This window comes from Bacteroidales bacterium, assembly GCA_014860585.1.
Lineage (GTDB): Bacteria > Bacteroidota > Bacteroidia > Bacteroidales > 4484-276 > RZYY01.
The window spans coordinates 1-57,671 of sequence record JACZJL010000134.1 but is presented as its reverse complement, the minus strand read 5'-3'; the positions used below and the strand labels follow the sequence as shown (position 1 = coordinate 57,671).

General features: G+C 42.1%; 49 protein-coding genes (1 of these 49 running past the window's edge). 25 read left to right on the top strand and 24 right to left on the bottom strand.

Annotated features, from left to right (window positions below):
- The 3 genes from IH598_14010 to IH598_14000 form a co-directional block, all read right to left on the bottom strand.
- Nucleotides 1-1,862: the 5' portion of a M3 family metallopeptidase gene (locus IH598_14010; GenBank protein MBE0639628.1), read on the bottom strand. It extends 235 nt beyond the left edge of the window; the window shows 1,862 of its 2,097 coding nt (coding positions 1-1,862); it begins with the start codon at nucleotides 1,860-1,862; the stop codon falls past the left edge of the window.
- A 154-nt stretch (nucleotides 1,863-2,016) separates the two neighbouring features.
- A complete protein-coding gene (locus IH598_14005) occupies nucleotides 2,017-2,721 on the bottom strand; it encodes an SDR family oxidoreductase (GenBank protein MBE0639627.1) in 705 nt (234 codons plus the stop codon).
- 163 nt (nucleotides 2,722-2,884) lie between these two features.
- Entirely contained in the window at nucleotides 2,885-3,427 is a 543-nt protein-coding gene (locus IH598_14000; protein MBE0639626.1) for a nitroreductase family protein, read from the bottom strand.
- A 117-nt stretch (nucleotides 3,428-3,544) separates the two neighbouring features.
- On the opposite strand from IH598_14000, the gene IH598_13995 reads away from it, so the two are divergent.
- Nucleotides 3,545-4,558, top strand: a complete 1,014-nt coding sequence (locus IH598_13995; GenBank protein MBE0639625.1) for a tRNA-dihydrouridine synthase — start codon at nucleotides 3,545-3,547, stop codon at nucleotides 4,556-4,558.
- 119 nt (nucleotides 4,559-4,677) lie between these two features.
- Here the strand turns inward: IH598_13995 and IH598_13990 are convergent, their stop codons facing one another.
- Both IH598_13990 and tsaA read right to left on the bottom strand, forming a co-directional pair.
- Nucleotides 4,678-5,433, bottom strand: a complete 756-nt coding sequence (locus IH598_13990) for a DUF1295 domain-containing protein (GenBank protein ID MBE0639624.1) — start codon at nucleotides 5,431-5,433, stop codon at nucleotides 4,678-4,680.
- Between the two features lie 73 nt (nucleotides 5,434-5,506).
- Nucleotides 5,507-5,983 carry a tRNA (N6-threonylcarbamoyladenosine(37)-N6)-methyltransferase TrmO gene (tsaA, locus tag IH598_13985; GenBank protein ID MBE0639623.1) on the bottom strand — a complete coding sequence of 159 codons (477 nt, stop codon included), beginning with the start codon at nucleotides 5,981-5,983 and terminating at the stop codon, nucleotides 5,507-5,509.
- Between the two features lie 39 nt (nucleotides 5,984-6,022).
- Between tsaA and IH598_13980 the strand changes: the two genes are divergently transcribed.
- From IH598_13980 to IH598_13970, 3 genes are read left to right on the top strand one after another with little or no spacing between them, the layout of a single operon-like run.
- Nucleotides 6,023-7,210 carry a class I SAM-dependent rRNA methyltransferase gene (locus tag IH598_13980; GenBank protein MBE0639622.1) on the top strand — a complete coding sequence of 396 codons (1,188 nt, stop codon included), beginning with the start codon at nucleotides 6,023-6,025 and terminating at the stop codon, nucleotides 7,208-7,210.
- 51 nt (nucleotides 7,211-7,261) lie between these two features.
- Entirely contained in the window at nucleotides 7,262-7,957 is a 696-nt protein-coding gene (locus IH598_13975; protein MBE0639621.1) for a CPBP family intramembrane metalloprotease, read from the top strand.
- A 14-nt stretch (nucleotides 7,958-7,971) separates the two neighbouring features.
- A complete protein-coding gene (locus tag IH598_13970; protein MBE0639620.1) occupies nucleotides 7,972-8,445 on the top strand; it encodes a hypothetical protein in 474 nt (157 codons plus the stop codon).
- A gap of 228 nt (nucleotides 8,446-8,673) precedes the next feature.
- Here IH598_13970 and IH598_13965 read toward each other — a convergent pair whose 3' ends face one another.
- The gene (locus tag IH598_13965) at nucleotides 8,674-9,288 is read right to left on the bottom strand and encodes an LON peptidase substrate-binding domain-containing protein (protein ID MBE0639619.1); all 615 of its coding nucleotides are present in this window, start codon (nucleotides 9,286-9,288) and stop codon (nucleotides 8,674-8,676) included.
- Between the two features lie 120 nt (nucleotides 9,289-9,408).
- Between IH598_13965 and IH598_13960 the strand changes: the two genes are divergently transcribed.
- Nucleotides 9,409-10,239, top strand: coding sequence for a TIGR00159 family protein (locus IH598_13960; GenBank protein ID MBE0639618.1), 831 nt, complete (start codon nucleotides 9,409-9,411; stop codon nucleotides 10,237-10,239).
- Here IH598_13960 and IH598_13955 read toward each other — a convergent pair.
- Genes IH598_13955 through ruvX form a run of 3 tightly spaced genes read right to left on the bottom strand, consistent with a single transcriptional unit; the run spans nucleotide 10,236 to nucleotide 11,811 of the window.
- Nucleotides 10,236-10,766: a tetratricopeptide repeat protein gene (locus IH598_13955; protein ID MBE0639617.1), complete on the bottom strand. Its 531-nt coding sequence runs from the start codon at nucleotides 10,764-10,766 to the stop codon at nucleotides 10,236-10,238. The two genes, IH598_13960 and IH598_13955, sit on opposite strands and share 4 nt — an antisense overlap.
- A gap of 27 nt (nucleotides 10,767-10,793) precedes the next feature.
- Nucleotides 10,794-11,369, bottom strand: coding sequence for a peptide deformylase (def, locus tag IH598_13950; protein ID MBE0639616.1), 576 nt, complete (start codon nucleotides 11,367-11,369; stop codon nucleotides 10,794-10,796).
- Between the two features lie 19 nt (nucleotides 11,370-11,388).
- Nucleotides 11,389-11,811 (bottom strand): Holliday junction resolvase RuvX, encoded by a 423-nt coding sequence (gene ruvX / locus IH598_13945; GenBank protein ID MBE0639615.1) that lies wholly within the window; start codon nucleotides 11,809-11,811, stop codon nucleotides 11,389-11,391.
- Between the two features lie 88 nt (nucleotides 11,812-11,899).
- On the opposite strand from ruvX, the gene IH598_13940 reads away from it, so the two are divergent.
- The 4 genes from IH598_13940 to IH598_13925 are packed head-to-tail and all read left to right on the top strand — an operon-like array spanning nucleotide 11,900 to nucleotide 15,507.
- A complete protein-coding gene (locus IH598_13940) occupies nucleotides 11,900-12,715 on the top strand; it encodes a 2,3,4,5-tetrahydropyridine-2,6-dicarboxylate N-succinyltransferase (GenBank protein ID MBE0639614.1) in 816 nt (271 codons plus the stop codon).
- 27 nt (nucleotides 12,716-12,742) lie between these two features.
- Complete coding sequence (locus tag IH598_13935; protein ID MBE0639613.1) at nucleotides 12,743-13,744, top strand: glycosyltransferase family 9 protein; 1,002 nt, start codon at nucleotides 12,743-12,745, stop codon at nucleotides 13,742-13,744.
- Nucleotides 13,745-13,774: 30 nt separating this feature from the next.
- Nucleotides 13,775-14,338 (top strand): threonylcarbamoyl-AMP synthase, encoded by a 564-nt coding sequence (locus tag IH598_13930; protein MBE0639612.1) that lies wholly within the window; start codon nucleotides 13,775-13,777, stop codon nucleotides 14,336-14,338.
- Between the two features lie 5 nt (nucleotides 14,339-14,343).
- A complete protein-coding gene (locus IH598_13925; GenBank protein ID MBE0639611.1) occupies nucleotides 14,344-15,507 on the top strand; it encodes a beta-aspartyl-peptidase in 1,164 nt (387 codons plus the stop codon).
- Between the two features lie 21 nt (nucleotides 15,508-15,528).
- Here the strand turns inward: IH598_13925 and IH598_13920 are convergent, their stop codons facing one another.
- The 3 genes from IH598_13920 to IH598_13910 form a co-directional block, all read right to left on the bottom strand.
- Nucleotides 15,529-16,389, bottom strand: coding sequence for a response regulator (locus IH598_13920; protein ID MBE0639610.1), 861 nt, complete (start codon nucleotides 16,387-16,389; stop codon nucleotides 15,529-15,531).
- 3 nt (nucleotides 16,390-16,392) lie between these two features.
- A complete protein-coding gene (locus IH598_13915; protein ID MBE0639609.1) occupies nucleotides 16,393-17,508 on the bottom strand; it encodes a hybrid sensor histidine kinase/response regulator in 1,116 nt (371 codons plus the stop codon).
- A 76-nt stretch (nucleotides 17,509-17,584) separates the two neighbouring features.
- A complete protein-coding gene (locus tag IH598_13910; GenBank protein MBE0639608.1) occupies nucleotides 17,585-21,073 on the bottom strand; it encodes a PAS domain S-box protein in 3,489 nt (1,162 codons plus the stop codon).
- Nucleotides 21,074-21,316: 243 nt separating this feature from the next.
- Here IH598_13910 and IH598_13905 point away from each other — a divergent pair, with 243 nt between their 5' ends.
- The 10 genes from IH598_13905 to IH598_13860 all read left to right on the top strand — a co-directional run bounded on the left by IH598_13905 (nucleotide 21,317) and on the right by IH598_13860 (nucleotide 37,992).
- A complete protein-coding gene (locus tag IH598_13905) occupies nucleotides 21,317-23,260 on the top strand; it encodes a glycogen debranching enzyme family protein (protein MBE0639607.1) in 1,944 nt (647 codons plus the stop codon).
- Nucleotides 23,261-23,299: 39 nt separating this feature from the next.
- Nucleotides 23,300-24,580, top strand: a complete 1,281-nt coding sequence (locus IH598_13900) for a glycosyltransferase family 4 protein (protein MBE0639606.1) — start codon at nucleotides 23,300-23,302, stop codon at nucleotides 24,578-24,580.
- Between the two features lie 34 nt (nucleotides 24,581-24,614).
- Nucleotides 24,615-26,189 carry a polysaccharide deacetylase family protein gene (locus tag IH598_13895; protein ID MBE0639605.1) on the top strand — a complete coding sequence of 525 codons (1,575 nt, stop codon included), beginning with the start codon at nucleotides 24,615-24,617 and terminating at the stop codon, nucleotides 26,187-26,189.
- A 152-nt stretch (nucleotides 26,190-26,341) separates the two neighbouring features.
- On the top strand, nucleotides 26,342-27,145 hold the full coding sequence (locus tag IH598_13890) for a hypothetical protein (GenBank protein ID MBE0639604.1): 804 nt from the start codon (nucleotides 26,342-26,344) through the stop codon (nucleotides 27,143-27,145).
- Between the two features lie 283 nt (nucleotides 27,146-27,428).
- On the top strand, nucleotides 27,429-31,673 hold the full coding sequence (glgP, locus tag IH598_13885; GenBank protein ID MBE0639603.1) for an alpha-glucan family phosphorylase: 4,245 nt from the start codon (nucleotides 27,429-27,431) through the stop codon (nucleotides 31,671-31,673).
- A 115-nt stretch (nucleotides 31,674-31,788) separates the two neighbouring features.
- Nucleotides 31,789-32,454, top strand: coding sequence for a YggS family pyridoxal phosphate-dependent enzyme (locus IH598_13880; GenBank protein MBE0639602.1), 666 nt, complete (start codon nucleotides 31,789-31,791; stop codon nucleotides 32,452-32,454).
- Between the two features lie 13 nt (nucleotides 32,455-32,467).
- Nucleotides 32,468-33,427 carry a calcium/sodium antiporter gene (locus tag IH598_13875; GenBank protein ID MBE0639601.1) on the top strand — a complete coding sequence of 320 codons (960 nt, stop codon included), beginning with the start codon at nucleotides 32,468-32,470 and terminating at the stop codon, nucleotides 33,425-33,427.
- A gap of 131 nt (nucleotides 33,428-33,558) precedes the next feature.
- Nucleotides 33,559-35,256, top strand: a complete 1,698-nt coding sequence (locus tag IH598_13870) for a Na/Pi cotransporter family protein (GenBank protein ID MBE0639600.1) — start codon at nucleotides 33,559-33,561, stop codon at nucleotides 35,254-35,256.
- Between the two features lie 26 nt (nucleotides 35,257-35,282).
- On the top strand, nucleotides 35,283-37,538 hold the full coding sequence (locus tag IH598_13865) for an inorganic phosphate transporter (GenBank protein MBE0639599.1): 2,256 nt from the start codon (nucleotides 35,283-35,285) through the stop codon (nucleotides 37,536-37,538).
- Nucleotides 37,519-37,992 carry a putative molybdenum carrier protein gene (locus tag IH598_13860; protein ID MBE0639598.1) on the top strand — a complete coding sequence of 158 codons (474 nt, stop codon included), beginning with the start codon at nucleotides 37,519-37,521 and terminating at the stop codon, nucleotides 37,990-37,992. Before IH598_13865 ends, IH598_13860 begins: the two co-directional genes overlap by 20 nt.
- A 22-nt stretch (nucleotides 37,993-38,014) precedes the next feature.
- Here the strand turns inward: IH598_13860 and IH598_13855 are convergent, their stop codons facing one another.
- Both IH598_13855 and IH598_13850 read right to left on the bottom strand, forming a co-directional pair.
- Nucleotides 38,015-38,506, bottom strand: coding sequence for a metallophosphoesterase family protein (locus tag IH598_13855; protein MBE0639597.1), 492 nt, complete (start codon nucleotides 38,504-38,506; stop codon nucleotides 38,015-38,017).
- A gap of 7 nt (nucleotides 38,507-38,513) precedes the next feature.
- Nucleotides 38,514-39,332: an energy transducer TonB gene (locus IH598_13850; protein MBE0639596.1), complete on the bottom strand. Its 819-nt coding sequence runs from the start codon at nucleotides 39,330-39,332 to the stop codon at nucleotides 38,514-38,516.
- A 112-nt stretch (nucleotides 39,333-39,444) separates the two neighbouring features.
- Here IH598_13850 and IH598_13845 point away from each other — a divergent pair, with 112 nt between their 5' ends.
- Nucleotides 39,445-40,707, top strand: coding sequence for a GWxTD domain-containing protein (locus tag IH598_13845; GenBank protein MBE0639595.1), 1,263 nt, complete (start codon nucleotides 39,445-39,447; stop codon nucleotides 40,705-40,707).
- Nucleotides 40,708-40,772: 65 nt separating this feature from the next.
- Here IH598_13845 and IH598_13840 read toward each other — a convergent pair whose 3' ends face one another.
- The 7 genes from IH598_13840 to IH598_13810 all read right to left on the bottom strand — a co-directional run bounded on the left by IH598_13840 (nucleotide 40,773) and on the right by IH598_13810 (nucleotide 47,552).
- The gene (locus tag IH598_13840; GenBank protein ID MBE0639594.1) at nucleotides 40,773-41,495 is read right to left on the bottom strand and encodes a DUF2807 domain-containing protein; all 723 of its coding nucleotides are present in this window, start codon (nucleotides 41,493-41,495) and stop codon (nucleotides 40,773-40,775) included.
- Between the two features lie 20 nt (nucleotides 41,496-41,515).
- Nucleotides 41,516-42,358 (bottom strand): DUF2807 domain-containing protein, encoded by an 843-nt coding sequence (locus IH598_13835; GenBank protein MBE0639593.1) that lies wholly within the window; start codon nucleotides 42,356-42,358, stop codon nucleotides 41,516-41,518.
- Between the two features lie 37 nt (nucleotides 42,359-42,395).
- Complete coding sequence (locus IH598_13830; GenBank protein ID MBE0639592.1) at nucleotides 42,396-43,457, bottom strand: hypothetical protein; 1,062 nt, start codon at nucleotides 43,455-43,457, stop codon at nucleotides 42,396-42,398.
- 3 nt (nucleotides 43,458-43,460) lie between these two features.
- Nucleotides 43,461-43,886, bottom strand: a complete 426-nt coding sequence (locus tag IH598_13825) for a hypothetical protein (GenBank protein ID MBE0639591.1) — start codon at nucleotides 43,884-43,886, stop codon at nucleotides 43,461-43,463.
- 192 nt (nucleotides 43,887-44,078) lie between these two features.
- Nucleotides 44,079-44,636, bottom strand: a complete 558-nt coding sequence (locus IH598_13820; protein ID MBE0639590.1) for an RNA polymerase sigma factor — start codon at nucleotides 44,634-44,636, stop codon at nucleotides 44,079-44,081.
- A gap of 376 nt (nucleotides 44,637-45,012) precedes the next feature.
- The gene (locus tag IH598_13815) at nucleotides 45,013-45,879 is read right to left on the bottom strand and encodes an RNA polymerase sigma factor RpoD/SigA (protein MBE0639589.1); all 867 of its coding nucleotides are present in this window, start codon (nucleotides 45,877-45,879) and stop codon (nucleotides 45,013-45,015) included.
- A 221-nt stretch (nucleotides 45,880-46,100) separates the two neighbouring features.
- On the bottom strand, nucleotides 46,101-47,552 hold the full coding sequence (locus IH598_13810; protein MBE0639588.1) for a trypsin-like peptidase domain-containing protein: 1,452 nt from the start codon (nucleotides 47,550-47,552) through the stop codon (nucleotides 46,101-46,103).
- Between the two features lie 237 nt (nucleotides 47,553-47,789).
- Between IH598_13810 and IH598_13805 the strand changes: the two genes are divergently transcribed.
- The 5 genes from IH598_13805 (at nucleotide 47,790) to IH598_13785 (ending at nucleotide 51,094) form a co-directional block, all read left to right on the top strand.
- Complete coding sequence (locus tag IH598_13805; protein MBE0639587.1) at nucleotides 47,790-48,578, top strand: diaminopimelate epimerase; 789 nt, start codon at nucleotides 47,790-47,792, stop codon at nucleotides 48,576-48,578.
- Between the two features lie 43 nt (nucleotides 48,579-48,621).
- Nucleotides 48,622-49,140: a GNAT family N-acetyltransferase gene (locus IH598_13800; GenBank protein MBE0639586.1), complete on the top strand. Its 519-nt coding sequence runs from the start codon at nucleotides 48,622-48,624 to the stop codon at nucleotides 49,138-49,140.
- Between the two features lie 11 nt (nucleotides 49,141-49,151).
- Entirely contained in the window at nucleotides 49,152-50,210 is a 1,059-nt protein-coding gene (gene mltG / locus IH598_13795) for an endolytic transglycosylase MltG (protein ID MBE0639585.1), read from the top strand.
- Nucleotides 50,211-50,223: 13 nt separating this feature from the next.
- A complete protein-coding gene (locus tag IH598_13790; GenBank protein MBE0639584.1) occupies nucleotides 50,224-50,655 on the top strand; it encodes a tetratricopeptide repeat protein in 432 nt (143 codons plus the stop codon).
- 100 nt (nucleotides 50,656-50,755) lie between these two features.
- Nucleotides 50,756-51,094, top strand: coding sequence for a hypothetical protein (locus tag IH598_13785; GenBank protein MBE0639583.1), 339 nt, complete (start codon nucleotides 50,756-50,758; stop codon nucleotides 51,092-51,094).
- Between the two features lie 79 nt (nucleotides 51,095-51,173).
- On the opposite strand, the gene IH598_13780 is transcribed toward IH598_13785, so the two are convergent.
- The 3 genes from IH598_13780 to IH598_13770 form a co-directional block, all read right to left on the bottom strand.
- Nucleotides 51,174-52,883, bottom strand: a complete 1,710-nt coding sequence (locus IH598_13780; protein ID MBE0639582.1) for a S8 family serine peptidase — start codon at nucleotides 52,881-52,883, stop codon at nucleotides 51,174-51,176.
- A gap of 69 nt (nucleotides 52,884-52,952) precedes the next feature.
- Nucleotides 52,953-55,355, bottom strand: coding sequence for a hypothetical protein (locus IH598_13775; GenBank protein ID MBE0639581.1), 2,403 nt, complete (start codon nucleotides 55,353-55,355; stop codon nucleotides 52,953-52,955).
- 88 nt (nucleotides 55,356-55,443) lie between these two features.
- Nucleotides 55,444-57,671: T9SS type A sorting domain-containing protein (locus IH598_13770; GenBank protein MBE0639580.1), on the bottom strand; the 2,228-nt coding region annotated here is incomplete at its 5' end.

Genomic DNA, 57,671 nt, shown 5'->3' with positions numbered 1-57,671 from the left:
AAAATATGGCCAAAGTTGGTTGTGCGGTAACGGGGAACAATTTCGGGGATCAGGCCGATTCTGTCAAGGGTGGCTTTTTCGAAAGCATTGACATCAGTTTCCTGTGTAACACTACCGGTATGCCAGTCCATATCGAGAATAGCGGCAGCAAGGTATTCTGTGTTATCAAATCCCTGGTTAAAGTACTTGCTGTTATCAAGTTTTTCAATCAATTCATCCGGAATGGGTTGACCGGTCTGGTAATGCAGGGCGTAAGTTTTGAGTAATTCAGGCTCCCTTGCCCAGTTTTCGAGTATTTGTGAAGGCAATTCCACAAAGTCGCGTGGAACACTCCGGCTGGTCCTTTTAAAATGACCATTGGCAAAAAGATTGTGCAGGGCATGACCGAATTCATGAAAATAGGTGGTAGTTTCGTCCCAGCTAAGCAGCGCAGGCTGATCTCCGGTCGGGCGGGTGAAGTTCATCACGATGGTAACGATTGGGGCAATCTTTTCACCATTTTTCCATGATCCGTTACGATAGGTTCCGCACCAGGCGCCGCTTCGCTTACCTGGACGGGGATGTGGATCGATATAAAGTAGCCCAAGATGGCTGCCATCATTGTCAATCACTTCAAAAGCTTCTACTTCCGGATGATAAACCGGCACATCCGTTCGCCTGTTGTATGTGAGGCCAAAAAGATTGTTGGTCAGTTTAAAAACTCCTTCCCGCACATTATCCAGTGTAAAGTAAGGTTTCAACTCATCCTCATTCAGGTTATACTTTTCTGCGCGGACAATTTCAGCATAATACCACCAATCCCATGATTGAAGGGTGAAATCTTTATCTTCCCGATTAATGATCGCCTGCATGTCATCCCGTTCTGTTTTAGCCCTTACAATAGAAGGTTCCCAAACCTGGTAAAGAAAATCATACACGTTTTGCGGAGATCCCGCCATCTGGTCGCTGATAAAAAACTCAGCATAATTTGTATAGCCAAGCAATTCAGCCATTTTTTGGCGCAGGGTCATCAATTCGACGAATAAAGCCTTGTTGTCGGTCTCGTTGTTGTTGTCACCGCGCATGAAATATGCCCTGTAAAGTTTTTCGCGTAAGTCACGGCGCTCTGAAAACTGAAGGAACGGCGTCCAGCTTGGTTTTGCGAGGGTAAACACCCATTTACCTTCCTGACCGGCTGCTTTGGCTTCTTCAGCTGCAGCTGCAATTACTCCATCAGGGAGCCCGGCAAGATCAAGTTCATTGTCAATCACCAATTTAAAACCGTTATTCTCGGCAAGCAGGTTTTGACTCAACTGCAGTGATACCATCGACATGCGCTCGTTGATGGCTTTGAGTTCGTTTCTTTGGGCTTCGGGCAGTGCAGCGCCATTCCGGGCAAAATCATCGTAGATTTTCTCGACAACACGCAGTTGCTCCTGATCGAGTCCTATATTATTACGCTGATCATAAACTGCTTTTACTCTTTCAAAAAGCTTTTCGTTGAAGCGAATGTCATTGCGGTGAGCCGACAGTAATGGTGTACTTTCTTTGGCAATTTCCTGCAAACCCGGGTTCGTATTCGCCCCGTTCAGTCCTCCGAAAATGCTGCTGACCTGGTTAAGAAGTTCCCCAGCATTGTCGTAAGCTTCGATTGTATTTGTGAAATCGGGTGCCGATGTATTACTCGTGATGGCGTCAATTTCAGCCTTGTGCAATTGAATAGCCTCCTTGTAGGCAGGCATAAAATGCTCATTCTGAATTTGATCGAATGGCGGAGCCCCGAATGGTGTTTTGAATTCAGCCAGTAGCGGGTTCTCTGGCTTTTGAGTACAGCTAAAAAGCGTCATACCGATGGCAATTAAAAGAAAAAAATAGTGTCTCATGATTTATAAGTTAGTTGAGATAAATTCATTCAAATTATCAGGAGAGTTATCAGGTAAGGGCTGCAAAGTTATAAGAATCTTTTTACCTGCAAACAATGGATCGAAAATGCTTTAGACGAAAAATGGGGGGCATTATTGCTGACACTAAATATGATCAGGATTTAATCACTGACAACCCGCCATCGACATGCAAAATCTGACCTGTGATCCAGGAGGATTCCCCGCCAAGCAGGAACAATGCTGCATTCACCTGGTCCTCAGTTTTTCCGTACCTTTTTAACGGGTGTATTTCAGATGAATGATTTTTTTTGGCCTCTGTAGATAGAAGAGGAGCAGCCAAAGGGGTATCCGTCAGAGAAGGAGCAATGGCATTCACCCTGATCTTTGGGGCAAATTCGGCTGCCAGTGATCTGACCAAGCCTTCAACGGCGCCTTTTGAGGCGGCAATACTGCTGTGAAAATTCATGCCCACTTTTACAGCCACGGTGCTGAACATCACGATAGAAGCCTGATCAGACTTACGAAGCGCAGTGTATGCTTTTTGAATCACCTTGACAGCACCGGTGACATTTATTTTAAAATCGCTGAGAAAATCATTCTCATCTAATCTCCTGAATGGTTTAAGGTTAATAGTACCAGGACAATACACCAGTCCGTCAATGACCTCAGGAAGGTCTCCCATATCAATTTCATCGTCGGTTACATCAAGTGAGCGGAAATGCACATTTTCCATTCCGATCAGGTTTTCACCTTTTCTTGAATATACAAAAACCTGGTGACCCCGGACTGATAATTTTTTCGTTAATTCAAGACCTATGCCCGAAGACCCGCCAACAATAAGAAATGTTTTCTTTTCCATTTAACCCAAATTGAAGTTTAAATAATCTGGAGCTCTTTAATTTGAACTCTGTTGAAGAAATTTTATATCAAGTTAAACAACAAGAAAATAGTAAAAGTTCATGCTGCCTTATCAAAACAGACCCTATTTCCAGTTCCGCACTCACCGCTTTGTTCCCTATGCATTAGTAACTGTTATAACTCACCAGCGATTCAAATGTTTTCCGTTTTTTTGATGGAACAGTCTCATAGTCAGGATAGCCAAGTGTAACCAGCAAACCAATAGTTCTCGAAGCAGGAATATTCAGTAAGGTTTTAATTGCCTTTTCATTGTACCATCCCAGCATACAAGTACCAAGCCCCTCCTCGGTGGCCTGCAGACAAAAGTGTTCAGCAGCAATGCCAATATCAATCAATGAATACTCCTTGTTTTTGATGCGCCCGCCGATTTGAGTGATCAGCTTCGGTGATTCGATAACAAACACAACAATTACCGGAGCCTGGTGGACAAATTTATTGAAAGTCAGCAATGTGCTGTACGTTTCCGCTGCCACTTTTTCTTTCAGTCCGGGGTTGTTGACAACAATAAAGCGCCAGGGCTGAGAATTGCTGGCTGAAGGGGCGAGGCGGGCGGCTTCAAGGCAGCGGGTAATTTTTTCAGGCTCGACTGGCTTGTTTAGGTATTTTCGGGCACTGAAGCGTTGCTGAATCAAATCAGAGAAATTCATGGTATATGCTGTTGGAGATGATTAAATAAAAATACCCGCAAATGTAACTCCTTCCTGACTTACGAAAGCGCTCTGTCCGGAAATACTATTTTTGTGGACTATTTTTTACAGATCTTGATGGATAATTTCTGGACTTTACTGCCCAAACCGGTGTTCACGCTTGCGCCGATGGAGGATGTTACCGATACCTCTTTCCGGCAATTGGTGATGGAAATTTCCGATCCACGGTTTTTTCATGTGATCTTTACCGAATTTACTTCTACCGACGGATTGTGTCATCCGGTGGGGCGGCCGAATGTGATCAGCCGGCTGATGGTCAACGATACGGAGAGGGCTGTGTTGAGGAGCAAGGGGATGAAGATAGTTGCCCAGGTTTGGGGCGCCAACCCGGAGAAGTTTTATGAAGCAACCCGGCTAATCTGCGCTGAAATGCAATTCGATGGCATTGACATCAACATGGGTTGTCCGGTGAAGAAAATTGTTAAGCAGGGCGGATGTTCGGCATTGATCGGGCAACCGGCACTGGCAGCCGAGATCATCAAGGCTGCAAAGGAAGCATCCAACATTCCTGTCAGCATAAAAACCCGAACCGGGCTCAAAAAGCATGATACCGAAAACTGGATTGGGTTTTTGCTGGAACAAGACCCGGCCGCCATTATCCTTCACGCCCGCACCCAGAAAGACCAATCGGAAGTGGATGCCGACTGGCGTGAAATCGCTAAAGCGGTGGGGATGCGTAACCAATCTGGAAAAAACATACCGATAATAGGCAATGGTGATGTGATGAGTGTGGAGGATGCCCTTCAAAAATGCGTTGCAACCGGCGCCGATGGTGTGATGGTGGGTAGAGGGATCTTCCATAATCCATGGTTTTTCAACCTACCACAACCTGAAATCACAGTTAACGACAAACTGGAACTGCTCTGGCATCATGTGGATTTGTTTACCAAAACCTGGGGTACTGAACGGAATTTTGCAACGTTGAAGCGGTTTTTCAAGATTTATACCAATGCTTTTAAAGGAGCTGCCCGGTTGCGCGCTGCACTAATGGAAACCAATAATGCAGGGGAAGTCAGGCGAGTGCTAAATGATTTTAAAATTGAGACGCAATCAGATGACCTTCCTACCTGAAACTATTTATAAAAGTCGTTTTTTAAATAGAATTGATATTGAAAAATGTCATCGCCACACTTCTAAATTAGAACAAAACGTAAATTGATCAGACGATTTGAAGAGCTTAATCTGTTAAGTTATCTTTCAGTTTCATTAAGTAAATGCGTGTTGTGCTTGATGTATTTCAGGAAGATAAACCCAAACCCTGTTAATATCACAGCGTAGATTAAAAAAAGGTTAAAATGGTTCTCACGCTCAATAAACTCGCCGGTAACATCAAAAGCAAAAAAGATTAAAAACAAAGCAAATAAGCCGTTTTTCTCTTTCTTTAATACTTTTTTCCAGCTAAACATCAGGTTTGGTTTTTTGAATTTTTTGTATGCCGGAACAAATGCTGGAACTTCATCAGACCAATCAAGATATTGCTGGCCAAATTTTTTTCTTAAAAATTGCTCCTCAGCGAACATTATACGTTCATAGTAAACCCAATAAAAAAATACAAATGCAATGATAAACCAGAAATGTCCAGTAAGCATTGCCGGCCCCAACCACATGAGGAAGTTCCCTAAATAAAGCGGATGCCTGACCATAGAATAGATCCCTGTTGTGTTCAGGCTTTCAGCAACCTGGCCTTCTTTAGTATTCCTTCCGGAAGTGTTTTTTGGAGTGTAACCAACCGTGTATACCCTGATAACCAGACCAAACAGGCTGATTACTAAACAAATCATCTCAAAATAGATTTCATACGGAGTTTCTTCCAGGAAAAATGTCTCAGGATACATTTCAGTTCGCATGTAAAGTACAAAGCCAATAAACAAAACAATCAATGGCAGGTAGCTTCTGTATTTAAAGAGAAAGAGACCTTGTTTTTCTAATTCTTCCTGTAAAGCCATAATTTTCAAATTAAGACAAAGCGAACGCAATTGAAAGATAGTAATTGTCAAACCAGTGTAAATTGTTGCCCAATTATTCGAACCGCTTGTCCGAAACAATCATTGTCGTATCTTTTAAGGCACTCAGCCATCCTGAAGTTGCTTCTGAAGGCTGGTCAAATTCCGGAACATAAGGTTTGATATCGAGCAATGGCGTACCGTTGAGCATATCGAGATTTTCAAAATACAACCTGTTTTCCTCAATTTTTACCAATTTTACGATTGACAAACCGATGGCATTTGGCCTGACAGGAGCTCTTGTGGCAAATACCCCGCGCTCTTCCTGATCAAGAAATGGTTTTACCCGGAGTGATGTTTTTGTCCTCCTGTGAAAATGATAAATTAGTATGACATGTGAAAATGTTTCTATGTCCTTCAACCCTTCAAAATATTCCGGTTCGATCACTGCATGACCAGGCTTCACCAACCTGCTGCAGGGTTGTATCGGCATCTCTTCAGGGTTGTCAAATGCTGTTACGAGGTATCCGATGGTCTGATAGATTATTTCCATTGCCAGAGTTTTGATTTAATTTGTAGCAAAATACAAGGTATGCATTTTCAATTTCCAAAAGTAACACTAAAATCCGGTAGGGAACGGTCGCTGGAGCGTTTTCACCTGTGGGTCTTTTCGGGTGCAATAAAAAGCATTGCCGGAAAGCCATCCGACGGAGATATTGTTGAAGTTTATTCCAACAATGGCGAATACCTGGCCACGGGTCATTTTCAAAATGGCTCCATTATGGTCAGGATTTTTTCCTTTCAAAAAACCGAAGCTGACAACACTTTTTGGCAGGAAAAGTTTTTGAAGGCGATCAACTTCCGCAGGTCAATCGGTTTTTTCGATAACCCTGAAACCAACGTCTTCAGATTGATCCATGGCGAGGGCGATGGTTTCCCCGGGTTAATTGTCGATTTTTACAATGGTGTGGCTGTGTTGCAGGCGCATTCGGTAGGGATGTACCAGCACAGGGAGCTGTTTGCCGAAATCCTGACAGAAATTTTAGGAGAGCAAATTACAGCCGTTTACGACAAAAGCGAAGGCACCTTGAATACTGCAAGAGAGCAGGCCACAGGTGATTTTCTGAAAGGTTCAGCCGAAAAAGTGATCGTACTTGAAAATGGAAATCAATTTGAAATTGACATCCGTGAAGGACAAAAAACAGGATTTTTCATCGACCAGCGCGAAAACCGGAAACTTCTGCAGGGTTACTGCAACCGAAAAAAAGTGGCCAATTTGTTCTCCTACACCGGCGGTTTTTCGGTGTACGCCGGCAGGGGAAGGGCAATTCAGATTGACAGTGTTGATGCATCTGAGAAGGCAGTGCATCTTGCACAAACCAACATGGAACTTAACTTTGGGCAACATGAAAAACACCGGTTTCTGACTGATGATGTATTCGATTTTTTAAGAAATGAAAACAGTCAATACGATGTGATCGTGCTTGATCCGCCAGCATTTGCAAAGCACCGTCAATCACTTGATAATGCGCTGAAAGCCTACCGGAGGCTAAACGAAGCCGCAATCAGAAAACTGACACCTGGTGGGGTACTTTTTACTTTTTCCTGCTCGCAGGTGGTCACTCCGGATGATTTCCGGCTGTCTGTTTTTGCTGCTGCAGCGGCTGTTGGTCGCCCGGTGAGGATACTGCAACAAATGACACAGCCTGCCGATCATCCCATTAATATCTATCACCCTGAAGGGCAATACCTGAAAGGGTTGGTTTTGTTTGTAGAATAGTGATTAAATCATTTGAACGTAATGAACTACTCTCTCGATAAATTACCGAAAATGGGCTATGTAGCATCTTTTGTGATCTACATTCCTGCTGCATTGCTGATGTTTGTTTTGACAAAGTACTTGATTCCCTTTTTGAGTGAGCAAACCGGGATGGAGAATATCTTTTTCTGGTTCGTGGTTGCAGGGTTGGGAATATTCACCCCATTGATTTTGGCAGCGATTTTCATTTTAAAATCCGAAGGAGAAAATTTTTCGAAAGCAACATGGAGTGACCGGCTCAGGTTCAGGAAAATTACTACTAACGATCTGATCTGGAGCATAGGAGGATTATTAGTGGTTGGAATAATAAGCGGCTTGGTTCTCAAAACACTGGAATATTTCATCGGCGCCTTCGATCACTCGCCACCATTCATGTCATTTGAACCTTTAAGTGCCGGACGCTATTGGCTGCTGGCTGTGTGGCTTCCATACTGGGTTTTAAATATTATGGGCGAAGAACTGTTGTGGCGCGGCGTAATGCTTCCCCGCCAGGAAGTGGCTTTCGGAAAGAATGCCTGGCTAATTCATGGCGTAGGTTGGGGGTTGTTTCACATCGCTTTCGGCTGGCAACTGATGATTACCTTAATTCCACTCATTTTCATTCAATCGTACATTGTGCAGCGCACCAAAAACTCCTGGGTGGGGGTAATCATGCACGGTGGACTAAACGGACCAAGTTTTATTGCAATTTCTTTTGGATTAATTTAAAAAGCACATTCATTATGAAAAGTCTAACCTTTATCATCAGTATTCTGCTTCTTCATTTAGCAGGCAACAGCCAGACTAAGGAATTGAAAACCAGCGATTTTTTATGGCTAATGGGAACTTGGCAAAACACCGAAACAGGCGATTATGAACACTGGGTGGTAGATACCATCAATGGAAAAATTTCAGGTAGCGCTTTCTCATTGTCTGGAAGCGATACGACTTTTAAAGAGCAAATGCTGATCAGGAAGACTGCTGATCATTATTTCTTTTTAGCAGACGTGCCGCAAAACCAGCAGCCGGTTTCCTTTGAAATTGTAGCGACCACGGAAAACAGCTTCCGCAGTGAAAATACAAAGCATGATTTTCCCACTTTCATCAGCTACAGTTTGGTTTCAGAAGTAAATCTGGTGGCCGAAATCGGTAATCAATACCGCTCGATGAGATTTGAGTTTGTAAGGATCGAAGAGAAAATCAAATGTGAGGAATGAATTCCGATTTGCTCAAAAGCTGAATATAGATGTACCGAAGAATTGAAGTTTTTTAAACACAGCGTCTATCCCTGCAAGCCCCGTATGCAGGGTATCGCACGTTGACAGGTTTTCCTGACCTGACAACGTCTTCAAGACTTGTCAAAAATAGTATCTAATTGACTGTATTTTAAATCAATTCAAAAAGCAAATGGTTTGAAGTGAAAAAGGGAAAATGGTACGATGAGATCAATTCAAATAAAACCGGTATCCGACTTCTTCCAGTTTTTTATTGATCATCAATAGAAAATTTAGTTTAATCATGAGAAAATGTTCTCTTTTCTCATGGCAATCTAACCTGATAAATTTGTATTTCTCTTCGAGTTCTAAAGGCATCTGGCCGGCGATATCAAGGATTAGAGGGTTCAAGGGCAGTGTTGATGGGGTTGCATCCATTTTATTGATCCGGGAAAGCTGGTTTTGATAGCCTTCAAATTTTTTACGTAAATCATTTGATGGAGGTTTATTTATCTCATTGAGGATTTTAACTGTACCACCGCCATAGAGCTTGCCTGCAAGTTGCTCCTCCATACTTTCGATACTGAAAATGTTGACTCCTTTTACAAGAATATCCATTTCGCCGGTAGGGCTTACAGCCAGAATTTTGTGTAAAACTACTCCGGAACCATATTGACAAAGTTTTCCATCAACAATAAAAGGTATTCCAAAAGTACCTTTGGTTTCCTCCATATCGCGGATCAATTGTTTGTAACGCGGCTCAAAGATATGGAGCGGTTGTATTTCACCTGGAAGTACAATTATGCTTATTGGAAAAAGAGGGAAATTGTTAAGTATTTCAGTCATTGTATTTTTCATCTTCTTGACGAATAGTAAACATTTAAAATAAAAAATTGTTTGCCCCATTTTTGTTAATGTTCGGGAAGTTGCAGGTTTTAGTTATTTTTGGCCTGTAAAAACAAGATTATGTCAGAACTATTCACCACTGCGTTCATTCAGATCAAACTCACTGATTTCATTGATATCTTTTTGGTTGCATTGCTTATTTATGTGCTTTATAATCTTGTGAAGGGTACGGCAGCCATCAACATTTTCCTGGGTATTATCTCGATCTTTATTTTATGGCGTGTCGTACTGTTGCTTGAAATGGAAATGGTTAGCCAAATCCTCGGTGCTTTTATCTCGGTGGGTTTTATCGCATTAATCATTGTTTTTCAGCCGGAGATCAGGCAATTCCTCCTTTTGATTGGCACTCCAAGGTTTCTGGATAAAATGCGCAAGCGTTTTGGTATTTTCAAGTTTTCCAATGGAAGTCTTAATGAATTGAATGTTGATCACATTGTTTCAGCTTGTCGCAAGATGGCACTGAGTAAAACAGGAGCACTTATTGTTATTGCAAGGGTGAACGAATTAAGGCAATATGCCGAGACTGGTCTTTCTTTAGATGCAAAGATCAGTGAAGACCTTCTTATTAGTATTTTTTTTAAAAATAGCCCTTTACACGATGGCGCAGTAATTATTTTGAACAATAAAATCCATAAAGCACGTGCCATCATACCGGTATCAGGCAATCGACAATTATCGGGTGACTTGGGGTTAAGGCACAGAGCCGCTGTAGGTATTACCGAAAAAACTGATGCCCTTGCGTTGGTTGTTTCGGAGGAAACCGGGCAGATTGCCTATGCCCAGCGCGGAGAACTGACGCTGAATGTTAAGCCATCGCAACTAAAAAACTTTCTGGACAGTGAGTTTAATCAGGATTTAACAAAACCTGAGGGGAAAGAAAAAGCGAATTAATCCGCTTCCTGAGCAGCCTGTTGCTGAAAAATTTCAATTAATTCTTCCGGAGATTTCCCTAAATATTTCAACGAAACTTCTGCATCGTCAGCAAAATCATTTTCAGGATAAAGCTCAAGGAACTTCTCGTAAATTTCTTTGGCTTTATCAACACGTCCAAGATTGTTTTCATAGACATATCCTTGCAGGAACATGGCTTCCGGCAATTTAGGATAGTCAGGATATTCTTCAATAATCCGACCATAGAATTGAATGGCCTGTACCGAACGGTTGGTATTCATCGCCATATCGCCAGCTTTAAAGAGGTAGACAGGTGCAAGTGTGTCGGTGGGATAAGTTTCGACAAACAGAAGGTAGGCGTCAATTAATTCGCCAACCTTTTCTCTATCAATCATACCGGCTTCGCTGAACAATGCACTCTCGATACTTTCGATTTGGGTTACAGCCTTACTTCTTGGGCTGCTACAACTGCTTAACACCAAAACCAGGAGCAAAGCGAAGATCAAATTTCCAGTTACTTTTTTCATTGTGATGGACTTATTTGGTTTATATTTTTACGTGACTTTCAGTTTTTTCTTTGCTGGAAACAACATACGATAGTCCACACTGATGTTACCATTCGTAATATCTTTCAATTTGCGAGTTAACAATGTTCTGCGCAATGTACTGATCTTTTCAATGAAAAGAACCCCTTCCAAATGGTCGTATTCGTGCTGGATGATTCTTGCTTTTATCCCGTCAAATCGTTCTTCAAAAAAATTCCAGTTTTCATCATAATACTCAAGGACAACCACATCATGTCGATCAACATTTTCCCTGATGTTAGGAATGCTCAGACAGCCCTCTTCAGCAGTCACTATTTCACCTGAATCCTCAATAATATAGGGATTGAGGAAGATTTTTCTGAAAGTTGCCAATTCAGGGTGATCATCGGCTAATGGGGATGCATCAATAATGAAGAGGCGGATGGATTGATTAACCTGTGGGGCGGCAAGTCCAATGCCATTGGAAGCATACATGGTTTCGAACATATTGGCAATCAGTTCATCAAGCCCCGGATAATCGGCATCAATGTCTTCGGCAACTTTTTTAAGTGTCGGATGCCCGTAAGCCACAATAGGTAATATCATTTTCTAATATTTTGATCAGTTAATGAGCACTGTTAAGTTGTTGCATAAAAGATTGCAGCATTATGGTTGCGCTTACTTTATCAACAATATCCTTGTTTTGTCTTGCCATTTTTCCGATTCCTGAATTAAGGATCACATCTTTGGCCATTTTTGAAGTAAAACGTTCGTCAACCCTAAAAACAGGAATTTGAGGAAATTGTTTTTTCAGTTTTTTTACAAATGGTTCAGTAAATCTCTGTGAGTCCGAAGGAGTGTTGTTCAGATTAAGGGGTTCCCCCACTACAAATTTCTCGACATTTTCATGCTGAATATAGTCTTTCAGGTAATCGAAGATATCTTTAACATGCACTGTATCAAGCGCCGTTGCAATGATCTGTAACTCATCAGTCACAGCAAGGCCGACGCGCTTTTGACCGTAATCTATGGCAATGATTCTTCCCAAAATCCGATGTGGTATTGTTAAAAGTGATGCTGCAAAAGTATAAAGAAAATTATTTTGAATACTTTTGAGCCGAATGAAAAATCAGGACATGGAAGAACTGAGAGCATTAATAGAAATTGCATGGGATTATCGTGAAAAGTTAGCCGACAAACGGACACAAACCGCTATCGAAACTGTGATCGGAATGCTGGACAGCGGGCAGTTACGATGTGCTGAGAAAGTTGACGACAGCTGGAAAGTGAACGAGTGGGTTAAAAAAGCGGTGATACTCTATTTTCCGATCCGCACCATGGAAACCAGTGAATCTGGAATTTTTGAGTTTCACGACAAAATACCACTAAAAAATAATTATAAAACATTAGGAGTAAGAATGGTACCACCTGCTGTAGCGCGCTATGGCGCATTTTTGGCCAAAGGTGTGGTGATGATGCCATCCTATGTGAACATAGGCGCCTACGTTGATACCGGGACTATGATTGACACCTGGGCAACCGTCGGATCATGTGCACAAATTGGCAGGAATGTCCATCTGAGCGGTGGCGTTGGCATTGGAGGAGTACTTGAGCCGGTGCAGGCAGCGCCGGTGATCATCGAAGATCACTGTTTTATCGGCTCACGATGCATTGTGGTTGAAGGGGTCAGAGTGGAGGAAGCTGCTGTACTGGGAGCAAATGTAGTTATCACCCAGTCCACCAAAATTATTGATGTGACCGGCGAAGTTCCCATCGAATCGAAAGGGATTGTTCCTGCAGGATCGGTGGTAATTCCGGGATCATATACAAAATCTTTCCCAGCCGGTGATTTCCAGGTACCCTGCGCACTGATCATCGGTAAACGCAAGCCCTCAACCGACTTGAAAACTTCGTTGAATGAAGCATTACGTGAGTATGATGTTCCGGTTTAAAATAGTTGTACTTTGAAAGACACCCCCATACATAAAATTCTCATTATCCAGACTGCATCTATTGGAGATGTGGTGCTCGCAACCCCAGTGGTGGAGAAGCTTAGAACTTTTTACCCCGACGCCGAACTTGATTTTCTGATAAAAAAGGGTATCGAATCATTGCTTATCGGCCATCCGAAGATAAATAGAGTTTTGGTTTGGGATAAGACAGGTCAAAAATATAGGGAGATACTCGACCTCGTGAAACTGATCAGGAGGCATCGCTATGATGCAGTGGTTAACCTCCAGCGGTTTACATCAACCGGACTGATCACAGTACTTTCCGGTGCTGATATCAAACTTGGGTTTACTAAAAATCCATTTTCAGTGTTTTTTACAAAATCCCAAAAACACCGTATCTCATCAAACCCTCAAAAAAGTGAACATGAGGTGCATCGCAATCTTGCGGTTATTGACATGATTACTGATAAAAGCCGTGATTTTCAGGTTAGATTGTACCCCTCACAAACCGATTTTGCCAGGGTATCACAATTTAAAACCATTCAGTACATTACTATTTCTCCGGCTTCGTTGTGGTTTACAAAACAATATCCGCCAGAAAAATGGACTGAATTTTTGCAAGCAATTGATAAAGCGCTGATGGTCTATTTTCTGGGTTCGAAGCATGATAAGAAACTGTGCGAACAGATTATTACAGCATCAGGCCATGCCAATTCGATGAACCTCAGTGGTAAATTGACATTTTTAGAGTCTGCAGCCTTGATGAAACATGCCATCATGAATTTTGTGAACGACTCAGCTCCACAGCATTTTGCCAGTGCCATGAATGCACCTTTGACAGCAGTTTTTTGCTCTACCGTTCCCGCTTACGGTTTCGGTCCGCTCTCCGACAATTCGATGGTAATTGAGGTTGATGAAGCGCTAAATTGCCGGCCATGCGGGCTACATGGCCACAAGGCATGTCCTGAAGGACATTTTAAATGTGCCTTGAATATTTCCAAAGAAAAATTACTTAAGAGAGTACAATAAAAATGAGTCCATCATCAGATCAAATGAGATATGCAAAACGAAGTTGAAAAGACTGTACAGGTATTAAAACGCGGAGGAACCATCCTTTATCCGACCGACACGATCTGGGGAATCGGCTGTGATGCCGCCAACCAGAAGGCTGTTGATAAGGTTTACAAAATCAAGCAGAGGATTGAAGGAAAAAGCCTGCTGATATTGGTAGATACTCCAGAGCGAATCCATGATTATGTCGGGAATTTAAGTCCGGTGGTTTTCGATCTGGTTAAAAATTATAACAAGCCACTCACGGTGATTTACCAGGATGCTAAAAATGTGGCAAAGGGTGTGGCTGCTGAGGACAGAACAATTGGAATACGTGTGGTACAGGATGAATTTTGTCGCGAGGTAATCAGGCAATTCGGTAAAGCCATTGTGTCTACTTCGGCAAACCTTTCGGGAGAGCCGCCGGCGTTGAGGTTTCAGCAAATTTCCGAAAAGATCACCAGCCAGGTGGATTATATCGTTAATCTTTCCCAAAACGAAATCAGAACCATGAAACCTTCGAGGATTATCAGGATATCTGAAAAGGGAGATTTTGAAATTATAAGAGATTAAAAATTATGATTCTAATAAAAAACTGTAACCTTTATTCACCTGCTTTTCTGGGAAAAAAAGATGTACTGATTGCAGGAACCAAAATCGTTGCAATAGGTGAAACTCTTGAGCTTTCATCTGGTTTTGATGCCGAAGTTATTGATGCAAAAGGGCTGAATCTTGTTCCCGGTCTGATTGACGCCCATGTTCATATTGCAGGTGCAGGTGGAGAAGGCGGCCCTGCAACCCGTACTCCGGAAATGCCTCTAAGTATGCTGCTCGAGGGTGGAATCACCACCGTGGTTGGCTGCCTCGGTACCGATGGCTATACACGTGATCCGGCATCGGTATTGATGAAATGCAAGAGCCTTCGCCAGGAGGGTGTTTCGGCATACATGTACACGGGTTCATACCAGGTGCCGACACCTACCCTACTTGGAGACCCTGCAAAAGATCTCGCCATGATCGACGAAGTCATTGGAATTGGTGAAATTGCACTTTCGGATCATCGCAGCAGCTATCCAACGCTGAACGAACTTATTCAACTGGCTTCCAAAGCCCGCGTAGGAGGAATGCTTGGAAATAAAGCCGGGATCATCAATATTCACATGGGAGACGCAAAAGACCCATTCAGGCCACTTTATGATGTGGCAAACCACAGTGAAATAAAACTTTCACAGTTTTTACCGACACATTGCAATCGCAACAGGTATATTTTTGAAGACGCAAAAACCTTTGGAAAAACCGGATACATTGACCTCACAGCAAGCTCTTATCCCTATTATCCCGACATCGAAGTGAAGACCTCGAAGGCTGTTGTTGAACTGGTGAATTCCGGCGTTCCCCTTGGACACATTACGATAACCTCTGATGCATGCGGGTCTTTACCTGATTTTGATCAAAACGGAAATCTTATCCGTTTAGAAATGGGGCTGCCTAAATCAATCCTTTCAGAACTTTCAGACCTTGTACTTATCGAAAGAATTCCAATAGAAAAGGCGCTACAACCGGTCACTTCCACCGTTGCTGATATTCTTAAACTACGGTCCAAAGGTCGAATCCATAAGGGTAATGATGCTGATTTGGTGCTGCTTGACAATGACTTTCGGATCGCTTACCTGATTGCTATGGGAAAATTGATGGTCAGTAATTACAAAATGCTCCAAAAAGGAGGTTATGAGAAAGAGTAACCTTGAACCGACCAGGATTTGTTAAAACCTGTAATTCGATAAAAAATCGTTGATGTCCTGATCAGGATTGAGTTCGAGTTTCTGCCGGAGCCTTGATTTGCGTGTATAAACTGCCTCAGGCGATGTTTCGAGAAACTCAGCGATTTCTACATTCAGGAAACGCTGCTTCAGGTATGAACATAAACGCAGGTCATCGAAGGTAAGCTTTGGGAAGTCCCTTTTCAGCGATTTGTGAAACTCCTGGTTGCTTTTATCGATGAACAGGTTTGAAATCATCTCTTTGATATGGCGGATTTCCATGCGGGCCACCGGGCTTTTATCCTGGATTAATTTATCCAGCTGACTGCGCAACTCATAGAAAAGTGTTACATCACCCAATTCTTTTTTGGTTTCTTCGAGTTGTTTTTCAAGCTGTTCCCTCGAACTTTCTTCTCCTGGCTTTGCCTTATCAAGCAATTGCTTTTCAAGATTTGCTTTTTCTTCAAATTTACGTCTGATGTCAATGTGCGTTTTCACTCTGGCGAGCAACTCTTCGGTACTAAAAGGCTTTGTGACATAGTCCACAGCGCCCAGTTCAAACCCTTTGACCACATTTTCGGTTTCCGATTTGGCAGTGAGGAAAATGATCGGAATTTCTTTTGTTTTCGGATTGTTCTTTAGCTGTTTACATACTTCAAAGCCGTCCATACCCGGCATCATCACATCGAGCAAAATGAGGTCAAAATCAATGGATTTGATTTTTTCGAGTGCTGCATCGCCGCTTGTGGCAAAAGTAATATTGTAATTTTTGGACTGCAGAATGTTGGCAGCCAGTTCGATATTCTTAGGAATATCATCCACGATAAGAATGGTGTGTCGCTTTTCAAATTTCTCTGTTTGCATAAATTAAGATTTTGTTATTGGTAGCGTAAAGTAAAATGCACTCCCCTCCCCTTCTTTGCTTTCGACCCAAATTTTCCCTTTGTGTTTTTCAACAAATTCTTTTGTAATGACCAATCCGAGCCCAACTCCCTTCTCCCCTTTTGTGCCCCATTTCGGATCATTTTTGAACTTACTGAAAACCGACGTGGCGGTTTCACTATTCATTCCAATTCCGGTATCGGTAACAGAAATTTCAAGAAAATCATTTTCTGTCTCTTTGACTTTTAGTGTAATCAACCCTCCGGGCATAGTAAACTTTATGGCATTGGAAACCAGGTTGCGTAAAATAGTCTTCACTGCATTTTTATCGGCAAAAACCTGGAAATCCTTTATTAAATTGGTTTTCAGTGTGATGTCTTTGTTTTTGGCTAAACCTGAAAGAAGATTGTTTGTTTCATGTATTAATTGATTCAATCCGATCAACTTTGGAATATAAACCATTTTCCCTTGCTGATTTCTTGCCCAATAAAGCAGGTTCTCAAGCAGCGAATAGGCATTACCGGCAGTAGTTTGCATGGCTTTGATAAATTTAACCAGGCTTTCACGGTCCATATCCACCTGTTCGGATGAAATGATTTCGAGCGATTCTCTGATGTTTCCGAATGGGCCAAGAAGGTCGTGACTGATGATCGAAAACATCTTGTCTTTGGTGTCGTTGGCTTCCTGGAGTCTAATGTTAAGGGATTCCATGGCATCGAGGTTCTTTTTAAGCCGGATCTGTGTCTCGACCCTTGCCAGCAACTCTTTGCTTTGAAAAGGTTTGGTGACATAGTCAGCACCACCCAGGTCAAATGCTTTTACCACATTTTCTGACTCGGTTTTTGCTGTAAGGAAAATTATCGGGATTTGCCGTGTTTTAGGATTCGATTTGAGGAGGGTACATACTTCAAAGCCATCAATACCGGGCATCATAATATCGAGCAGAATCAAGTCGAAGTCAACCAGTTCCACCTTTTGAAGTGCTTCATTTCCCGATTGGGCAAAGGAGATGTTGTAGTTGTGATCACGCAAGATATTGGCTGCAACCCTTATGTTTATCGGATTGTCGTCAACAAGCAATATCTTCGGTTTTGGTTCCATTAAAATTCTGTGGAAAAACAGACGAATCTGTCAGGTTTCAAAAGTATCATTTTTAGTGAAAATGGGAAGAGGTAAACTATTTATTAGTCAACTGATCCTTTATTTTGCTGATCAACTTTGGAAAGTTCTTTAGGCAATTTTCCATGTGGTCAAGTTCAAAACTATCGAGAGCAACCAGAAACTGGCTTCCAAAGTCCTTAAGTGGATGTAGGTTAAAATCGATTCCTGCTTTGGTCACAAGGTCAGCAAATGTTTTCATTTCGTCGGATAGTTGGTGACGGTAAGCCCTTTCCCATTTTGGCATGAGCGTCTCGTCTATCAGCACTTGCAATTCGGTCTCCTCGCCTGGCGTCAGGCTAAGATTAAAATTTAACTCACTCTGGCAAAACTTTCCTTCTTGATGATCTGTAATTGTTTGGCGGTGGTTAACAAATCGCATGAGTTCCTTAAAAAGTTCAGAGCGTGTAACTGGTTTATGCAGGTACCCATCGAAATACCTGGTGTAGTTTTCTTCCTGGGCTTCGTTTCGGAATGAAGCAGTTAAAGCAATGATTTTAACATTTTGATTATCAGGATTTGTTTTTATGATTTTGGAGGCTTCAAAGCCATCCATAACAGGCATCCGGATATCCATAAAAATGATTTCCGGTTTCTTCAATTCGGCAAGTTGCACGGCCTGACTACCATCTTCGGCTTCGATCACCATAAAGTTATGGTTTATCAAATTCTCTTTCAGGAGTTTTCGGTTCGAAGACACATCATCAACAATAAGGATTGTGACGCGATAAAATTCAAGCCCAGCAAAGTTCAAATCTTCCTCATCATCTGGCAAATCTATTGAGGCGCCGATGAATACATTATGAAGCGTAAAAGTAAACTTTGAACCTTTACCTACCTCGCTTGTCAAATGGATGGTTCCTCCCATCATTTCAACAAGCCGCTTACTGATGGATAAACCAAGTCCTGTTCCTCCGTACTTCCTTGTATTATGCCCGCTTTGCTGCTGAAATGCATCAAAAATGATCTCGTGCTGATCAGCCGGAATACCTATTCCTGTGTCCTCCACGGTCACCTTGAGGTCAATGCGGCTGGTGTCGTCGGGAGGCTCTATTTTTTTTACCGAAAATTTGACATAGCCAAGATCAGTAAATTTGATGGCGTTGCCAATCAGGTTAAAAATGACCTGGCGCAGTCTCACCTCATCCAGGATAAGGCTGGCAGGGATATTTTCGTCCACATCAATAATGAAATCCAGGTTTTTCTCGCTGATTTTCAGCGAAAAGATTTGCTTTATTTCATTGATCAGGCTATAAGGATTGACGGGTTCAAACCTGAAACTCATTTTCCCTGCTTCGATCTTCGATAAGTCCAGAATATCGTTAATAAGCAGCAAAAGGTTTTTACCTCCAGACTTAATGGATTCAAGGTAACTGATCTGTTTTTTATCGGATACAAGGGTTTCGAGCAACTCAGTGAAACCGATGACAGCATTGAGTGGTGTACGGATTTCATGACTCATGTTAGCCAGGAACTCTGATTTTGCCATGTTTGCCTTTATGGCTTCTTCGCGCGATCGCTCCAACTGGAGCTGCAGTGTTTTTGCCTGAGTTATATCGATGATGGTTCCGATGGCATATTGCCTGTGGCTGATGGGGTCATAGTAAACCGTCACTGAAAGGTCAGCCCAAAAAATGCTGCCGTCCTTACGGACATATCGCTTTTCGAGCCGGTAGCAGTCGCTTTTTCCCTGAAATAAATCTGCCAGGGAGCAAACACTCGATTCATTGTCATCAGGAAAAGTAATGTCGGAGATATTTAGTTCTGTCAGCTCCTCCTTTGTATACCCCATCATTTCGGCCATTGCATCATTTACCTGCAGGAACTTTCCGTTTTCGTCCACAACATCAATCCCTATAGCAGCATTGGTGAAAATCGAACGAAAGTTGGTTTCGCTTCGCTGGAGGGCTTTTTCGGCAATTTTCCTATCCGAGATATCTGTTACACTCAAAGCATACGAAACCGGCTCTCCATCATCGTTCCGGATGAGGAAAAAATTTTGAATGGTGTGCACAACCTTGCCATCAATCCTTAAAAGGTCAATTTCTCCTGTCCAATGACTTTTATGATGAACAGCGGGGATGACCTCATTATTAAGCAGGTTGATGTGATTTCTCAGGTATGTTTTCCTTATTTCCTTGCCGATCACCTCGCTGGGTTTGTTGAACCCGGTGAGATGACATAACGTGGTATTGACATAAGTTATCCTGCCTTCCAGGTCGGCCATTCCAAAGCCAACACCCGATTCTTCTGCAAACATCCTGAAGATTTTTAACTGCTCCTCAGTGTTCTTCAACTCGGTGATATCCCTTGTACTAACGGTCACACCTGAGATAGTGCCATCAAATTCGCGAACAGGGTTGTATTTTACATCCATGAATCTTCTCTTGCCATCTGCAAACACATTCCAGTATTGATCACTGATGGTTTCACCAAGTAAACACCTGTCAATATTGGGCTTTATCAACTTTTTAAAAACCTCGTCACCAAACATCTCTGATACAGTATGCCCTTCAATTTCGTTCATTGGCTTTTTGTAGGCATCAAGATAAGCCTGGTTGACATTGATATACCTGTAGTCCGGCGAAATCAGGGACATTAGTTCGCTGGATGAAGAAACAATGAGCAGGTATTCACGAAGTTTATCTTCGGTGGCTTTTTGTTCGGTAATGTCTCGGATGGTACCAACAAGCAACTGCCCAATACTCTCGGTATCCCCCAACAAACAAACTTCTTCCATGATCCACCTGACTCCGCCCAAAGGATGCCTGATCCTGTAAGAGTAGGATTCCGTAGTGCCTTTTCTGACAGCCCTGTCAATTTTTGTTTTGATAAAACTGAGATACTCAGGGAAAATGATTTCTTTGATTAGTAATTGAAGTTGGCTGTAACTCGAAATTTCTTCAATGCCGAATATCCTGAAAAACAGCTCAGAGCATTGAATATTGTCGCTGCCTATCTCCCAGACCCAACTGCCGGTTTTAGCAACTTCATGTGCTTTTTTCAGGTTAAACTCACTCTGCCGCAATGCTAATTCGGTTAATTTAAGACTGGTGATGTCGCTGCCTAATGCCACAAGGCCGGTCACTTTACCCATGGGATCGAACAGAATTTGATTGGTCCAGCCAATCCAGAAAATTTGATTATCGCGGGTAATCAATCTCTTTTCGTGCTGATAGAAATTCAAACCTTGTTCAACCATTTCATGCAAAAGGTCGGAGAAGGATTTCAGGATTTGTCCAAATTCCGGAACAACTAACCGGGTAATTGACTTAAGTTCTTTGGGATCTGAATGCAGATTAAAAAGTGTTTGTGCAAACGGATTAAGGTATTCGATGGCGCCATCCGGAGAAAACCTGATAATGGCTAACTGTGCGTTTTCAGTGATTTGTTCATACTCCGAAATCTTCATCTGCGCGACTTTTAGAGACTCTCTGACCTGCATCAGTTCCTGACGCAATAAAGACAATTGTAACTCGACGCGCTCTTTCGATGCTGATGATTCCATGCGACGCAAACTCTATTAATGAAAGATTTCGGGGGCTAAATTACAATTAATTCATTATCCATTTTGATGATATTTCTTGAATGCCTTTGAGCAGTTTTTGAACTTGTGAGCTTTATCTATTTAATTTTATGTTAATTAGTTTTAATTTGCTGGTTTTTATAGCTTTAAAAGTAGTACTTTCGCGGTCAGAAATTTTATTGCAAATTTGACTTTAACAAATTAATTTTCAAGAATTTAATCAGCATGGCCTACATTAAGTTTGACAAAACACAGTTAATTAACCTCGAATATTCATTACGACGTGAACTCCTCCGCTCGAACCGCTCTGGTGCATTTGCTTCAACCACAATCATTAATTGCAACACCAGGAAATACCATGGTTTACTCATTGTACCGCAACCACAATTCGGTAACGACCCGCATGTGCTGCTCTCTACACTCGACGAGACCGTGATTCAGCATGATGCCGATTTTAACCTGGGAATCCACAAATACCAAAATGGCGTGTATGCCCCAAAAGGTCATAAATATGTAAGGAATTTTGAACTCGATCCCGCTCCAAAAATTACTTACAGGGTAGGTGGTGTCGTTCTCGAAAAGGAAATTCTGTTTTCTTCACATGAAAATCAGGTGCTCATCAAATACACGTTGGCTGAAGCAAATTCACCAACTAAATTAAGGCTCAAGCCGTTCCTTGCGTTCCGCAACATTCATGAGCTTTCAAAAGCCAATATTGATGCCAATAAAAAATATGAGCCCGTTAAAAATGGGATTAAGGTTACCATGTATGACGGCTATTCACCACTTTTTATTCAATTTTCGAAAAAGACAGAATATGTGCATGTGCCTGATTGGTATTACAATATTGAATACACGCACGAGAGTCTGAGAGGTTATGATTCAGTTGAAGACCTCTATGTACCCGGGTACTTTGAGATTGAAATTGCTAAAGGTGAATCTGTCATCCTTGCCGCCGGAACTGCAGAAATTAACCCAACAGGTTTAAAGCAAAGATTTGTTGCAGAAGGGAAAAAAAGGCTCCCGAGAAACTCATTCGAGAACTGTCTCATCAATGCAGCACAACAGTTTGTTATCCGAAAAGAGAATAAGGTTGAAGTGCTGGCCGGTTACCCATGGTATGGCAGCATAGGTCGCGACACATTTATGTCGCTGCCGGGTCTTTTGCTTACCCGGGATGATACAAAAACCTTCAAAGAAGTCATTGATTCGATGATTTCGACTATGCAAGGACCTTTTTTCCACAATACTATTAAGAATCATACGATAAACTACAACTCAGTTGACACTCAATTATGGTTCTTCTGGGCGCTGCAAAAGTATGTCGAAAAAACCGGCGAGAAAGCCAAAATATGGAATGAATACAGAAATGTAATGAAACTCATCCTGAATGCTTACCGGGATGGAACACAATATAATATTAAGATGCAGGAAAACGGGCTGCTGTTTGCAGGAGAAACCGGAAATGCGATAACCTGGATGAACGCCCTGGTTAACGGAAAACCCGTAACACCGCGAATAGGCCTGCCAGTCGAAGTAAATGCCCTTTGGTACAATGCTGTAATGTTTAGTCTTGAGCTGGCCAAAGCAGCCAAAGACTCAACATTTACAGGTCAATGGAAAGGTATTCCGGAAAAAATCAAAACTGGATTCGAAGCTGAATTCTGGGACCAGGAGAAAGGTTACCTTGCCGACTACACCAATGGCAACTTCAAGGACTGGTCGGTACGTCCAAACCAGCTGCTTGCTGTTTCGATGCCTTATTCGCCGTTGAGTGATATCCAGCAAAAAAGAATCCTTGACGTTGTTGAAAGAGAATTACTTACTCCAAAAGGGTTACGGTCTTTAACACCAAAAAGTCTGAAATACAAAGGTGTTTACCGCGGAACTGAGCAGGAACGTGATGAAGCTTATCACCAGGGTTCAGTGGTAGCATGGCTGATCGGGCATTATGCCGAAGCCTACCTGAAAGTTTACAAAAAAGGCGGGCTGTTTGTCATCAAAAATCTGTTCAATGGACTGGAACCCGAGATGCAAACTTATGGCATAGGCACTATTTCTGAAATTTTTGACGGTGATCCACCGCACCACCCTTCAGGCGCCATCTCGATGGCTTCATCGGTTGCCGAACTGCTAAGAATCATTGAAATGATAAAAAATTATGAATAGTCACATTCAACATAAATTAAGAAGTAACAGGATTTGCTCATGAAAGTATTAATGTTTGGATGGGAATTCCCTCCCCATATTTCAGGGGGCTTAGGAACTGCGTGTTACGGTATGACAAAAGGCCTTGCCAATCAGGGCATAGAGACGATCTTTGTTGTGCCAAAGGCATACGGGGATGAGGACGAATCGGCGGTGCGAATTGTGAATGCAAGCGATGTATTGGTTGATTCATCCGATGAGGACTACAAAGAGTTCTGGAAGAAGATCACCTACATGGAGATCGGATCGAACCTGATTCCTTATGTCAGCCCGCAGGAATTTGCCCGTATTGCAGAAGAAAACAGGCTCGAAGGAGTTTCGTTAGAACAAAAAGTAACAAGCACAAAGTTCAATTTTTCCGGCGCTTATGGCACCGACCTCATGGCTGAAGTTTCCAGGTATGCGCTGGTGGCTGCAGGGATAGCAAAAAAATCCCAGTTCGACCTCATTCACGCGCACGACTGGCTCACTTATTCAGCTGGAATTGCTGCCAAAAATGTTACCGGGAAACCACTTGTTGTTCACATGCACGCCACAGAGTTCGACCGCTCAGGAGTAAATGTTAACCAAAACATCTACGATATTGAGCGTAAGGGAATGGAAGAAGCTGACAGGGTGATCACGGTAAGTAATCTTACGAGAACTACCGTTATTGAAAAATACGGAATTAACCCCGATAAAGTTTTCACGGTACACAATGCTGTAGAACCTACTGATAAAGAGGTGGATGATGTGAAACGGCATGTAAAGGAAAAAGTGGTTACTTTCCTCGGAAGACTCACTCAGCAAAAAGGCCCTGAGTATTTCATCGAAGCCGCCAGCCTTATCCTGAAGCAGGATCAGAATGTTAGGTTCGTTATGGCCGGGTCGGGCGACCTGATGAATAAAATGATTAAACGCGTTGCTCAGCTGAAAATCGCTACGAAATTTCATTTTACCGGTTTTCTCAAAGGAGCTGATGTAGATAAAATGTTTCTGCTTAGCGACGTGTTCGTGATGCCCTCGGTGTCAGAACCTTTTGGTATCGTTCCGCTGGAGGCCATGCGATCCAACGTACCGGTGGTCATTTCAAAACAATCGGGCGTTGCGGAAATTCTCAAACATGCCCTCAAGGTAGACTTCTGGGATGTGCACGGCATGGCCGATTCGATTTACGGTTTGCTACACTACGACTCATTGCGTAAAACTTTTCAGAAATATGGAAAAGATGAAGTTGACAGCCTTAAATGGGACAATGCTGCCTTCAAAATCGTTCAGGTATATGACACTTTATTTAAGTAATTAATCATTAGTAAGATAAATATTAAGATAAGATATGAAATCAATTTGTTTTTATTTCCAGGTTCACCAGCCATTCAGGTTAAAAACCTATCGTTTTTTCAATATGGGTCATGATCATTATTATTATAATGATTTCGAAAACAGCCATATCATGAGCAGGGTAGCTCAGAAATCCTACCTGCCGATGAATGACTTGTTGTTGAAACTCATCAAAAAACATGGAAAAGATTTTAAAGTGAGTTTTTCGATCACAGGCCATGCGCTTGAACAATTCGAGGCCTATGCACCAGAAGTAATCCAGAGTTTTAAAAAGCTTGCAGAAACAGGTAACGTGGAGTTTTTAGCCGAAACCTACGCGCATTCTCTTTCATCGCTCAGAAGCAAGACTGAGTTTGCAGAACAGGTTGAACTGCACAGTAAAAAAATTGAATCGCTTTTTGGTGTCAAGCCAACTACTTTCCGAAACACCGAATTGATCTACTCGGACGAAATCGGCGAAATGGTGCACGACATGGGCTACACACTCATGCTCACCGAAGGCGCAAAGCATGTGCTTGGCTGGAAAAGCTCAAACTTCATGTATTGCAACGCGCGTAACCCGAAGTTGAAAGTATTGCTCAAAAACCACACCCTGAGCGACGATATCGCTTTCAGGTTTTCCAACCACGGGTGGAGTGAGTGGCCGCTCACAGCCGATAAATTCACAGACTGGCTCCTCGATCTCAACAAAAATGAGGATGTGATCAACCTGTTTATGGACTACGAAACCTTCGGCGAGCATCAATGGCGCGAAACCGGCATTTTTGACTTTATGGCCTCACTTCCGGCCAAAGTTTTAAAAACCAAAAAATTCAAATTTGCCACACCTTCCGAACTGGAAAAGGAATTGCAACCCATCTCGGCCATTCATGTCCCCTACCCCATTTCGTGGGCAGATGAAGAGCGTGATATCACTGCCTGGCTTGGTAACGAAATGCAGGATGAAGCCTTTAGTAAATTGTATGCCCTTGAGTCCAGAATTAAAGGGTGCAACGATCCCGAAATCATGAGCGACTGGTACAGGCTACAGAATAGTGATCATTTCTATTATATGTGTACAAAGTGGTTCTCCGACGGCGATGTACATAAATATTTCAATCCCTACAATTCACCCTATGAAGCTTTTATCAACTACATGAACGTACTCTCCGACTTCACCATCAGGGTTGAAGAAAAGTGCGGAAAATCAGGTGGTGAAAAGATCATCGAAAAGGCCGGAGAATTAGGAAAGGAGATTTCCGATGTCACCAGGAAAGCAGTAAAAGCCACCACCAAAAAAGTTCAGGAAGTGGTTGCTTCTGCCAAAACCGAGTCCGTCAATCTTGACCATATCAAGGATCTATCGAATGCAAAGGTAAAATCCCTGCTTAAGGAAATTGACGCTCAAAACCTGCTTTATGCGCTGAAAGACGCTACGGATGAAGTGAGAGACAAAGTGCTGCCCAACCTCACCAAATCGGCAAAAGCTGAATATGACCGGCTTGCCGGTGAAATTAAAAAGATAAACAAAAACGACATCGCTGAAAGCAGGAAGAAAATTGCAGAGAAGATTTCAAAGTTCCTCTCATGATTTAGCTTGAAAGTTAACCGTGAAGAGACGAACAATGAGCAGAGGTTCTATTCTTAAATGAAGACAGCCTCTGTTTTTTTTACACAATATTTTACATCATGCTATTTGTAAATGAATTACTAACCAGATTGATAACTAAAAGAAACCATAAAATGGAAACCGAAACAATTGATGATAATCAGCCTGATAAGACAAATAATCAGGGAATCAATTTTGAAAAGTACAAGTTAAAAATTGAATTACTGAAATGGTTTATCGGAAGCGTAGCGTTGGTTGTGATGACTACTGTCATAGATTATGGCTTCCGCGACAGGGCTGCCGGTATGCAGGAAATGCAGCAGTATGATAAATATGTAACCGAGTTAATAGTTCTGAATAAGGAACCGGGGCAGAAACGGATGTTGGCTCAATTTTTTGCTTATGTTACACCTTCTGAAAAATTGAAAAAAGGATGGTACGACTATTACAACGAAGTTGATAAAGAATACCAAAAGTATATCGCTCCTGTTCTTGTGAACGATTCGATAACAAGAGCAAAATACAATCAAATAATCCTTGATGGTGACAATGATAACCTTCACCACCAGGAGCAACTCAGCATGTTGAAACAGCAAATGGAGAACAATCAACGGCTGATAAATCCTGAAATCATACTTCCTGGGAAAAGCATTACCAGTAAAGACTTTGAAACTGCTTTGGAATGGCAAACAAAAGGATTTTCATTTCTTCTTTCCAGAGATATTGATGATGCCATCCATGCTTTTAGTAACAGCGAGAATGCTTACAATGGATTTAACATGGTTTATGAAATACACAGGTACCTGAGAGCCAACAGAGAGAAGTTGATCGACAAGGAATCCGCAGAATGGGAAACTGCTTACAGCAAAATTGCAAACGATTTTTCATGGAAAATGCCGCCTGAAATTAAATCAAAACTTCTTGAATTGAGTAAATAGTTTACAAACAATCTCTTAAGTAAAATTGGTAGAAAATAATCCTCGTTTTAAAAATTTGACAGCCTGTCCATACTAGTGCAAAAACTGTTAGCTTTTGAGATTTGACTGATTATTGTCTGCTTTTTTCACAACTAAAAAAATCCCTAATCTAACCCAATGTTCCTCAACTGAATAACCCTCATTTTACAGGAAAGTACTTTGTAAAACCTTGTAATTACAAAGGTCTGATTAATGTTTTAGCTATTTTTGCCCCCTCAATTTAAAATTAATTGTACAGACGAAAATGACAGAAGAAAGATCACTCAAGCCCAACTATGTGTTCGAAACGAGTTGGGAAGTTTGCAATATGATAGGCGGTATTTACACCGTACTGTCAACAAAAGCCCCGATAATGAAAAAGGAATTCGGTGACCAGTACATCACAATTGGTCCCGATGTTTGGAAAGAAGCCCGCAAGAATCCGACCTTTACTGAAGATAAAGCCCTATTTGCCGAGTGGCGCGAATCGGCCGCCGAAGCAGGTCTCTTTTTCCGCATTGGGCGATGGAACATTGAGAGCAGCCCCATCGCTGTTCTTGTTGATTTCACAACCCTTTTTCCGGAAAAAGATAAAATTTTCGCAAAACTATGGGAGCGCTACCAGCTAGACTCCATCAGTGGTCAGTGGGATTATGTAGAGCCGGCCATGTTTGGTTACGCTACCGGGAAAGTGATAGAAAGTTTTTTCAATCATTATCTTAGTTACTCCGATAAGGTTGTGGCTCATTTCCATGAGTGGATGACCGGCTCTGGTATCCTTTACCTGAATGAATTTGCTCCGCAGGTGGCCACCGTATTTACAACACATGCCACTACAATTGGGCGTTCGATTTCAGGAAACGGATTGCCTCTTTATGGTAAAATTAATGAATACAACGGAGACGACATGGCCAGGCAACTGGGGATTGTTTCCAGGTATTCTCTCGAAAAAAAGAGCGCTATTGCTGCCGATTCATTCTCAACAGTGAGCGCGATCACAGCGGTTGAGACGGATAAATTGCTGGGAAAAAAGGTTGATCTCGTTACACCTAACGGGCTCTCCGCATCACTTTTTCTGGATGAGAAGAAATTTTTAAAGAAACGGGAAACAGCCCGTAAACGAATGGCAAAAGTTGTAGAAGCGCTCCTGAATTGTAAGATTTCAGAAGATGTCTTCCTGACGATTACCAGTGGAAGATACGAGTTCAGAAATAAAGGTATTAACCTGTTTATTAGTGCGATCGGAAAGGTTGCCAGGGAGAATCCCGACAGGGAAATTATTGCTTTTGTGAAAATTCCGGCTAACCATTCAGGCGCCTGTAAAGGACTACTCGAACGGATGAAAAAAACTGATTTTGAGCATCCGATAGCCGGTGAATACCTTACACATGATCTTTATTACCCTGCTGAGGATGCCATTCTGAAGGAGATTAAAAAAGCTGGGTTGACTAATGCGCCTGAATCAAAGGTGAAGATTGTCTTTGTCCCCGCTTATCTTAATGGAGATGACGGCATTTTTGATCTTTCTTACTACGACCTGCTTCCGGGTTTCGATCTGTCGGTTTTTCCCTCTTATTATGAGCCATGGGGGTACACACCCCTCGAAAGCATCGCTTTCAGGGTTCCTACCATTACTACCATGCAGGCAGGTTTTGGAAAATGGGTGCTCGATCAATTCCCGGATAACCATCCGTCAGTTTCGGTAATCAATCGACCTGACAATGATGATGCACAGGTAATTGATGAACTCTCAGGGATGATTCAAAAGTTTGCCAGGATGCCTTTTGACCAACAAACTGACCTTAGAGAAAATGCTTCGGAAATTGCAAGCAAAGCCGACTGGCAGGATTTTAACGAACACTATCTTGAGCTTTATTCCCTGGCGCTTGAAAAAGTTGAAGGGCGGGTTGAAACTTTCCCTGTAAGGACTCCTTTGAAACGTAAGACAAAACTAACTGAGACACCCCACCAGGACGCCCCGGTATGGAAAAAAGTAGTCATCGAACCCAAAATACCTGAGAAACTCAAAGGGTTGCAAAAACTGTCCAGAAATCTTTGGTGGTCATGGAATTTCAAAGCAACGGATATGTTTGAAACCATTAACCCCGAAATATGGAAAGAGGTTGGACAAAACCCGATTGCGCTGCTCGACTCGTTGAACATTGATCAATGGCGGGCATTGGAAAGCGATAAGGTATTCCATGAAAAATACCTTGAGTCCTACAACAAATTCAATGACTATATTGCTGAAAGCAAGAATAAACCTAAAGCACAGATTGCTTATTTCAGCATGGAATATGGACTGCATCAGTCCCTTAAACTATACTCCGGCGGGCTTGGAGTGTTGGCCGGTGATTATCTGAAAGAAGCCAGCGACTCCAACGAAAACCTTGTCGCTATAGGCCTCATTTACAAATATGGATATTTTCAGCAAAGTATCTCTGCCTTTGGCGACCAGGTGGCCGAGTATCAGGCACAGAAGTTTTCACAACTCCCCATCGAAAAGGTACTGGATGCAAATGGCAATCAGGTCGAAATCCAGATCGGACTACCCGGCAGGCTGCTCTACGTAAGGGTTTGGCGCTGCGGGGTAGGGAGAATCCCCCTGTACCTTCTTGATACGGATTTTTCGGAAAACGAAGAAACTGATCGTAAGATCACCCATCACCTTTATGGGGGCGATTCCGAGAATCGCCTAAAACAAGAGTTGGTGCTCGGTGTGGGAGGTATCCGGGTGCTCAAAGCGATAGGAATTGAGCCAACAATATATCACAGTAACGAGGGACATTCAGCATTTATCGGGCTTGAGAGGCTCCGGTATCTCATCCAGGAAGAAAAACTTACTTTTCATCAGGCCATCGAAGTAGTACGTTCATCAACACTTTTTACAACACATACCCCCGTACCTGCAGGACACGATGTGTTTACCGAGGATTTGCTGCGTACCTACTTCCCTCACTACCCCGAGCGGCTAAACCTTACCTGGGATGAGTTTATGAATCTTGGTAAATGGGTTGAAAACGGAGCGGAAACCAAATTCTCGATGAGTGTGCTGGCAGCCAAGCTTTCGCAGGAAATCAATGGCGTGAGCCGCATTCATGGAAGGGTTTCTCAGGAAATGTTTGCAAAACTTTACGATGGTTACTACCCTGCCGAATTGCACGTGGGATATGTTACCAACGGAGTTCACCTTCCAACCTGGGCGTCAAAACCCTGGAAGCAGCTTTACAAAAAGATTTTCGGTGAAGACTACAAACAAAAGCAGACCAATTTCGATATGTGGCAGGTTGTGCATGAGGTGGAAGACAAAGTAGTTTGGAATTCACGAAAACAACTGAAAAAAGACCTGATCACTTACCTCAAGGTGCGACTCCGTGAAGAGATGACCAAAAGGCAGGAAAACCCGAAACTTGTCATTCAAACTGTTGAATCGCTGAACGAAAACGCACTTACCATCGGATTCGCCAGAAGATTTGCAACCTATAAACGGGCAAAATTGCTCTTTTCCAATCTCGAACGTCTTGAAAAACTCGTGAACAACTCCGGAAGACCTATTCAATTCATTTATGCCGGAAAAGCCCACCCCAAAGATACCGAAGGCCAGGAACTGATTAAAAAAATCATCGAAATTTCCAAAACCAAAGCCTTCATCGGGAAAGTGATTTTTGTGGAAAACTACGATATGGAACTGGCTCACATGCTCATTCCAGGGGTTGATATTTGGCTGAATACCCCTACCCGACCACTCGAAGCTTCAGGAACAAGTGGCGAAAAAGCTGTGATGAATGGCGTGGTCAACTTTTCGGTGCTCGATGGATGGTGGGCTGAAGGTTTTAAAGAAAATGCCGGTTTTGCCATTCAGGAAGCCAGAACTTACGCCAACCAGCAGTTCCAGGATGAACTTGACTCTGAGATCATTTATAATGTGTTCGAAGAAAACATTCTACCGCTGTATTACGATGTAAACGCTGACGGAATCCCTGAAAAATGGGTGAAGTACATCAAGAATACAATTTCGGACATTGCCCCTCATTTTACAATGAAGCGAATGCTCGAGGACTACCAGGGCAGGTTTTACAGCAAACTCATCGAAAGAACCAACATGATTCGTCAAAGCAATTACAGGCTTGCCGATGAATATGCACAATGGAAGCAGGAGATCCGCTCAAAATGGCATGAGATCAAACTGGAAAAACTAATGATATCCGACGCCGAAAGCCCAATTTACCTTGAAGACACCTTTTCAGCCGAGGTTACTCTATACAGCAATGGTATTTCACCAAAGCATCTTGGAGTCGAAATCCTGTTTTCTCAAAGAGATATCAGTGGTGTGAGGAAAATTCTGTTCACCCGCGAAATGACACCCCTTGAGGTAGTCAACAGTCGGGCAAGATATACTGTGGATATCCCTGCATCACAAGCGGGAACATTCAATTATGGATTCAGGGTTTTCCCTAAACATAAACTTATTCCGCACAGGCAGGATTTTGCACTGGTGAAGTGGATATAACTTTCAACAATTTGCAGAAGCTCCCGGATTCCATAGAGGTTACACCGGGAGTTTCTTCTTTTTGCAGCTATCACCTTCAATCCATTCTTGCTAACTTTGTAAAAAATATTTTGTAATGCAAATTACTGAAAACATTATTAAAATAAGGAGCGAAATCCCATTGCATGTCAGATTGGTTGCGGTTTCCAAAACCAAAGGCATACCTGAAATCATGAAGGCTTACGATGCCGGACAACGATTGTTTGGCGAAAACAAAGTACAGGAGATGATAGCCAAACAGCCCGAATTGCCTGCCGACATCCAATGGCACTTTATCGGGCATTTACAAACCAACAAAGTCAAATTCATTGCCCCTTTTGTTGCTATGATCGAATCTGTTGATCGACTGAAAGTGCTCCGGGAGATCAACAGGCAGGCTGAAATCATCGGGAGAGTTATTCCGTGCCTGCTGCAATTTCATATTGCCGAAGAAGAGACAAAGTTCGGACTCGATTTGGCAGAGGCTGAACAAATGCTCAATGGCCAGGAATACAAATCCATGAAAAATATTCAACTTCAGGGTGTGATGGGAATGGCCACTTTTACCGAAGAGATAGAACAAGTGCGACGCGAATTTAAAAACCTCAACAGGATATTTCAGAAATTAAAAAGTAACTATTTCGCCACCGATCCCACATTCAGTGAAATTTCGATGGGCATGTCGGGCGACTACCAGGTTGCTATCGAAGAAGGCAGCACCCTCATTCGTGTAGGAAGTTTGATTTTTGGTGAACGAAATTGATTTGATCCAAACAATGATAGTCCATTACATCACATTTGCCGCCGGATTTGTTATATTGATCTTAGGCGCCAACTACCTTGTCGAAGGAGCTTCCTCGCTCGGTAGAAAACTGAACATGTCGTCAATCATCATTGGATTCACAATCGTGGCGGCAGGGACATCTTTACCTGAACTGATTATTAACATATTTGCCAGTATCAGTAAGAAAACAGACCTTGCCATAGCTAATGTGGTCGGAAGCAACACGATGAACACACTCCTGGTGATAGGTGCTGCCGCGCTTATCTTTCCGATAGTTCCCAGCCGCCGCACAGTGTACACTTTTTTACCGATAAGCCTGCTGGCGGCGCTGCTTCTCGCTTTTTTTGCCTGGATCAACTTCTCTTCTGATGCTCCTTTTGCTATCATCAGTCGTTGGGAAGGTATCTTTTTTCTTGCACTGTTCATCGGGTTTCTTGTGTTTTCGATGTATTATGCAAGAACCGAAACAGAGAGCGATGTTGAGGAGGTAAAAGAATTTACATTGAAGCGTTCCCTACTTTACGTAATTGCAGGAATAGCCGGATTGTATTTTGGTGGCGAATGGGTTATGGGGGGTGTAAATCACCTGATGGTTCAATTCGGTCTGAGCCAGGCCATTGTTGGGATTGCTATTGTTGCCGTAATTACCTCTTTGCCCGAATTGGTAACCTCCATTCTTGCTGCTTTTAAAAAAAACTCCGGGATTGCTCTCGGTAATGCTTTAGGTTCCAACATAGTAAACGTTTTTCTTGTGCTGGGCGTTAGCTCAGTGATCACACCACTGCACTATTCATCACTACTCAATTTGGATGTTACATTGATGGCATTGGCCAACCTGGCCGTTTTTTTCTTTGTAATTGTTGGCAAAGGAAGACAGATCAACAGGTTGGAAGGGTTTATAATGATGCTGATCTATTTTAGCTATTTCGGTTTCCTGATTTGGCGCGGATAGGTTCATCAATCCATCCCGGAGCATCTGATATTAATAAATCATTAATTTTTTTTCAGCAAGATGAGTCAATCCCTGAAAAAATTGGTATTTTGCACCACTTTTTGAACAGAAAAAAAACGCCCGTTAACTGAATGACAGCGATATTTCAGGCAGTAATACAGATACTTACATTAATTGGTGCTATAGGCTTGTTCCTATATGGAATGAAGGTTATGAGCGAATCGTTGCAAAAGTTTGCCGGTTCAACGATTCGTAACTGGCTCAGCCGAAAAATTTCAAACCCATGGAAAGGTATTCTGGCCGGTGCATTACTCACCGGTACTATTCAATCGTCTTCAGCTACTACGGTAATGCTGATTAGTTTTGTCAATGCCGGATTAATTTCCTTTAAATCATCACTTGGCGTAGTCTTCGGAGCAAATATCGGTACAACCGTTACTGCCTGGATCGTGAGTCTGGCAGGCATTAACAGTGGTTTTGACTTTTACATGATTGTACTCCCGCTCATCGGCCTTTCAATACCTCTTCTTCTATCGGCCAAAAACCTGAATCGGTTCCGGGCTGAGTTCATCATGGGATTTGCAATTCTATTTATTGGAATTTTTCTTTTCAAGCAGCACATTCCACAGATTGATGAAACAACAAAGATGTTTCAGGTACTTCATGCATTAAGTGCTTCACGATTTATCAATACTCTGGTTTTCATTGGAGTTGGAACAATCATCACCATCATGTTTCAGTCTTCCAGTGCCACTATTGCACTTACTATGGTGCTTGCTGCCCAGGGCTGGCTCTCTCTCGATGATGCTCTTGCCATGGTTTTGGGTGAAAACATCGGAACTACTTTCACGGCAGTCATTGCCTCTATGGTAGCTAATCGTGCCGCAAAAAGAACGGCTTTGGCTCACCTGATTTTCAATGTTATTGGTGTGATCTGGGCATTCATTTTATTTAGTTTCCTGGTTTCTGCAATACATGAGTCTATTAAGTTTTTACAAATTGCAACCGATCGGCCATCTGAAGCGATCATTCCGGTAGGGATTGCACTTTTTCACACTTCTTTTAACGTTTTGAACACCTTGCTTTTAGTTACTTTTTTCAATCAATTTGACAATTTTTGCAACAAGCTTTTACCTAATGGCAACAAAGAGGATTTTGAGCTGAAGTATATCGATTCTGGGATCATCTCAGTTTCCGAACTTTCTGTAGTTCAGGTTAAGATGGAAATTGCCCTAATGGGGTCTCATACACTACGCATTTTCAACCTGATACCCGAACTGTTGGTTGAAAAAAATGAACGGAAATTCAGTAAAAAACTTAAAGCAATTCAAAATTATGAGGATGGAATTGATAAACTGGAATTGCATATTGCTGGATTCATCACCAGAATGTTTCAAAACAACCTCAGCGAAAAAGGATCACGACGGCTTCGCTCTATGCTAAAGGTTATTGATAACCTCGAAAGCATTTCTGACATGTGCTTTCAGATGTCTTTAACCATATCCCGGAAAAATGAAGCAGCAGCGTGGTTTACACCCGGGCTTCGCAGTAACCTTGATAAATTGATGAACCTGATCGAGTCGTCGCTTAAATTGATGATCCAGAATTTAAATGCTGAATTTGGTAAAGTGGATGTTGAAAAATTTGAAATCATGGAATCAGAAATTAATGAAATGAGAAATCAACTTAAGAAGGCTTACCTCGAAGGCTTGAAAAACAATGAATACCCTTATCAGACAGGAGTCTTTTATAATGATATGCTCGGGTTACTCGAAAAAATCGGCGATCATGTTTATAATGTCAATTATTCAATCTATTCGGCTAATTAAACAGACACAATTTAAATAGTAAAAAAATGGATATTTATCTTATTATTGTAATCGTACTTGTAGCATTTGCAATTTCAGACCTTGTGGTTGGTGTAAGCAATGATGCCGTAAATTTTTTAAACTCGGCGGTTGGATCAAAAGTAGCCCCGATGCATGTTATTATGATTGTCGCCAGCCTTGGTGTCGCTATTGGGGCAACATTTTCGAGCGGTCTGATGGAGGTAGCGCGCAGTGGCATTTTCCATCCAGGCGAATTTGCATTTTCCGAAATCATGGTCATTTTCCTTGCTGTGATGGTTACCGATATTATTCTTCTTGATTTGTTCAATACCTTTGGATTACCCACTTCAACCACGGTTTCTATTGTCTTTGAATTGTTAGGCGCCGCGGTAGCTGTTTCCATCATCAAAATCTATCAATCTTCCGAAAGCATGGCCGAATTAGGCAGATATATCAACTCTGCAAAAGCATTGGCCATTATTTCAGGAATTCTGCTTTCAGTCTTCATTTCTTTTACAATCGGAGCAATTGTTCAATTTCTTGCACGGCTTGTTTTCACGTTTAGTTATGAAAAAACATTAAAATATTATGGCTCCATCTGGGGTGGGCTTTCCATTACAGCCATTACTTACTTTATGGTAATAAAAGGAGCAAAAGGAGCATCCTTTATCAACGAGGCTATGGCTCAATGGCTTGATACACATACCATGCACATTATCATATATGGTTTTATTGGTTGGACCCTGATTTTGCAATTATTAAACATGTTGTTCAAAGTTAGTATCCCAAAAGTAATTGTCCTGTTCGGTACATTCGCCCTGGCATTTGCATTTGCCGGTAATGACCTTGTCAATTTCATCGGAGTACCGCTTGCAGGCTATGAGTCGTATAAAACTTTTATTGCTACACCCGGAGCTAACCCCGATGCATTTTTTATGGGGTCGCTTTCCAGGCCAATCCATACCAGCACACTTTATTTGCTCTTCGCTGGCTTTGTTATGGTAATAACCCTATGGTTTTCGAAAAAAGCAAGATCTGTCATTGATACATCAGTCAATTTGGCAAGGCAGGGAAGCGGAGATGAACGTTTTGGTGCTTCTGCTTTATCAAGAACCATAGTCAGAGGTACACTGGCACTGAACAAATCGTTTTCGTCGTTCATTCCTGATTTGATAAGAAGCCGGATAGATAAAAGGTTTCAAATCCCCAAAAGCATCCGGAAAAGTGGCACATCAAAGGAAATGGCATCCTTCGATGTTATCAGGGCGTCGGTTAACCTGGTCGTTGCTGCTGTTCTTATTGCTTTGGGCACTTCCTTAAAGTTGCCATTATCCACTACCTATGTAACATTTATGGTAGCTATGGGGACTTCCCTGTCCGACCGTGCATGGGGTCGCGACAGCGCTGTATACCGCATTCAGGGAGTGTTTTCAGTGATTGGTGGCTGGTTTCTTACTGCGATCGTCGCATTTACCGTTTCATTTATCATCGCGTGCATCATTTACTGGGGTGGAATGATCGCCATTGGAATCGTGATCCTGTTGGTCATTTTGCTTATTTATCGTACCTATCGTGCCCATAAATCAGCACAATCAGAAAAAATTGCCGACGCAGCAGAACTTGAAATTGAAGAGATAACAAGCGCCTCAAGTGTTTTTGAAAAATGTATCAAGCACACAGTAAGCACCCTTGAAAAAGTTCCCGGATTTTATGAAGAGTTGATTAAAGGTCTTCATCAGGAAGACCGGATGATCCTGAAAGAATTGAAAAAAGACATCAGGAAATTTAACAAGAAAACAAAACGTTTGAAGGATAATGTGAGCGATACTGTTGTTCATCTCCAGATTGACCAGATTGATACCGGACATTATTATGTACAGAGTGTAGACTACCTGCGTGAAATTGCCCACTGTCTAAATTATATGACCAATCCTGCTTATGAGCATATTGACAACAATCACACTGGTTTAGATGAATTTCAATTGCAGGAATTCAATGCAATTTATGAGGGAATTTCTTTGCTCTACAGCGAAATCAATAATAAGATCAAGTCGAAAAAGTACAGCGATCTTGATCAGATTATTCTAAAACAACAGGAACTGCTTCAACTGATTGCTGAAAGCCGTAAAAACCAGGTAAAACGTTTGAAAGAAAAACAGTTGCACACCCGCACCAGTTTGCTCTATTTTGATCTTTTGGCCGAAACGAAAAACCTGCTCCTTTACTCAATCAACCTGTTAAAATCACAAAGAGACTTCATCAGTGAAATTTCCAAGAAATAACGTGGTCATTCATTCTGGGGGTCAAACCGGTGTTGATCGCGCTGCACTGGATTTTGCCTTGTGTAATGATATCAATTGTACAGGCTGGTGCCCTCAAAACAGGGGCGCCGAAGACGGGCCAATCAATTTCAGGTACCCCCTGCGACAGGTGTATTCTTCTAATCCTATCTTGCGAACCGAACTCAATGTAATTGATTGCGACGGAACATTCATCATCATTTTCGATGAAATGGACCAGGGAACACTGATGACACAGGATTTTGCAAGATTGTACGAAAAACCTTTATTTGTATGGATGATTGGAAATAAAAACAACGATCCTGGAAAATTTAAAAGATGGCTGGTACAGCACAATATCAAGCATTTAAATATTGCTGGCCCCCGCGAAAGTTTTGCTCCCGGGATCTATCAAAATACACTGGAATTACTTGAGAGGTTGTTGATGGATGATTAGATCAACAGTGGAATCATAATTTTTATCGGTCTTTTTCGAAAATCTCAAGGTTCCCGATTTTATCCTGATTGATTTCAAACCTGACTAAAGTTATTTTCTGATGAAGGCCTGAATTTCCGGCTGCACCCGGATTGACATGTAAAAGCTGGTAAGCAGGATCGAAAATCACTTTTAAAATGTGAGAATGACCCGTTATAAACAGGTGAGGTTTTTCGCTGAGGATCACCTCTTTTGCCTTTCTCTCCCACCTTCCGGGATAGCCTCCGATATGCATCATTACCACTTTAACTTTTTCGATTGTAAAAATGGCGACTTCAGGGTAAATCATCCTGATTTCCAGGCCGTCAATGTTTCCATAAACAGCCCTTAAAGGTCTGAACGCATTGATTTCGTCGGCTAATCTTACAGAACCGATATCACCAGCGTGCCATATTTCATCACATTGAGTGAAAAAATCAAACGCCTGTTTCGGTAAACTGCTGTGCGTGTCGGAAAGTAAACCGATTTTTCTCATCCTGGTTTTAGAACTGGTTATTATTGCTGGCAGGTATGTAACGAAGATTTTCGTAATCAGCAAGGTTGAAAGTGAGATGTAATATCATTTCGGTTCGAACTGCCTTGTCTTCTGAGATACCCGGCTCCCACTTCATGAGTTTCAACAGCCTGATGGCTTCCTCATTACATCCTCCGCCCACACTTTTATCAACTTTAATATTGGATACCCTGCCTGATGGTTCGACAACAAAAAATAACGCTACAGTTCCCATAATCTCCTGGCTTAATGCAGCTTGTGGATAAACCATGTTTTCACTGATGAAGTTACCGAAACGCATTCCAGGCTTTTCAAAGACTGGTTTTGGAGGTTTGTTGAGTTGCCCGGTCTTGTAAACGATCAAAGTCGTATCCACCGGCTCATAAGGATACTTAATCTTTTCGTATCCTCTCTTCTTTACCGCCCTTAGGTACTTCTTTATTTTGAAATCGATTTCAATCATAGCTTCAGAATCCAAATTCATTCCACGGTAAACGGAAGGTTCCCAAAGTAAATGACTAAATATACGCAGCGCCTCTGCATCAAGTTCAGGGCTCGCCGGGTTGCTAACCCTGATATCCTTCGTATCTCCATCCTTGGTTACAATGCATGTTATCATGACAGTTCCTTCAGTTTTATCTTTCATTGCCTTTTCAGGATAAACCATCTCCTCTGCAATATAATCATTAAGCTGTTGCTTCCCTCCGAAATTTTGGGCAGGCTTCAGCTCAAAGTACTGAGCACTGGCAAAACCGTTGAAAACCAGTGAAAATACAAAAGTGATCATCCAGTGATTTATTTTAGACATTTCAACCGAATTTTATTCTAATGTTAACGCGTGTAAATTTACTCTTTTTTTTCAAGGAAGCCAGTTTATGGAATTGTTGCTATTTTTACTGAAAAATTTAATACACCAGGAAATGATAAGAACGTTCACTAAGCTCCTCCCTGCATTTTTGCTTGCTTTTACATTAATTGTCGTTGGATGTAAGGTTAGTAACCAGATCACCATTGTTAATTTTTCAGCATTGTACCAGGAACATGAAGGACCGGACATTACTGGAATAAAAGTTTTTCACGAAGCTGACAGTGTTTCGCGTATTTTCGTCCGCTACTTACCTTCGAGCCTGCGCTACGCAATAAAACCGGGTGGGGCATATCATACAGCTGAATACTCTTTTTCTTACAAATTATTCCAGAATTATGAAGCCAATGTGGTGCTCGACAGTGGCACATTTTTCTTGTACGATTCACTTTATTATCAAAACAAACTTTCCCTTGTTTACAATTTCCCGTTTAAAGCAGTATTTTCTCAAAATTATGTAATGGAGCTCAGGTTTACTGATCTTAACACAGAGAGCGCCCTTATCTATCCAATTCACATAACTAAGAATGATCAATTAAATGCACAAAATTTCCTTGTGGTTGATGAAATGAACGAAGTAGTTTTTGAGGATTGGCTGGGTTGGAAGACAAAGTTCCGGATTATATCAGCTAAAAAAGAGATCGACAATCTTTTTGTTCAATACTTTTCCGGGGATTTTCCTGCTGCCCGTCCACCTTTTTCGTTGGAGCACCCTCCGGTATATAATCTTAAACCAAAGGAATCATTTAATGTTGCTTTAAATAATGGAACAACGGAGCTTTTACAATATGGAAAAGAAGGAATTTTTTATTTCCGTACAGATACTCTTTTGCGGAGCGGATTAGCAGTTTTCAGGTTTCATGACGATTATCCGATGATTACTGACCCCAGCCTGCTTCCATTGCCGCTGCGCTATCTTACTTCGACTGAGGAGTTCAGGAAACTCACGGGGAGTGATGATCCAAAAACAGCTGTCGACAAATTCTGGATTGAGACAGCCGGAAATGAAAAGCGTGCCATTGAACTGATAGCATCATATTATGACCGTGTTGAAACTGCCAACCTGCATTTTGCCTCTTACAAAGAAGGATGGAAGACCGACAGGGGAATGACCTACATTGTGTTCGGCCCTCCAAAACAGGTTTTTCGAAGAACCAATATCGAAACCTGGGTTTATGGCGAGGCGGGGAAAAGGGTTTCATTAAGGTTTGATTTTATTGAGAATGAAAACCCTTATACTGACAATGATTATGAACTTGTCCGGTTGCCGGAATTTAAAAGCCCTTATTACATTGCCGTTGATTTTTGGAGAAGATAAAAATTTACAACCTTTACATAATCCTGGGTCACGATAGATATCCAAAAAGCAATTTTTGTAACCTTCTATTGTTTTTTCGATAAACTGCCGGCGCCTGAAATGGTTTGCTCGATTGACGGATCTCCCTGATAGGTCACAGATCCGGCGCCTGATATGTTAACCTTAAGTGATTCAATGGCTGAAACCCTCGCATCACCAGCACCTGTAACTTTAATTTCGAGGTTATTCACATCAAACTCAAATGCCTTCAGGTCGGACGCACCAGTTAACTTTGCTGTAAAACTGGTCGCTTGTCCTGCAAGTGTAACGTTGTTGGCTCCTGATAACTCTGCATCCAGACTGTTAACATTTAGGTTAAGAGTTAAGGTTGAGGCGCCGCTGCCTCTGACAGACAAGTGTTCGAGATTCAATTGATTTTCACTGCTTAAATCCACTGCGCCTGATAGTTTGATTCGTGATAAATTAACCATTGAAACAAAGATTTTGATGTCTCTTGAGCCTCTGATATTTTCCCTGGATTTAATCTCCAAAACGCCTCCCATGACCTCTGTTGAAATTAAATCCATCAGATTTTCATCGGCTTCCACCACAACACCTTCCGTGGGTCCTTGAGTAAGAATTACACTGAACCCTCCTGAGACTTCCATTTGGTCAAATGATTTAACGGTTCTGGTCTCGCTGGTGATCTGCCCGTTTCCTTCAACTCCAACTCCATACTGACAACTGCTGATCATAATGAGTGGTATGAACAGGAGTGCCAGGTTAATTGAAAACTTCCTAATTTTCATGACTTTATTGTTTGATTTATTTATTTTTTGTATACCGAGCCGGAGCCTAATGATGAAACATCTACACCTGTTGGCGTACCACGGTAGGTCAAATCACCCGAGCCCATCAATCTTGCCTTTAGTTTACCGGAAACGGAAACAATAACATCTCCGGACCCGTTGTTGCTGACTTCCACATCCTGTGCTGAAAGATTGTACAGGTTCACATCTCCTGAAGCAGACACATCGACTGAAACGCTGCTGGCACTGCCATTCAGTTTGACATCACCTGAACCGAATATGCTCAAATTGCATGTGTTCAATCGCAATTCGGATGCAGAAAAATCACCTGAGCCCATGACATCCAGTTCGAGATCGCCTGTAATTCCTGAAATTTCAATATCTCCGGAACCGTTGACCTGTGCCTCAAGGTGGTTATAATTAAGCTCCAGTTCTACATCTCCGGAACCGTTGATAGAAATTGACAGGCTGTTCCCTTTAATTACTCCTTCCGATTCCAAATCGCCAGAACCATTGATTTCGATTCCATCCAGCCGGCTCAAGGTTACCAGTACTTCAAATTTTTTGTAATTCCTTATGCTCCCTTCAGTTTCGACTATCAGTGCATCGCCTTTGACTTTGGTGATGATGTTTTCAAGCAAATTGTCGTCAGCCTGCACCTGAACCACTGTCCGGTCGCCTTGTGTCACAATTACATCCGCTGATCCCAGTATCTTTATTGTGGAAAAATCACCTACATTACGCTCCTGTTTCACAACATTTCCACTACCAGTAACACCAAAAAATTGAGCATGAGCAGTTAAGCTAATGAATACAAGCATGGTTGCAAGTATTGATGCCAGGTTAAATTTTGTGCTTTTCATTTTCTAAAGTTTTAAATTATTTATTTTGTATGAATTACTATTCAAATTTGATATCAACGTTACCATAACTGCTTTTGATAAAAACGGAAGCGCCAGGGTTGACGGCAGATCCCAACTTACCTTTGTAATTACTTTTAAATGCTGTTGTCACCTTCTCTGATAAATTGGCCTTATTTTCCGGGTATTTCAAATCACAAAAACTCATCTCTGCTTCTAAATTGAATCCGGCTTTATTGTCAAAAACAAGGGTGCTGCTTCCAAAACTATTTGTAAGGTCAACGGAGGAGAAACTGGCTGCTATGTTTTCAACCTTTAGTGAGCCGTACTCTGACTTTGCTTTTATTGATTGGTTCAATGTACCCACTTCATTATCAGAAAATTTAGAATTTAGGACACAAATGTCAATGGTTCCGATTTTCAGACTTCCTCCTTCGTTTTGGGCCAATATACTCAAAGCCTCTGTAACCCTGGTATTGGAATATTCTGCAGCAAGTTCAATGTGACCAGCTTTTTTGATGGTCAAATCTCCATAGGATATTTTGGTTACACCACCTTCGATAGCCCCGATGGTAGCATTACCGAAACTAACCTTAATATCATTGTCGCTGTTTACCATTTCATTTGCCTGGAAAGATCCATACCGGTTGTTTACTGAAACCCGGCCACTGGCGTTTTCAATGTATGTGTTACCAAACATTTGGTTAATTTCCAGGTTGATGGTTTGAGGTAAAAATATCTCTATATCCACCGTCAGATTATCATTTTTGCTGACGATCTTGTCACTTAATTCACAGTTCACTTTTACTTTAAGTTCATCGCCAGTAATGCTCAGGTCAATTCTTTCAAATATCTGCTCAGCTTTATCCTGGGCTTTTGTTTCAAGGCTTGCCGTAACTTTAATGTAGATAGTGTTCAAATCATGATTTTTACAAACAATTTTACCATATTTGTGGTCAATTTGTAGCGTGGCATTATCCACTACCTTAAATTGTTTCTCTGCAAGCACTTTTTCTATTGTTTTCTGTGCCATCAGGTTTCCGCCTGTGATCATGAAGCTGATCGTAAGCATCATTGTGGTTAAAAATTTTATTGTTTTCATTTTTTACAAATTTTTATCTGTTGTTGTTTTATTATTTACCGATGGTATGGCTGCGTTTAACTGTTTCAGTATGGTTTCCATGATTTCAGCCTTTTGACGCTTATGGTTAATAAGGGCTGCTTCCAACTTTTTGTTGCCTGGGTTTGTCATGTATTCTTTTTCAATAGCAGCCATGTCAGCGTCAATATTTTGCAATTTCTCCATTGCCAACTCTTTAATTCGTGCTGCCTCTTCATCATTTAGCGCAAACTCACTGATCTGATCAATTCTTGGTTCAGCCTGTGAATCATAATAGGCAAAGGTGGTTTTAAGTTCTTCGGAAAATTCAATTTTTATAACTTCCAAAAGCACATGGCTACCCTGGTTTGACAGGAAACTAATCATTTGATTTTTCGACAGTAGTAACCATGACGCTGTAACAAAAATCATCGCAACAGCTGCAATTTTAAAAATACTGAAGTACCGGTCAGATTTCTCCTCAACACGTGTCACTTGATCGAGCTTTTCAAGAAACCGCTGCCGATGACCTTCAGGTGGTTGCCTGTCATCGAAGAAGCCTGTATTTTCCCGTATTTTCTTTTCTAAAAATGACATAATATTTATTTTTTTGATTTTAAGTATCTAATTTCTTGAATGCATAATGATTTGCAATAGCTTTTGTTTTGCCCTTGAATACCTGGTGCGCACATTCCCATTACTGGTTCCAAGTATTTCAGCAATTTCGTCATGATCATATCCTTCGAGCAAGTGCAGCGAAAGGACGATTTTGTAGTTTGCTTTCAGCTGGTCCATCGCGCTTTTGATTTCTTCGAGTTGACAAAAAATGTTTTCCGATATTTCCTCTTCTCCAGCGTAAGGATCTGGAATATCAAGATTTGATTCATCTAAACTCACCAGCTTTTTATGTTTCCGGATGAAGTTAATTGAGTTGTTGATGGCAATCCGTTTCAACCAGCCAATAAATTCTCCTTCACCCCTGAACGTCTCAATTTTCCTGAAAGCTTCAATGAACGATTCCTGCATCAAATCCTCCGCATCAGCGCTGTTGTCAACAATTCTCACGCAGGTATTGAAAATTGTATTAGAGAACATTTCATAAATTCTGACCTGTGCACCACGGTCATTACTCCGACAAGCCTCTATCAGTTCGTGATCCAATTCTTTCACCGGTGTATTCAACTTTTGTTGTTTTGATACTAAGACAAACGGGAATAGCGAATGTTACAGTTTTGGGAGATTTTGAAAATTTTTTATTCATGCTATTAGGCGACAATACGTTTGCTTCAATAACCAATAAAGGTTGGAATATAAAGATTGGTTAACAGGTTTGTTGCTTTGCAGCTCTCTGTTGCACCAGGGTTCAGCAAAGAAGATACAAAGAACCGCAGAGTAATAATGCATTGGGTATGCAAATGGTTAATCCAATTTTTTTAATGTCTTGCTGAACAACCTTCATCTTTGCGGCGGGGCTTTCCTACCCTGCTTAGATAGACTGGCATCCAACAAAAAAACCCAGCATCACTGCCGGGCTTCTTTATTTATTTCGAAACAACTACTATTGACCTAAATAAGCTTTGAGTAGTTTACTTCTTGAAGTGTGTTTAAGCCTGCGAATGGCTTTTTCTTTGATTTGACGGACGCGCTCGCGGGTCAGGTCAAATTTCATAGCGATTTCATCCAAAGTCAGTCCGTGGTTCATACCAATTCCGTAGTAAAGATTGATGACATCTCGCTCTTTCTTGGTAAGCGTGGCCAACGAGCGTTGGATCTCACGTGCCAGCGATTCTTTCATCAGTTCTCTGTCGGTAGTTGGATTGTCGTCCGAGACATAAACATCAAGGAGGCTCATGTCTTCATCCTGCGTCAATGGGGCGTCCATAGAAACAGTGCGGGTAGTAATTTTCAACACGTTATCCACCTTGTTTTCGGGCAGATCAAGTGATTGAGCGATTTCGTCGGCTGATGGGGGTCTTTCAAATTTTTGTTCCAGCTTTGACGATTCTTTCCGTATCCTGTTAAGTGAACCCACCTGATTGAGAGGAAGTCTGACAATCCTTGATTGTTCAGCCAGTGCCTGCAGAATAGATTGGCGGATCCACCAAACGGCATAAGAAATAAACTTAAATCCACGTGTTTCGTCGAATCGCTGTGCCGCCTTAATCAAACCAAGATTTCCTTCATTGATAAGATCAGGAAGACTAAGTCCTTGATTTTGATACTGTTTAGCAACTGAAACCACAAAACGTAAATTTGCTTTGGTGAGTTTTTCAAGCGCTGTCTGGTCGCCCTGTTTGATACGCTGCGCTAGTAAAACTTCCTCCTCAGCGGTTATCAACTCCTCCCTTCCAATATCCTGAAGATACTTGTCAAGAGAAGCCGTTTCACGATTTGTGATCGACTTTGTGATCTTTAACTGTCTCATTAAACCTTCCTTGTTTTATTAGTAAAAAGTTCCTTCGATAATTTGCTGTTTGATTAGACCTACCGGTATTAGCTTCAATCTAACTAATGGCGGTTAGAATTATTGTATTTTAATTTAACGAAATATTAATTTCGGTAAACAATCCGGCAAGTATTGGTTGCAGGATTGTTTACGAAAATTTTTAGCAAAAATATAACAAATAATAAGTTTTGTCAAGTAATTTAAAGACCTAAAGCATAATAAGATCTTTTGCCATTGGGATAAACACCTTCGATTAATACCCCTCCGCGTTTGCCTTCTGTTAATTTAACAATATCGTCGGTGGTTTTCACTGGCGCCTTATCAATGTGTGTGATAATAAACCCTTCTCTTACACCTTTGTTCAATAGCTCTCCCCTACGTATGGTTTTGACCTGAACGCCATGCTCAATTCCAAGCCTGCTTAATTCATCGGTACTCACCTGCTCAAAAGTTGCGCCTAATGCAGTGAGGTCGCGTTGATCCTTCTTTGCAATTATATCGGTTGAGTTATCCTTGTTTTTCAGGAGAACTTCTTTATCTATTACTTTGTTGCCGCGTTTGAGTTTAACCATCACACGATCACCCGGGTTACGCTGACCGATTGATTCGAGCAGACTGGAGACTGAGTTGATTGATCTGCCATCAATTTCAAGAATGATATCTTCAGCACGGATATCAGCGTCGTTAGCCGAACTGTTTTCCACAACCGAGACAACATAAATGCCCTGAGGGGATTCCAGTCCAATTTCTTTTGCAAACTGACTGTCAATGTCACGAATGGTCACCCCAATATATGCCCGTTGGAGTTCACCAAATGTAATGAAATCGGTGACTACTTTTTTAACAATGTTTACGGGTATAGCAAAGGAATAACCGGCATAGCTTCCGGTGTTGGAAGCAATGGCTGCGTTGATCCCTATCAGTTCACCTCTTGTATTTACAAGGGCGCCACCGCTATTACCCCTGTTTACAGGAGCATCAGTTTGAATAAAAGACTCAATTGCGCCGGCAGTTCCGAGAATATTGATATCTCTTGCTTTAGCACTAACGATGCCGGCTGTGACTGTTGAGGTCAGGTTAAAAGGGTTCCCTACAGCAAGCACCCATTCGCCAACCCTTATTGCATCAGAATCTCCATAGGGCAAATAGGGCAGATTTAATGCTTCAACCTTGATAAGGGCAAGGTCAGTGGAAGGATCTGTACCAATGATACTTGCTTCATAGGAACGCTTGTCGTTGAGTGTAACCTCCAACCTGATGGCATTCTGAACAACATGGTTGTTAGTAACAATATATCCGTCGCTGGTAATTATTACCCCTGAACCTGTTGCAACAAGCGGTTGATTTTGCTGACGCGGCATCCCGAAAAATTCATAGAAAAACTCATCGTAAACAGAGTTTCGTCTGCTCACTTCAGTTTTAATATGCACTACCGCATGCACTGTCATATCGGCAGCCTCAACGAAATCAGGAACATTTTCCGGCACCGGATAATTTGCAAGATAACCAGGCGTGTTGACAGGAGCGATTCCTTCCTGAGAGGTCATGTAAACAGTCTTTGGCGCCTCTTCCTTTTCAAAAAATTTGTAAATTACAATGGAGAAAAGCCCTCCAATCATTGCTACCAAAATTAATGATGCGAACCTTTTCATAATATTTAGTTTTTTAAAGTTTGTCCGGCTTGAACAAAATTTAAACCACACTTTACTGAAAAAGTTTTAATAAAGTTAAAAATGAAACACTTAATTCGGTTAACAATTTCTTTCATCCTGAAAAGTGAGAACATTGAAGCTGCAATGAATTTCGAATAAATTTGAAATTCAAATCATTAACTAAATTTTCCAACATCACCTCCGAAATTATTAGTTTTGCAGCCAGATTCTAAAACAATGGAACTCAAGTTTTACAAATATCACGGCGCCGGGAATGATTTTATCATGATTGACAACCGGGAGAGATTTTTTAATCCGGAAGCGACAACGATAACGAAATTATGTCATCGTTTTTTTGGAATTGGAGCCGATGGACTTATTTTACTTGAGCATCATCCCGAAGCTGATTTCAGGATGCGGTATTTTAATTCTGATGGTCGCGAAGCAACGATGTGCGGCAACGGTGGAAGGTGCTGTGTTGCATTTGCGCGATTCCTCGGTTTAGTTAAAAGTGATGCAAATTTTATTGCTGCTGACGGGAGGCATGTAGCTGTAATTTTGTCGGAATATGATACATCAGTAGTCGTTAAACTCAAAATGAGTGATGTGGTTAATATTCAAAAATTCGACGAAGGCTTTTTTCTTGACACAGGTTCTCCTCACCTGGTTCGTTTTATTGAAAATGTAAATGACCTGGATGTGAATGCCGAAGGGAGAAAAATAAGAACAATGAGCAAATGGGGCACTGACGGGGTAAATGTGAATTTTGTTGAGTTGAAAAGTGGAGATGTTCATGGTCGTACTTACGAGCGCGGTGTTGAAAATGAAACGCTTTCATGCGGGACAGGTGCTATTGCTATGGCTTTGGCTGTGTATTCAAATGGTTTTATGACTGATTCACCGTTATTAATTCATGCTCCCGGTGGACAACTAAAAGTTCATTTTAATGCAGTAGATCATTATTTCAGCAACATTTGGCTTGAGGGACCTGCCGAAAGGGTTTTTGAAGGGAAAATTCAATTCTAAAACATTACAATCTGCAAGATTCGTTCGTAACCATTTTAGCTTTATGAAAGCAGGACAAAAAATTAAACTTCGTGCGCTGGAACCTTCAGATGTTGATCTGTTGTATGAATGGGAGAATGATCAGAGGATCTGGCATATCAGCAATACTATTGCACCACTTTCCAGGTTTGTTCTCGAACAATACGTTCTCAACTCACACCTTGATATTTTCAATACAAGACAACTCAGGTTTATGATTGATGATTCATTCAGCGGGCAGACAATCGGCACTGCAGATCTATTTGATTTTGAACCCATGCACAGAAGGGTCGGAATTGGGATTTTTATACTTGAAAGTGAAAGAAATAAAGGAAAAGCCTCCGAAGCGCTGAACCTGCTGATTGACTACTGTTTTAATACATTAATGGTAAATCAGGTTTTTTGCAATATTACACCTGACAACAGCGAAAGTATTCAACTTTTTACAAAAAAAGGGTTTGAACTGATCGGAACCAGGAAAAACTGGTTGCTCATAAACAACCATTGGACTGATGAAAATATGTATCAATTGATCAAATCGTAAGTTTCCTGGCAATGAAAAGGAAAAGAACAAAACTGCTTCTTTGGATCACGGTTACAATAGCTTCCATTGTTATACTGGCTGTTGCATTAGCCGGCTACATTTTTTACAAGACTTTATTTGGCAACAATGTAGCTTTACCTGCAAATCAGTCTGGTTATTTATATGTCAAAACCGGTTCTGCTTACAACGACCTTTTGCTCAATGTTGAAAATTCAGGGTTACTTATTAACATAAGTACATTTAAGTGGCTTGCAAACCGCAAAAACCTGCACCGGCATGTTTATCCCGGCAGATATGAATTCAAACCGGGAATGAGTAATGATGAAATCATCAACATGCTTAGGTCAGGCAAGCAGAAACCACTCAATGTGATTTTCAACAATATCACCTTCCCTGCCCAACTGGCTGGAGCGGTTTCGAAACAGCTGGAAGCAGATTCAGCCTCAATCATGAAACTCTTTAATGACGAAAAATACCTGACCAAATTTGGGTTAACAATAGTGTCAGCTCCTGCGATTTTTATTCCCAACACTTACGAGTTTTACTGGAACACCTCAGCTGAGGGCTTTTTTGATCGGATGTACAACGAGTACAATAAATTCTGGACCACTGAGCGAAAGTTAAAAGCTGAATTACACGACCTGACCCAGAAAGATGTTTCGATCATTGCCTCCATTGTAGAAAAGGAAACCAACAAAAACGATGAAAAAGCGAGGATTGCAGGCGTGTATCTCAATCGCCTGCGGAGGGGATGGAAGTTGCAAGCCGATCCAACAACTGTTTACGCCGTTTATCTGCAAACCGGTGTCGCACTCAACCGTGTATTGAGAGTTCATACGCAAATTGATTCACCTTATAATACATACATTCATGTCGGTCTGCCGCCAGGGCCAATCTGCATGCCTTCCATTTCGAGTATAGATGCTGTGCTCAACACTGAAAAGCACAATTACATGTTTTTTGTTGCCAGTCCTGATATGTCAGGGTATCACCGTTTTTCAACCAATTACAATCAGCACCTCATCTACGCGCGTGAATACCAGGCGGTGTTGAATCAGATGAACAGATAAATAATTTCTAATGATGAATCACTATAAACCAAAAACTCCGGTAATATTAAAGGTTATTGGATTGATATTGCTTTTTGCTTTTGTTCAGTGCACAGATCATGAAATAGAATCCCGAAAAACGGTTAGGAATGGTGTGGCGAAACTTTACCGGATGCAGTTGAATGAAGCCATGCAGGATTTTGAAAAAGCGGCCCGTCTTGATCCGAAAAACCAGGAGGCCTGGTTTTACATTGGTGTCATTCATCAAAATTACAAGGCTTATCAAACTGCTATCGAATATTTTACAAAAGCAATTGAAATAAAAAATGACTATGCCGATGCCTATTACAATCGGGGCTTGTGTTGGTTCTATTTAGGTGATCGTAACAAGTCATGTGAAGATTGGATTGCTGCGGAGGAATTTGGTCGCGAGAACATGAGTGACAGGACTGAAAAATGCAGGTAGACAAGCGGCAGGAAATAGTTGGACGTTGAGGAGTTGAGAGGTTGGATGCTGGGCGTTGGCAATTTAAATCATTGAATATTAATTTCAAATTTTATACATCATGCCATTATTTAAAATCGTCTCCAATATTGATGTTTCAGACAGGGAATTGTTTATAAAAAAAGCTTCAAAAGAAATCGCATTGATTCTTGGCAAGAGCGAAAAGTACGTGATGGTGATTTTTCATCCCAATTCATCATTGATTTTTTCGACAAACGAAGAACCTGCACTTTACATTGAATTGAAAAGCATTGGGTTAACCGGGGAAAAAACAGGTGATATTACAATGAAAATAATGGAGTTTCTCGAAAAAGAGACCGGTGTATCCAAATCCCGTATGTTCATCGAATTTACCGATGTACAGTGCAATCTTTGGGGTTGGAATGGCGATACTATGTAAGTTTTTCGTTACTCCCTAATCCTGGCAATGAGGTTAGCTATTTCAGCTAATAAATCGAAAGAATTTGGATGATGACGGTTTAGTCATTCAATTTCACAATTTTCTGAGTAGCCATTTTTTCATCAACATAAATACTGACCATGTAAATTCCTTTTCTTAGACTACTCAGGTTAGATACTTCAAAATAATTATGTCCGAATTTCAGCGGCTTCGATTCTTGCGAATACACTTTTTTACCTACCAGGTCGTAAATCTCGATAAACACCTTCTGTGTATCCAGAGAATTGTAAACTATATTTATTCTATCCTCAAAAGGATTGGGGAAAACACTCATTTCTCCCGGATTTTCTGCAAGTCCCTGGTTAATTGTTGTAAGTACCGCCCTGGCTTGATTATAGTCCGGGATGCCATAACCGTATTGATAATTAGGATTGAAAGCGTAGTTTCCGGTGTTCTGAATGGCTTCAAGAATTTGTGTATTCCTGATTGTTGGATCAATTTGCCAGAGGCAGGCTGTCATTCCGGCAATGATTGGCGAAGAAAAAGAAGTTCCGCTTGAAGTTGCCGTTCCACCGTTGGTTGAAGCAATTACGGTTGATGAACCGCGTGCAGAAACATTTGGTTTCAGCCTTCCGTCATAGGTTGGTCCGATAGAACTAAATCCTGCGATATTGCCATTCACATCCACCGCACCAATGGAAAAAACGCTGTCGCCATCTGCCGGTGCACCAATCCATGGCCATGTTGATGAATTTCCCGAATTTCCGGCACTGTTCACAGCGATCATCCCCCGGCTAATGGCTCGGTCGGCCGCTATAGTTGAGGGTGCAGTGTTACCGTCCATGTGGGAATAGAGATGGTTTTGCGATGGGTCATCAAAATCAATGTAACCCAAGGAGGAATTGATAATGTCTGCACCTACACTGTCAGCATACTCGGCGCCGGAAGCCCAGTTGTACTCTTCGATGATGTATTCCGAACCGGTGTCTTCAGTTCTGATCAGATAATAGCTGGCTTGAGGCGCTGTTCCGATAAGTTCTCCGGGCAAGTTGGCCCCCATGGTCGAAAGAACTGCAGTACCATGAGCACTTCCCTGATAAACATTTTCTCCACCGCTGACGAAGTCTCTTGTACCAAGGATTCTTCCATTCATATACAAAGAGTCAAATGCCGCCATTTGGTTAGTGGATGAAAATCCTCCATCAAGAACAGCAATGATCATCCCCTGCCCCTGGAAGCCATCATCGTGCAGAGGTATTCCATTGATTTGGTTAATCTGGTCATAACCCAGACCATAATTAAGAGATAGGATCTTTTTTGCAGATTTCAATATGCTGCCTGATGGCTCAATCAGTTCGCTAGCCTGACCGGGTTTGTTAAGGGAGACCTCCTGGTCGAACCTGGTTTTAGGATGTACGGCGGGCGCCTTTGATGCTTTGTAAACACTCTGAACAAAAGGTAATGCTTCAATCTGGGTGATTTTTGAAGGATCAGTGGTATAAATAGTAACCCCATTCATCCATTTCGTAGGATTGATGAGTTGAACGCCAATGTTTGCAACCTCCTGAAGGTATTGCGGGTTTACCGGCAGATCGTGAACATCAATTGGAATATTGAACCTGTTTCTACGCTCGATAGCCCTTGGTGACAGGTAGGCTTCAGGGTTCTCAATTGAGTAGGGTGAATTGTTTTTGTCGGTAAAAGCAACGAAATATTTATCAGGATAAACCTGGGCATTCATTGCAGTAATGATAAATGAGGCAAGCAGGACAAGTAAACTCGTTTTCATGGTCAGCGTTTGTTTAGAATTTGAATAATAGTTAAGATTAAGATAATTATCTAAAGTTGAGATTAGTGCTTAATTTTCAAAGTAACTTTTCATCAGTGCTTTTTGTTCACTAGAGAAGAGTTCAGACTCCATCGCCTGGTGTATGATTTTTCGAAAATCATTTTGCCTGTAAAAGTAAATCAAACTTTCCTTTGCAGCATTTCTAATTTTGAAATTCCAGTGAAAAAGTCCTTCCATCATATTTGAAGTCACTTTTTCGTCTAACAGGTTAAGACGCGTCAATGCTTCCATCGAATTGATCCGGGTTTCAAATTCGTAGCTGGATGAGGTGTAATTTTTCAATTCCGGTTCGAAAGCCCAACCACCCCTGCTAATGGCAATTTCAAGCCATTTGATGCGTATGTTTCTCCCTCGCCATCCGGTTTCATCCTGGGTCTGATCGAGGTATTTGCCATATTTTTCAGGGAAAGAGTGACACAGGTTTTCCAGCGCCAGCTCTGTGTTTAGGTAAGATTTATCTTTGAGTAACTTTTCATATTCTTCGCGCAGGGATTCAGGTATGATCTTCACCTGTTGAAGCACAGCCAGCCTGACTTTGTCGTCCGGATCGTTGATGGCTTTGGCAATTAGTTGCTCAATATCGCTATCCGTTTGAGCGGCAAGCTGTGCAATGATTTCGCCTTTGGTCAGGTGAAAAGTTTCTTGCTCATAGATATTCAGCAGGTGTTTCTTCTTCTGTTCAACAGTGATTGGCCTTAACGCCACCAACGCATCGTATCGGTCAATCATGTTTTTTGCTCTGGCGGCTTGTGCGATAAGTTCATCGTATGTCCGGGAAAATTTCACCTTTTTCAACACCTTGCGGTTGGGATCAAAAAGCACAAAATCAACCTGTTTGTTACCTGGATTCGGGATGGAAACGATTTCGGTTTTTTTCTCAATCCACTGCATTTTTTTACCTGTGGTAGAATCGGAGTAATACACTTCGAACCAGACGGGCATTTTGAAAAGCCCTATCAACTGATCAGTCGGATGCATTTGTTCCACTTTGATGCGGGTTTCTCTTCCAACAATCTTGTTCACCTGCTCATAACTTACTTCATACTGAGGCTCACCTCCACGATAAATCCATTGCTCAAAAAACCATTCGAGCGACCGGCCTGTTGTTTTGCGGATGGCTTGCAAAAAGTCACTGGTTTCGGCAGTCTGGTAGGGATAACTTTCAAGGTAATACCCGATCGTGGCCCTAAACTCATTTTCACCAAGTACATCCCTGAGCATATCCATCACCAGCGAGCCTTTTGGATACCAGCGTTCCCGTCCACCGCGCCCATGCCCCACCCCGAAATTGTTCGACAGTGCAGCCCGGTAGGTATCCTCCAGTTCTTTGTGGCGCTCCCACTGGTAATAATCTTCACCGAAAATGTGCTGTTCAAATTTTTTTGCCCAATAGGTTGCAAAACTCTCTGTTAACCAGACATCCTTATGCTTGAGGTGGGAGATATAATTGCCAAACCATTGATGGGCCAACTCGTGGGAGTTCACATTCACATAATTTCTTCCGAGAAATCCCCGTCCATCTACCATCAGGTAATCTCCAAATACGGTAGCAGTGGTAGTTTCCATGGCTCCATACATATAGTCAATCACCGGCGCCTGGCGGTAAAGTTCATAGGGATATTCAAACCCGAATTCCTTTTCAAAAAAATCAAACATCTCAAGCTGGTACTTGTACGCATGATCGAAATGGTCTTCCCAGTCCGGATAATACCAGAGCTCAACGGGTAATCCACGCTTGGTTTTAAGGTTTTTGTAATTGTAATCGCCAATAACGAGGCATGTAGAGAAGAAGGGATGTGGTCGGTTCATCCGGTAGTACCACGTTTTAGTGTTGTCTTTATTGGTCACAACATCCACGCGCACGCCGTTTGAAAAGACTTTCAGGTCTTCAGGCACTGTGACTGCCATTTCAACGGTTAAAACTGCTGCAGCATAGGGTAGCCAGTGGTTGGGCCGGTGTGCCCAGATTTGCTTCCGTTTGATTTGCTGAGGATCGTTCCAGCCGACAAAGTAAAGGCCGTCAGTGGGTTTTGAACTGTATTTAAATAAAATTTTATGTTCGGTTTGCCATCCAAGTTTGGCAGGAGGATAAACCAGCAGGTTGTTTTTTCGGAGAAAAAATTTCGCCTCCTGGCCATCAATCTTAATCCAGTCAATTTGTAGTTCCCGTGCGTCAAAAACAAGCGAATCAATTTGTTCGCGCAGAGTCGTAAACGTAAACTCAGCTTCGCCTTTTACCAGGGTGTCGTAAGGTTTAATGTTTAAATTGGCTTTTAAATGATGAATTTCTATCTCAACATCCTTGAATTCGTAGGAAGCATCCCAAAGATAGGTAATCGTTTTATCCTGTGATTTTATGGGTAAGTAAATAGCGAACAGGAAAGTAAAAAGGATAATCCGGTGCAAAATCATTTTTCGCTGCAATTTGATGGGCAAAGATATTGATTTTCGTAAACCTAAACCCTGACAGGTTTCTAAAACCTGTCAGGGTTGAAAAGATTTACATCACCACCAGCCTTTTGGTGAATATTTCTCCGTCAATTTCAAACCGGATAACATACAATCCCGGCTTGTAGTTGCTGACATCGAGCAGGAATTCGCTGCCGGTGAAGGTGGATTGTCCGATCAATCTTCCTTCCATGTCGCTGATCTGGTAACTGACCTCGCTTTCATTGCCGGCGATGAAGATGGTCACCTGGTCATCAGCAGGGTTGGGATAGAGATCAATCTGAACTTGTTCTTTATCCATTTCAATCACATCAACTCCGGCAAAGTCGTCGCCGGCCTTGAGGAAGGGAACTACCTCCACGTTGTCGAACCATGCAACCGAAGTTCTTGAAGCCAGCACACTCTCGGTGAAAATACCGGCCTGGATGCAACTGTTCATGCTGATGGTTCCGCTGTAGCGCTGCTGCCAGGTAGTTCCGTTGTAGGAAGTGAATACCTTGAAGTTGCTGCCGCTGCGCTGAATTTTCATCCATCGAATAAGTTGTGCTACCTGGCTGAGGTTGCGCATGGCGCTGCCTGTTGATGTGCGGTAGCCGATGATGACGTTAGGATTGTAAAGTCGTGTTTTAAACAGGATGGCTTTGGAAGCGTGTGCATTGCTTTCACGCATCATCACACCGGCCCAGCCGCCGTTTTGCACTTCATCGAGGCGGGCAATCACAGTTCCGTTTCCACACAACTGCTGATGCACAAAATGATGAACATCTTTGGTTGTCGTGCTCTTGCCGGTGGCGGTGAGCATAAAAGTGCCTTCATCATCGCAGGGTGAATAAATGGCTGTTCCGTTGGCGCTGGCGTGGGTGTTGGCGTTGAGCCAGGGTGCTGGTAAGCCGGTACCTTCCTGCACGGTGATGTTAGAATAAACTATCGTTTCATTGTTACATTCATCCACAACTTTTACTTCAACCGTGATGGTTTGACCCAATTTGGTGCAGTTGAAGGTAGATGGAGTCATGGTGATGGATGCCACACTGTTTTCGTTGTCGCCATAAACAGAGAGCAAATCATTGACTGCCAGTGTGTAAGTGCCGCTGGGATTGAGAGCTACGGTGTTGTTGATTGGGGTTGCGTACGGTGGATTGGTATCAATGGTGATCTTCACTGCATCTGAATAAGCCGGATCGCAAACACCGCTTTGCACTTCCGCCCTGAACCAGGTGTCCTGAGTTACAGCGCCGATTGTTGATCCTGATAGCGTTGTGCTTGTTACAGAAATATTCACCGGTGAAGTGAAGGCCGCATTTGCAGAACGTTGCCATCTGAGCACATTGCCAACGTGGCCGGTCAGTTCAAGATCGGCAGGCGTTTCGTCGCTGCAGATGGTTTGGGCGTTGGTCACTGTTCCACCTTCGCTGAGCGGGTCAACAGTAATCTCCACCACATTCGATTCCACCCAGTCCGTTTCACACGTTACCTTTGCCAGCCTGCGGAACCAGGTGGTTTGGGTTACTGTCCCTACATGTGTGTAGGTTTCGGAAAAAACTCCCGGAATATCTGCAAAAGTTGGGCTTGCTGTGCTGATCTGCCACTGGTACTCAAGATCGCCTACGTATCCTGTAGGTACTGAAGCACCGGTGAACGGCACAGTCAAAGTGCCATAGCAAATGGTCTGACTTTCAGCAATTTCGCCGCCGTTGGTGGGGTTGGTGCAGCAAAATTCAGTAATAACGATTTCGTTGGTGACGACAGTGCAACCGGAGGCAGTTGTTACCACAGCAATGTACGTACCTCCCACAACAGGAGTATAGCTGGTAATGAACGTACCGCCCCATTTCTGGATGCGGTGATTGCTATAATCAGCAATGAAAATGTTACCGCTGCCGTCAACATGAACACCAAATGGAGAATACAATTGATTGGCATTGGAGCCATATCCGTTGCCGCCGGCTACTGTGGCGCCGCTTGTTGCTCCCGGCGCCCATTTCTGGATGCGGTGATTACTTTGATCCGCAATGAAAATTGTACCGGCGCCATCCACAAAAACGCCAATAGGATAAGCAAGTTGATTGGCAGCAGAGCCAGATCCGTTGCCGCCGGCAACCGTGGCGCCGCTGGTTGCTCCCGGCGCCCATTTCTGGATGCGGTGATTGTTTCTATCAGCAATGAAAATGTTACCGCTGCCATCCACAAAAACATCGTAGGGATAAGCAAGTTGATTGGCATTGGAGCCATATCCGTTGCCGCCGGCTACCGTGGTGCCGCTAATTGCTCCCGGCGCCC

Excerpts from the sequence above, each read along its gene's own strand:
- IH598_14005 (MBE0639627.1), bottom strand. The coding sequence starts at position 2,721 with ATGGAAAAGAAAACATTTCTTATTGTTGGCGGGTCTTCGGGCATAGGT.
- IH598_14000 (MBE0639626.1), bottom strand. The coding sequence starts at position 3,427 with ATGAATTTCTCTGATTTGATTCAGCAACGCTTCAGTGCCCGAAAATAC.
- IH598_13995 (MBE0639625.1), top strand. The coding sequence starts at position 3,545 with ATGGATAATTTCTGGACTTTACTGCCCAAACCGGTGTTCACGCTTGCG.
- IH598_13990 (MBE0639624.1), bottom strand. The coding sequence starts at position 5,433 with ATGGCTTTACAGGAAGAATTAGAAAAACAAGGTCTCTTTCTCTTTAAA.
- tsaA (MBE0639623.1), bottom strand. The coding sequence starts at position 5,983 with ATGGAAATAATCTATCAGACCATCGGATACCTCGTAACAGCATTTGAC.
- IH598_13980 (MBE0639622.1), top strand. The coding sequence starts at position 6,023 with ATGCATTTTCAATTTCCAAAAGTAACACTAAAATCCGGTAGGGAACGG.
- IH598_13975 (MBE0639621.1), top strand. The coding sequence starts at position 7,262 with ATGGGCTATGTAGCATCTTTTGTGATCTACATTCCTGCTGCATTGCTG.
- IH598_13970 (MBE0639620.1), top strand. The coding sequence starts at position 7,972 with ATGAAAAGTCTAACCTTTATCATCAGTATTCTGCTTCTTCATTTAGCA.
- IH598_13965 (MBE0639619.1), bottom strand. The coding sequence starts at position 9,288 with ATGACTGAAATACTTAACAATTTCCCTCTTTTTCCAATAAGCATAATT.
- IH598_13960 (MBE0639618.1), top strand. The coding sequence starts at position 9,409 with ATGTCAGAACTATTCACCACTGCGTTCATTCAGATCAAACTCACTGAT.
- IH598_13955 (MBE0639617.1), bottom strand. The coding sequence starts at position 10,766 with ATGAAAAAAGTAACTGGAAATTTGATCTTCGCTTTGCTCCTGGTTTTG.
- def (MBE0639616.1), bottom strand. The coding sequence starts at position 11,369 with ATGATATTACCTATTGTGGCTTACGGGCATCCGACACTTAAAAAAGTT.
- IH598_13940 (MBE0639614.1), top strand. The coding sequence starts at position 11,900 with ATGGAAGAACTGAGAGCATTAATAGAAATTGCATGGGATTATCGTGAA.
- IH598_13930 (MBE0639612.1), top strand. The coding sequence starts at position 13,775 with ATGCAAAACGAAGTTGAAAAGACTGTACAGGTATTAAAACGCGGAGGA.
- IH598_13925 (MBE0639611.1), top strand. The coding sequence starts at position 14,344 with ATGATTCTAATAAAAAACTGTAACCTTTATTCACCTGCTTTTCTGGGA.
- IH598_13920 (MBE0639610.1), bottom strand. The coding sequence starts at position 16,389 with ATGCAAACAGAGAAATTTGAAAAGCGACACACCATTCTTATCGTGGAT.
- IH598_13915 (MBE0639609.1), bottom strand. The coding sequence starts at position 17,508 with ATGGAACCAAAACCGAAGATATTGCTTGTTGACGACAATCCGATAAAC.
- IH598_13910 (MBE0639608.1), bottom strand. The coding sequence starts at position 21,073 with ATGGAATCATCAGCATCGAAAGAGCGCGTCGAGTTACAATTGTCTTTA.
- IH598_13905 (MBE0639607.1), top strand. The coding sequence starts at position 21,317 with ATGGCCTACATTAAGTTTGACAAAACACAGTTAATTAACCTCGAATAT.
- IH598_13900 (MBE0639606.1), top strand. The coding sequence starts at position 23,300 with ATGAAAGTATTAATGTTTGGATGGGAATTCCCTCCCCATATTTCAGGG.
- IH598_13895 (MBE0639605.1), top strand. The coding sequence starts at position 24,615 with ATGAAATCAATTTGTTTTTATTTCCAGGTTCACCAGCCATTCAGGTTA.
- IH598_13890 (MBE0639604.1), top strand. The coding sequence starts at position 26,342 with ATGGAAACCGAAACAATTGATGATAATCAGCCTGATAAGACAAATAAT.
- glgP (MBE0639603.1), top strand. The coding sequence starts at position 27,429 with ATGACAGAAGAAAGATCACTCAAGCCCAACTATGTGTTCGAAACGAGT.
- IH598_13880 (MBE0639602.1), top strand. The coding sequence starts at position 31,789 with ATGCAAATTACTGAAAACATTATTAAAATAAGGAGCGAAATCCCATTG.
- IH598_13875 (MBE0639601.1), top strand. The coding sequence starts at position 32,468 with ATGATAGTCCATTACATCACATTTGCCGCCGGATTTGTTATATTGATC.
- IH598_13870 (MBE0639600.1), top strand. The coding sequence starts at position 33,559 with ATGACAGCGATATTTCAGGCAGTAATACAGATACTTACATTAATTGGT.
- IH598_13865 (MBE0639599.1), top strand. The coding sequence starts at position 35,283 with ATGGATATTTATCTTATTATTGTAATCGTACTTGTAGCATTTGCAATT.
- IH598_13855 (MBE0639597.1), bottom strand. The coding sequence starts at position 38,506 with ATGAGAAAAATCGGTTTACTTTCCGACACGCACAGCAGTTTACCGAAA.
- IH598_13850 (MBE0639596.1), bottom strand. The coding sequence starts at position 39,332 with ATGTCTAAAATAAATCACTGGATGATCACTTTTGTATTTTCACTGGTT.
- IH598_13845 (MBE0639595.1), top strand. The coding sequence starts at position 39,445 with ATGATAAGAACGTTCACTAAGCTCCTCCCTGCATTTTTGCTTGCTTTT.
- IH598_13840 (MBE0639594.1), bottom strand. The coding sequence starts at position 41,495 with ATGAAAATTAGGAAGTTTTCAATTAACCTGGCACTCCTGTTCATACCA.
- IH598_13835 (MBE0639593.1), bottom strand. The coding sequence starts at position 42,358 with ATGAAAAGCACAAAATTTAACCTGGCATCAATACTTGCAACCATGCTT.
- IH598_13830 (MBE0639592.1), bottom strand. The coding sequence starts at position 43,457 with ATGAAAACAATAAAATTTTTAACCACAATGATGCTTACGATCAGCTTC.
- IH598_13825 (MBE0639591.1), bottom strand. The coding sequence starts at position 43,886 with ATGATTTTTGTTACAGCGTCATGGTTACTACTGTCGAAAAATCAAATG.
- IH598_13815 (MBE0639589.1), bottom strand. The coding sequence starts at position 45,879 with ATGAGACAGTTAAAGATCACAAAGTCGATCACAAATCGTGAAACGGCT.
- IH598_13810 (MBE0639588.1), bottom strand. The coding sequence starts at position 47,552 with ATGAAAAGGTTCGCATCATTAATTTTGGTAGCAATGATTGGAGGGCTT.
- IH598_13805 (MBE0639587.1), top strand. The coding sequence starts at position 47,790 with ATGGAACTCAAGTTTTACAAATATCACGGCGCCGGGAATGATTTTATC.
- IH598_13800 (MBE0639586.1), top strand. The coding sequence starts at position 48,622 with ATGAAAGCAGGACAAAAAATTAAACTTCGTGCGCTGGAACCTTCAGAT.
- mltG (MBE0639585.1), top strand. The coding sequence starts at position 49,152 with ATGAAAAGGAAAAGAACAAAACTGCTTCTTTGGATCACGGTTACAATA.
- IH598_13790 (MBE0639584.1), top strand. The coding sequence starts at position 50,224 with ATGAATCACTATAAACCAAAAACTCCGGTAATATTAAAGGTTATTGGA.
- IH598_13785 (MBE0639583.1), top strand. The coding sequence starts at position 50,756 with ATGCCATTATTTAAAATCGTCTCCAATATTGATGTTTCAGACAGGGAA.
- IH598_13780 (MBE0639582.1), bottom strand. The coding sequence starts at position 52,883 with ATGAAAACGAGTTTACTTGTCCTGCTTGCCTCATTTATCATTACTGCA.
- IH598_13775 (MBE0639581.1), bottom strand. The coding sequence starts at position 55,355 with ATGATTTTGCACCGGATTATCCTTTTTACTTTCCTGTTCGCTATTTAC.